The organism is Micromonospora sp. NPDC048871 (genome assembly GCF_043198155.1).
In the GTDB taxonomy this organism is placed as follows: domain Bacteria; phylum Actinomycetota; class Actinomycetes; order Mycobacteriales; family Micromonosporaceae; genus Micromonospora.
This window is the reverse complement of the sequence record NZ_JBICUM010000001.1, coordinates 621757-677969: the sequence shown is the minus strand read 5'-3', so window position 1 is coordinate 677969 and position 56213 is coordinate 621757. Positions and strand designations below refer to the sequence as shown.

Here is a 56213-nt window from a genome sequence, read left to right as displayed (position 1 = left end):
TGCGGAATACCTGCGAGACGCCGATCGAAGTCCTCTTGCGGCGTTCGATCAGGCGTGGCTCGGAGTCGAGACTGCGATTCCATACCTCCTAGAGGGTATCGTCGACCGTCGCCTAGTGGCGGCATGCTCGGACTCTGCGGCAATCGGCATCTATTGCCTACTCTCGGCCCTGGGGAATGGTGTCGCCTTGCCCGAATCGGTAGAGGGACGGTTAACTCCGATCGTGCCCCTCATTTCACGCTTGATGCGTTCTGATCGAGGAGGACAGCTTATGCACGCGCTGGAGCGGGTGAGCCGTCATCGTGAGTCGCCAACTGCCCTCCTTGAAGCTAAGGAGCATGCGGCGGCTTGGAATCGTGCCGTTAGGGTGGGTGAAACAGATCTGCTGCCGGAATACGTGGGGCGCATCTGTTCGATTCCTGGACCTACGTACGGATTTATTGCACATGAAGAGTTTCCGGGAAATCTCTTTTTCCATCGAGATGACTGTGTTCCAGAGATGCGGTTCGCAAGCCTGTTCGAGGGCGAGTTGGTGCGCTTCCGAGTCGAGGTGCGGGACAATAAGTTTCGTGCTGTCCAGGTGTCTCGAGTTCAGCCGCCCGGGTAGGCGGACTGCTATCCGGAGGGTCCGAGCTGGTCAACTATCGTCCGCCAGTGCAACACGCGGCCAAGCCGCAGCATGGTGACGCCTGCGTCATGCAGTAGTTGCAAGTGACGGTTGTAGCTTGGGTGGGCGGCGAGTTGCGCCTTGACGTTGGGAAACACATATAGAGGGATGTCGGCGCCCAGCGCTTCGTTTAGGACGCCGAGCGCGAGTGTGTCGTTGATCCCCTGTGCCCATTTGTTGATGACGTTGAAAGTGGCCGGGATGGCGGCAACCGCAGTCGCCGGAGGGTGCGGCTCAGGATCGCCCGGCATCCGCCACTCGACCCGAACCGGATACCCCGTCTGCTGCGCCAACGCCTCCCGGTCGATCCAGGTGGCAGCGGTGGGTGTAGCGGTGAGGCAGACGGTCCAGCCATCCTCTTGAAGCAGTTCGATTAGCTCGCCGATCCGCAGCACCGGGGGAGCGGCGCAGACGACCAGAGCCAGCACACCCGGTCGAGTCATACGAGCAGCCCGGCCCGCTCTGCCAGTGGCCGCAGCCCTGGCGTCGCCATTCGCCGCTCCTTCGCCAATAGGTCGAGCAGAAGCGTGCGCGCCTGGATGTTGGCGTGAACTACCTCGGCGGCCACGCGCTCGGCTTCCAGCAGGTGCAACACCGATACGGACCTGTCGGAGGCTGACATCATCGCTGCTGCTGCCAGGTCAACGTGCACCTGTGCCCTGCGGCCAACCAGCACCGGCGGCAGCCGCGAGGTGTCGAGGCGTGTTCCGATCTCCAGGGCTTGGTATGCGTTGCCGGCCCGAACCGCAGCGGAGACTGCGTGGATGATGACGTTCGTTGGACCGAAGCCGGTCCAAATCCGGTTGCGGTCACCGCCGAGCGTCGACGCCAATCTCTCTGCCTGCGCCAGGAACTGGGCGGCCTCCTTCGGGTTGCCCTGCCCGGCCGCCATCACCGCAGCTAGAAGCACCAATGCTCCCCGAGCGGAGAGCAGGTCGGGATCGCCAGCAGAGCCAGTAGAGGTCAAGCGCTCAAGGCTGCTCCGTATGACCTGCTCGGCTTCGCTCGCTCGCCCCGGCAGCCGCAAGAGGCCGCAGGCTGCCTGGTAGGCCGCGACGGCCGCTAATGCCTGGTCGTCAGCCAGCCTCGCGGCGGTGGAAGCCCGATCGGCGGTCAGTAGGGCGGTGTCGCCGTCACCGACTTTGGCGGCAACCTTCGACGCCGCGATGTAGGCGGCGGCGAGCAGCCGAAACGCAGTGCTGCGATGCAGCCCGGTCGACCGGCTGGATAGCTCCGTTGCTTGGCTGAGCACGTCCGGCAGTAGTCGAGCAGCGGACGTGTAACTCGCTCGCTGGTAGAGGTTGTGCACCCGGCCCACAGAACGCCGCACCTCGACAGGCGACTGAGCTGGCCGAGCCGGGGCCGCCAGGTAGCTGGTGAGGAACGTCCGGAGGCCGCTCAGCAGCTCGGGGCGAGCAGCAGCGGAAACGGGATTCCTAGTGTCACCTTCCATGGCCTGCCTTCGATGCGCTGCCACTGACACGTCGATGAGCATGTCGTCGAGCTGTTCGAGCGTAACTCCCAGCGCAGAGGCGATCCGGGTCCGATGCCATGGCTGTGGATCAGTCTCGGCGCTCTCCCAGCGCACCACGGTCGACCGTTCCACGCCGAGGGCTTCGGCCAAGCGCTCCTGGCTGTAGCCGAGGGCCTTGCGCCGCTGACAGAGCCGGTGTCGCTTCAGGGCCACGCCTGATCTCCCTCCGTTCTGCCGCCACTCTAGTAACACTCCGTCGAACCCGCGGGTACGCAGATGCCTCATTTCTGCATCACGCAGGCTCCATCGGCGCTGTAGTGCCTGGTCAGCTGCTCGCAAAGGCTGGGTGCATGGCCCGGGGCGGGTGCTGGCTCCGGCGTACCGCGTCCCCCGATCGCGGATTCGCCGCTCCCGCCCGCCCCGGTGCCGATCCACGCAGCACACCACCGGAGGCGCCCGCCGATGTCTGCCGTACTCGCCGACTTTCCCGTCCTCACCCCGGTCACCGACGAGGACTTGGCCCTCGCCACGCTGGCGGTTCGCGTTCACGCGCCCGAGGCTTGGCCGCACGGTCTGCTCTGCCGCAGCGAACGTGTCCCGTACCCGTGCCGCCTGGCTCGTTGGGGACACACCACCCTCGAAGCCGCCGGCCTCACCGCCGAGCAGCTCAACGGGGAGCAGCGCGAAGCCGAGGGCCGGACACGATGACCGAGGCGGAGGCACGCGAGGCGGTCGGCCGCTGGCTGAGTCTGGTGGCGGCGGACGTGGAGCTGTCCGCGTACCTGATCGGGGTGGACTGGGATCGGCTGAAAACGCACCTGGCGCGGTCGCTGACCAGCGGGACCGGCGACGAGCCCGAGGTTCCGAGCCTGGGCTGGTCGGAGGCGCAGCACCGGCGTGCGGTCGACTACCTGATGGGGGTCCTGAAAACGCGCCGGGACCTGGGTGCCGCGAGCTTTTGGGAGGCGGTGGAGGATCGCTTCCCGGGTCTGCTGCCGGAGCGGGCGGCCCCGCTGCTGCACGCCGCGTTGCGCCAGCTGACGACCAGCGTCGACGGTCCGAACAGGTTGGCGCTGCTGGCGGTGCTCGGCCGTGCGTACCGTCGATATGGTCTGCACCCGGCGCACGCCGCCGTCATCGACGATGCGCTACAGACCCGCGTGCCCTGGTCGGAGGTCGAGCGGGCCGCCGCGCGGGCGGACGACGGCCCGGCCTGGTGGCCGGCCGAGGTGATCGGCCACGACCGGCTCTGCGACGGCGTCGCCATCCTGACGGTACGGCCGTGGCGGCGGCTGCCGTACCAGTGCGGCCAGGCGGTGCCGGTGTGCACGCCGCGCCGGCCCGGCCGGTGGCGCTGGCTCTGCCCGGCGAACGCGCCGCGCCCGGACGGCACCGTCGAGCTGCACGTCCGCGCGGTCCCCGGCGGCACCGTCTCCACCAGCCTGGCCCATGAGGTACGCCCCGGAGAGCTGCTCCACCTCGGCCCGCCCACGGATACCGGGCTGAGCCTGGGCGGCGGGCGTGACCTGCTGCTGGTGGCCGGCGGCACCGGGCTGGCGCCGCTGCGGGCCCTGGTCGAGCAGGCCGCCGCCGACCCGGATGGCCGGCGGGTGATCCTGGTCGTCGGAGCCCGCTCGGTGGAGGCGTTGTACGACGCGATCACCCTCGACAAGCTGCGCCACGACTGGCTGACGATCGTGCCGACCTTCTCCCACGACGAGCTGGCCGAGCCGGGGGAGCGGGGCGATGCACTCACCGTTGCCCTCGACCATTTGCGCCCAGAGCACGAGGTGTACGTCTGCGGGCCGCCGGCGATGCTGGCCGGGTCACGGTTGCGGCTGCTCGCCGCCGGGGTGCCGGGCGAGCGGATCCACCTACCGGAACGGATCCCGTGGCGATGACGGTCTACCGCAGCCACAACGCCCTGCGCGGCCAGCTGACCCCGGACAAGATCACCGAACTCGCCCTGCCCCGCACCCGGCTGGCCCAGCGCGGCTACCAGGTCGACGAGGTCGACGCCCTGCTGCACCGGCTCGCGTACGAGCTGGGGGAGCGGTCGCGCCAGCTCGCCGAGGTACGCGCCGAGAACCGGCGGATCAAGAACGCGCTGCGGAGCTGGCAGTCGGCCGAGACAGCCCGAAGACTCAGCCCCTGATCAGTGGGTTCGTACGGTCGCCGTGAGCGCCAGTCGACGCTCGATCAGCTGATCTGCAACCTGCCCTGGCAGTACCAGGTAAACACGTCCACTGGGGTTGCCTCCGGCCCGAAGTCGGCCGTGTCCTGAGCGACCTCGATGAGCTGTTCACGGAAGTCCTCATGGGCTCCCCTGCCGGGATCCTCGGCGGTATTCGTGACGTAGAGGACAAGGAAGGTTGCCGCACGCCTGTCCTGCTTCGGGCGCTGTCACCGGAATCCGCTTCTGACGCACAGATCTTGGTACGAAACGGCCCTCGGAAGGGCGGTCTCGTACCAAGATCTACGGCGGGTGGGGGGAGAGAGTCAGTTGGTGGGTGCCGCGATCAGCGCGACGGACTGTGCGGCTTACGCGTTGGTGTCGCCGTACTCGCGGATGCCGTTGACGTCGAGGGTGATCCGGCTGTTCTCGGTCCAGCCGCCGGTGGCCTGCTGCCAGCTGCGGTCGTCACGCTCGTCGATCGCCGTCCAGTTCGGGCGGTGGTGGCGTAGCTGGATGGGGCCGGTCGACGCGCCGGGCTCAAGCGTCCCGCTGGCGAAGGTCAGCTCGATCCAGCCGGGGATCGACGTACCGTGCGGCGGCAGGACCGTCCGAGTCGGAGTCGGGGTCGGAGTGCGGGTCGGCGGCGGCGGTGGCGGTTGGGGCAGCGGGAAGAACTGGAGATGGTGTTGCACGTTGGCGCAGCCGATCGCGGCCCAGTCGCAGTTGGTGACCAGTGAGGTGTTCCCGCCCTCGAACGTCACGTGGTAACGCACCCGCACCTCGGTCAGGTCCAGCGGGGTGGTGCCCGTGTTGACGATCTGGAGGGCGTGCTGGATCTGGTTGTCGGTGGGTGACCAGTCCATGTTGTGGTAGCTCACTCTGGCCTTTCCGTACGCGGTGCGCACCGGGACCTGCGGTGAGTCGAGGGAGTATCCGCCGTTGGTGGAGGCCCAGACGGTGAGCCGGTATTCGGTGCCGGGTGCCAGGTCGGTCAGCGTGAGGTCGGTGCCGGTGGTGGTGCCGAGGCTGCGGTAGGTGTTGGGGCCGAGCCACGCCCGGACCTCGTGCCGGATTGGCGTTCCACCGGGCTCGCCGATCCAGGTCGAGGGTGCCCAGGTCAGGGTGAGCAGGTGCGACTCGTTGGTCACCACCACGGGTGCACCGGGGGTGGTCAGGATGACCGGATCGTCGGCCGCGTACGCGATGGCCGTGCCGGAGAGCCCCAGCGCGGCGGCGAGGAGTGCGACGAGGGTGAAGCGGCGAGCACGCATGGTGAGAATGCTAAAGAGTTACATGCATGTTTATCAATGATTAAGTTTTCGGGGTAGGTGGCGCGCCGGCCGCGATGGCGGCAGCCGCCCAGGCGAGCAGTAGGCCCATGGTCAGGCCGGGTGGCAGGTACCAGAAGGTGAGGAAGCCGGCCGGCGGCGTCAGCGGCAGCGCGGCGACGAGCGCCCATGCGACCCGGCGTGGCAGCATCCCGCGACGCAGACCCTGGAGTCCGCACCACACAGTGCCCACCAACGCCGTCAACAGGGCCACGAGGTCGAACAGCCACCCGTACCCGGGGCTGTTGTATTCAAGGCCGATCGCGATGGTCGCGGCGAGGAGCCCGTACCTCGTTAGGCGTCGAGGTGCCGCGGTGGCGCGGCCGGTGACCGTCCAGACGAGCGGCAGTGCCAGCAGCACCGAGACGAAGAAGGGTCCGCGCCAGATCCACGCCGGTTCCGAACCCGCGAACAGCGGGAGGTTCTCGGCCATCCATCGCGCCGGAGCGGGTAGCGACCAGACGGCTCGGCCGCCGCCGACCTCCCACTGCACGGCCATCGCGGCGCCGAGCACCACCGCGACCAGCGGCGCGAGCACCGCCAGGGCGCGCCGCCAGCGGGCGACCAGCCACCCGTCCTCGACGCCGGACGAACCGGCGCGATCGGGTACGTGCTGCGGGTGGGTCGGTCGCATCGATTGATCGTCGCCGCGACGCCGGGAAATCTCATCGGCGAAACAGTCGGCACTCTGCGCCTGACGCGCAGTTCTCGGTACGACCGCCGGGTCCGTCAGCGTCCGGGTTGTTGGTAGGCGATCGGCAGGTTGACGGCGGCGTCGATCTGCTCCGGGGTGAGCAGGGGGATGAGGTGGCCGTTCACCAGGCCGCCCGCTCGTACGGCGATGGCCATGGCGGCGGCGGTGACGTGGTCGGGCAGGTCGAACAGGACGTAGGTGTCGTACTCGCCGAACGAGAAGTACATGAGCTCCAGCCGACCACCGGCGTTCTCGACCAGGGACCGGACGACCTCGACGCGCACCGTCCCGCCGTCCACGGTCAGCCCTTCCAGACCACTGCCCTGGTAGGTCGCCGCGAGCAGGTACTTCGCCATCCCGGACCGCCTCTCGCCTGTCTGCGCGACGCGGCTACCCGCTACGCCGCCGAATATGCGCGAGGCGCATACCTGGTCGGCGGGCCGGGCACCGACCGCTGCGGGACCGGCGTGCCGGGGCGGATGTCGGTGCGGCTGAGTAGGGTGCGAGGACCGCAGGGGTGAGGGTGGGCGAGGATGCTTCTCGAGTGGGATGTGCCGCCGGGTGTCGAGGCGGATCGGGTGATCACCGCGGTGCTTGCCGACCTGCGCTCCGGGGCGCACCGGGGGGTGGTGGTCGACTCGCCGCCGGGGGCGGGCAAGTCGACCCTGGTGGTGCGGGCCGCGGTGGAGTTGGCCGCCACCGGCGAGCCCCTGATGGTCATCGCGCAGACCAACGAGCAGGTGGACGACCTGATCGACCGGCTGGCCCGTAAGGCCCCCGAGCTGCGGGTGGGCCGGCTGTCCGCGAGCGACTACCGGCCCTCGGCCCGGGTGCGGGCGCACGAGCAGGTCCGGGTCGCCGCCAAGGTCACCGACCTGGCCGCCTCGGCCGTCATCATCGGTACGGCCGCCAAGTGGGCCACGGTCACCGAGGGCTGCTGGCCGTGGGCGATCGTGGACGAGGCGTACCAGATGCGCTCGGACGCCCTGTTGCGCGTGGCCGGCAGGTTCGATCGGGCCCTGTTCGTGGGGGATCCGGGGCAGCTGGACCCCTTCTCCACGGTCGAGGTCGGTCGGTGGGCGGGGTTGACCTGGGATCCGATGCAGTCTGCGGTGACCGTGCTGCTGCGGCACAACCCTGACCTGCCGGTGCACCGGCTGCCGGTCTCCTGGCGGCTGCCCGCCTCGGCCGCCCCGGTGGTGTCGAAGGCGTTCTACCCCTTCACCGGCTTCCGGTCCGGGACGGCCCCCGCCGACCGGGCCCTGCGGCTGACCGGGGCCGGGCGGGGCGACGCGGTGGACCGGGCGGTGGAGTTGGCCACGGAGACCGGCTGGGCGCTGTACGAGCTGCCGGCCCGGCACACCCTGCGTACCGACGCGGAGGCTGCCGCGGCGTGCGCCGCGCTCGCGTTGCGGGTGCTGGCGCGCGGCGCGGTCGCGGTCTGCGAGCAGGCCCCGGACGGTGCGCCGGTCAGCGCGGACCGGATTGCCGTGGGAGCCGCCCACCGCGACCAGGTGGCGGCCATCCGGGCGCAGCTGGGCGAGGCCGGAGCGGGGGTCACGGTCGACACCGCCAACCGCCTCCAGGGCCGGGAGTACGACCTGACGATCGTGCTGCATCCGCTCTCCGGTCGACGTGACGCGACCGCCTTCCACCTGGAGTCGGGGCGGCTCTGCGTGCTCGCCTCCCGGCACCGGCAGGCCTGTGTGGTGGTGGCCCGGGCCGGCATCGGTGAGCTGCTGGACGCCCACCCCTCGACCGATGTGCCACAACTGGACGTGCCGGTGAAGTTCCCGGACGGCTGGGAGGCCAACCAGGCCATCCTGGCCCACCTGGCCCAGGTGACCCATCCCGCGCGGTGGTGAGGCGGCCTACTTCCGCCAGGCCGGAATCATCCGCTCCGACATCTCCCGCCAGAAGTCGCGCAGATCCTCCCGGTCCACCTTCTGCCACCAGGCCCAGGAGGAGGGCTGACGCCACTGCCCGACGAGATCGGCCTGGTTGGCACAGAACGCCTCGTCCATCTGGTACGCCAACTCCTCGCCCTTGGGCGGCAACGGGCAGAGCCGGAAGGGGCAGTCGTCGATGCAGGTCGCACCGGGCTGGACGTCCCGGGACTGCCGGCGGCTGAGATTGACCCGCATGGCGGTGCGGTCGATGGTGAGGCACGGGGGCAGTTCCGAGCGGTTGGATCGGCCGAGCCGGCGGGTGCGTTCGACGTCGTCACCACCCCGGTCGGCGAGATTGAGCAGCAGCATGACGTCGGCGAGTAGGCGTTGTGCCCGTGGCTTCAGCACCGCCCAACCGTGCGAGGGTGGCAGCCACGATGCCTGCTGTCGACGGATGGCCGGCTGTGGACTGGCCGAGCCGACCCGACCGACGATCTCGTGCTCGTCGACCCAGCAGTGCAGCTCGGGGTGCCGGTCGACCAGCGCGGCGACGCACTCGTCGGCGACCGTCCGCACCAGTGGGTGCGCCGATCCGCCGCCCGGCTGCGGGGCGGCGTTCCCGCCGCCGGCGATGGCCAGCCAGTAGTCGACCAGGCCGCGCGGGTCGGAACCGTGCCGGCCGATCTCACCCAGCGACTCGGCGGGGTTCTCCGGCAGGGCCAGCAGGGTGAGCGCCTGGATGAGGGTCAGGTGCGAGTACCAGAACCGGGAGTGTCGAAGCGCCTCCTCGGCCGCTTCGGCTAGCCGACCCCGGTGTGCCGAAAAGTGCCGGCAGTTCGCGGCCAGTCGGAAACCCTGCGCCAGTTGGAGTTCCCAGACCCGGGTCGCCTCGTCGTCGGTGCGCAGTCGACCCACCCAGGCACGGAGGAGGTCTTCGGCCTCGGACCTGGGCCGCCAGCCGGGCCGTTCGGGTGGGTCGCCGGCGAAGAGGAACAGCGACGGGGCGAGCCAGGCCCGCAGTTGCCGAAGGCGCTCCCGACGGACCTGCGGGTCTTCGTCCGGCAGGTCGGTGTCCGGGTCGTCGGGCAGGTCGGCGTCCTGGTCGTCGAGCAGGCTGCGCAGGGCGACCACGGCCGGGTCGCCACCTCTGCCGAGTTCGCGGGCCGCCGCCAGCCTGGTGAGGTACGAGGTTTCCGTCGCCATCATCCTGAACAGCGACTGGTACCCCGGCTCGGGCCCGCGCTCCTGGTCGATCAGCCGTGCGGCGTCGCCGAACCGGTGCATCAGGGCGATCTTGGCGTCCTCCAGCGGCCGGTCGGTGATCGAGCCGTCTCCCTGGTAGTGGCGCCAGGCATGGCGGATCTGCTGTGCCAGTTCACGGTGGGTGGGGTGGCCGATGGCGGCGTCCATCTCCAGGGCGGCGGCGAACATCTCCACCGCTTGGGTGCGGTTGCGGGTCCGGACCGCCTCCTGGCTGACCATCCGGACCAGTTCCACTCGCCTGTCCCCGTCACCCGCCGACCTGGCGGTGGGGGGTTCCTGGCCGGAGTACAGGGTGAGGGCGGCCAGCAGTTCCCGGCCGGGCCCGTTGCGCAGTGCCCGGCGCAGAAAGCCCTCGTCCCGCAGCGCGGCGTCGAGGAAGCGACAGCCGAGGTACGCCTGCACCACCCCGTGTTGGAATCGGACGCCGTCCTGCTCCTTGACCACCATGTTGAGCCGGTCGCCGGTGGTCTCGGCCAGTCCGAGATCCTGCGGATTGTCCACACTGAGCTTGTCCAGTCGGGTGTCCAGTTCCTCCCGGATCCGCTGTCGGTCGCCGTCACCGGCCTGCCGGGGGACCGGATCGCTGTCCGGCCGGCGGCCGGTGTCGGCGTACTCTCCGGTCGGGCTGAGTTCGCTGGTGCGGACCTTGAGGGCGTTGTCGCGCAGGCCGAGGCAGGCCAGTGCGGAGAGCACCTCGATCGCCTCGCCGCGTTCCCTGGGCGGCAGGCCGTAGTCCTCGTACAGGTCCCCCTCCACCAGTGCCTGATGCCACTCGTCCAGCAGCCGTCGGCGGGTCACCGCCCGGCCCGGGCCCAGCGGCACCCGATCCAACCGGTTCACCTGGTAGAGCTTGCCGATGATCCGCAGGTAGAAGGGTGAGTCGGCGACATCGGCCATCTTGATCAACGAGGTGGCCTGATCCCATTTGGGTGTCGCGTCGACCTGGCGACCCTGGTTGCGTACGTATCCGAAGGCGGCGCCCTCGGAGAGGGGTTCCAGTTGGAGCAGCACCGCGTCCAGGGCGCGCAACGGGTCCTGGGGACGGGAGGTGATGATCAGTGGCAGGTTCTCCCGCTTGGCCTCGCCGACCGCCTGGCGGAGCAGGCTGTCCCGGTCATAGGGCTGTTCCGTGCCGGCCAGCACCTCATCCAGGCCGTCGGCGAGCACCACCAGCCGGTTCTCCCGCCACAACTGCCGCCAGGTCTTGTCCGCCTCGCCCTCGGCGTGCAGTTGGGTGTCGATGACAGCCTGAAAACGCTGCCGGGCCAGCGTGTGGAAGTTCAGGTCCGCCGGTGTCTGGACGTCACGCAGGTTGATCCCGACCGGGACCACCCCGACCTCCATCAGCATCTCGGCCAGCTTGACCAGGGTCGTGGTCTTGCCGGTGCCGATGCCGCCCACCAGCAGGAGGGGTCGACGGTTGTGCGGATCCCGCACCCGCCGGACCATCAGTTGACACAGGTCCTCCCGACCCACCACCTCGATGTCGCTGATGTCGTGCTCGGCGCTGGGCACCGCGAGTTGCTGCTGGTTGCGGGCCTGTTTCCGATACGACCGCAGCACCCGGCGGTATCGCCAGAACAGGAACACCGCCACGGCGAGGGCGGCCGCCAGCAGCCCCTTGACGAAATCGAGCACCTGCCCGCAGTAGTAGGGCCCGGCCTCCGAGCCGTTGCACCAGGTCGAAGGCCCACGACTGCCGAGCAGGTCCTTCCTCAGCACCGCCCCGACGAGTGAGTACACCAACCACAGGACCAGCAGAGTGGCGCCGCCGACGATCACCCACCACAGGACCCGGTGACCGCGTCGCCAACGCGGCGCACGAGCGGCCCGTTCGTCGATGCGCCGTCGGGTGCGACGTTCGTCGGCGCGTTCCCGACGGGTCCGCCATCGTCGCCGACGCTGCCGCAGCCACAGCCCGGTCTCGAAGACCGGGCCGCGTTTCGGTCGCCGCATGGACACCCCCGTGTCGCTTCGACGGTTACCGGACGCGTGGGAAGCGTCGCCCACCACCACGGTAGGTCCCGACTGTGGCGGCGGTGGTGCGTTTGGGGTGATATCGCAGCTGGCGCCGGGTCGGCGGGCGACGCCCGCCTGTGGCCTTCGCAGGCCGACCGGAACCGTGCCGGTACGTGACGCAGGTTGGCTGTTCGGAGCGCCCGCAATGTCGGCCCGGTCGGCTACCGTCGGTTTTCATGAGGGCGCAGTCCGGCGGAGTGCTGATCGGGCGGGAACACCCTGCCGGCCTGCTACGGGCGGAACTGGACCGCGCCACCGCCAGTCATGGCGGCCTCGTGCTGGTCGGCGGTGAGCCGGGCATCGGCAAGACCACCCTGGTGACCGCCGCCGCCGACGAGGCCCGCCGGCAGGGCACCCTGGTCCTCGGCGCCGCCTGTTGGGATTCGGCCAGCGCGCCCGGTTACTGGCCCTGGTTGCAGGTGCTGCGTGGGCTGCGCCGGTCGGCCGCCGACTGGGCGGTGGCCCGGGAGTCCGCCGAGCCGGCCCTCGCCCTGCTGCACGGCGAGCCGGCCGGTCATTCCGTGGTGGCCGGTCCGCACGGTGCGGGCGACGCGGCCGAGCAGGAGGCGTTCGCCCTCTACGACGCGGTCACCACCGCTCTGGTCGCCGTCAGCCAACATCGGCCGGTCGTGGTGGTCCTGGACGATCTGCACTGGGCCGACCCGGCGTCCATGCGACTGCTGCAGTTCGCCGCCCAGCACACCTGGTACGAGCGGCTGCTGTTCGTCGGCACCTACCGGGACGCCGAGGTCGAGGCGGGTGATCATCCACTGCGCCCGCTGCTGATGTCGCTGACCGCCAAGGCCACCACGATCACCCTCACCGGCCTGTCCCGGGACGACGTCGGAGTGTTGATCGCCCGCATCACCGGGCGGGAGCCCACCTCCGACTGCGTCGACGACGTCTACCGGCGTACCGGCGGCAACCCCTTCTTCGTCGAGCAGACCGCTCGGCTCTGGCACGTCGACGGCGCGACGAGCGGCATCGCGCCCGGTGTCCGGGAGGTGGTCCGCAGACGGTTGGATCATCTGCCGGAGGCGGTGGTCCATGCGCTCGTGGTCGCTGCGGTGCTGGGCCGCGAGTTCCACCGCGCGGTCCTGGCCGCCAGCGCCGGGCTGCCGCCGACCCGACTCGACCACCTCCTTGACGTCGCGGTGAGCGCGCGACTCGTGCTCGCCCACCCCGACGGCGGGTACGCCTTCGCCCACGACCTGGTCCGGGAGACCCTCTACGAAGGGCTCACCGACGACGATCGCAAGGATCACCACGCCGCCGTGGTCCGCGCCGTCGACGAGCACGCCGCGCTCACCGAGCGGCTGGTCCCCGCCGACCTGGCCCGGCACGCCTGGCTGGCCGGTGACCGTCTCGACCCGTACCGCTGCGCCGACCTGCTGATCGCCGCCGCCCGCGACGCCAGTTGCCGGCTCGCCTTGGAGGAGTCGACAGTGCACCTGCGTCGGGCGCTGGTGATCAGCCGGGACGAGGTGCAGCGGGTACGCATCATGATCGAGTTGGCCGATCGTCTCTTCCACACCGGCGACCAGGCCGAGGCGAGTCGACTGCTGGCCGAGACCACCGTGCAGGCGCTGGCGGTCGACGAACCTGCGCTGCTGGCCCGCTTCGCGCTCAGCGTCTATCGACACTGTCAGATCACCTCGCGGCCGGAGATCGACACGGAGGCGCTGGTGCGGGAGGCGTACCGGCGGCTCGTCGGGGAGCCGGGGTCCGACGTGCCGGTCGAGACCCTGGAAGTCGGCCTGATCAACGCCACCGAGGAGCTTGCCCGACGCAACCAGGACGACGGTGCGCTCAGCGTCAGCCTCTGGGCCCGCCACGACGCCGCATGGGGACCGGGAATGGCGGCCCGCCGAGCCGCGCTCACCGCCGAGATCCGCGAGGTGGCCCGCCGCTCCGGTGACCAGGAGACCCCGCTCTGGGCCACCTCCCTGCGTTGGGTCGCGCTACTGGAACTCGGTGACCCGCGCTACCTGGACGAGCTCACCGCCTTCGTGACCGCCGGCCGGCGGGCCGGCAAGGTCCGGCACCGGATGGCCGCCAACATCGACAGCGGAATCGTCAGCGCCTTCCGGGGCGACTTCGCGGCCGCCGAAGCCTGCTACGCCGAACTGCGCAGCCCCGAGGTGGAACCGTCGACGGGCTTGTGGTGGGAGGGGTGGGAGAACGACAAACACCTGTTCATCGATCGTCACCTGATCTGGTCGCTGTTGCTGCTGCGTGGGCGCCTCGACGAGGCCCAGGCGTTGCTCGACGGGCTTGATGCGGCCGAGCATCAGTTCCTCGAACTGCTCCACGCGGTCACCGCTGCCGAGCGTGGCGAGCACCGCCACGCCGCCCGGATCACCGCCCGGTTGGCAGCGGCCGGTGGCGCGTACCCGTCGGTGATCCTGCCGCTGTGGCTGCGGTTGCAGGCCCAGGTCACGGTGACCGACCCCGGTCGCTGCGAGGCCGCCCGGCAGGCCCTGCTGCCGTACCGGGGTCAATGGCTGGTCGCCGTGTACGGCTGCGACATCAGCGGCCCGGTCGACCACTGGCTGGCCGTGGTCGACGCGGCCGACAAACGCTGGGACGAGGCCGTGGCCGGCTTCACCGCCGCCCGGGACAACGCCGACCGGATGGGTTCGCGGCCCTGGTCGCTGATCGCCAGCACCGCACTGGCCGACGCCCTCACCGCCCGCAACGGTCCCGGCGACTCGGAGGTCGCGGCCGACCTGCGCCGCGAAGCCGAGCGCGAGGCCCGCAGCCTCGACATGCGACAGGTGCTCGCCCGGCTGACCGATCCCACACCGATCGGCTCCTCTCCGGAGCGGGCTGGTGGGCCACTGCTCGAAGCCGAGCCGGATGGGGCGACAACCGCCCTGGCGTACGAGTTCCGCCGGGACGGGGCGGTGTGGCGGCTCAGCTACGGCGGCACCACCGCGTACCTGCCGGACGCCAAAGGGCTCAACGACCTGCATCTGCTGCTCGGTCGGCCCGGTGCCGACGTGCCCGCGGTCGGGCTGCTCGACCCGGCCGCCGGGCCGGAACTGGTCGCCGCTCGTCGGCTCGGCGGTGACGACATCCTCGACGAGGAGGCCAGGAACCGCTACCGGCGGCACCTGACGCTCCTCGACGACGAGATCGACCGGGCGGCCATGCGGGACGACACCGCGCGGGTGGCGACCCTGGACGACGAGCGGCGAGCCCTGATCGACCAACTACGTTCGGCTGCCGGCCTGGCCGGCCGCAACCGCCGTCTCGGCGACGAGGCGGAACGGGCCCGCAAGACCGTCACCGCCCGGATCCGGCACACCCTGCGTCGTCTCGAGCAGCAACACCCGCCGCTCGCCGCCCACCTACGTCAGTCGGTCTCCACCGGTACGGCCTGCCGCTACCTGCCCACCGAGCCCGTGCCGTGGCGGCTGTAGACCGGCCTGCCCGCCACGGCACGGGTGTCTGATCAGCGGCGGTTGTAGCGGTACATGGTCAGGGTGCCGAACACCACCATGAACAGAGCACTCCACACCACCGTCCAGGTCATGCTCGACACGTCCGTGGTACCGCCCATCGCGGCCCGCACCGACGACACCAGGTGGGTGATCGGATTTGCCTTGACGAAGGCCTGGAGCCAGCCGGGCATGGTCGAGGGGTCCACGAAGACATTGCTGAGGAAGGTCAGCGGGAACAGCACCATCATGCTGACCCCCATCACGGACTTCTCGCTGCGCAGCACCAGCCCGAAGAAGGTCCACACCCAGGAGAACGCGAACGAGAAGACCACGAGCAGGCCGATCCCGGCGAGTACCCCGAGCACACCCCCGTCGGGGCGGAAGCCCAGCACCAGCCCGACGGTCAGGATCACCACCGCGGCCAGAACGTAGCGCAGCACATCCCCGACGATCATGCCGACCAGGGCGGCGGGCCGCCACACCGGCAGGGTCCGGAACCGGTCGAAGACCCCCTTCTCGATGTCGGTGTTCAGCCCGACCCCGGTGTACATGGTGATCATCACGACGCTGGTCACCATGATGCCCGGCAGGAAGAACTGGAGGTAGTCACGCGGGCTGTCGGCGAGGGCCCCGCCGAACAGGTACGTGAACATCAGCACCATGATGATCGGGAAGGCCGTCACGTCGAACAGTTGCTCCGGCACATGCTTGATCTTCAGCAGGGCGCGCCAACTGAAGGCCAGGGAGGCGGCCAGAGGGCTGGGCCGGGGCGGTCGCCCGCCCGGGGCGAGCACGGTCGCCAACGCCTCGGTCGAGGGCACGTAGACCGCCGGGGCCCGACCGGTCGAGGTGGTGGTGTCGCTGCTCATCGGGCTACCTCCACGGGGTCACGCTCGGTCTCCGTCGATACGGCGGGTCGGTCGGTCAGGGCCAGGAAGACCTCGTCCAGGCTCGGCTGGCCCAGGGAGAAGTCGTCCACCACGATCCCGGCGCGGGACAGCTCACCGAGTGCCCGGGCCGCCTGAGCGCTGGCGTCCAGGTCACTGCCGTCCCCACCGACCCGGGCGGTGATCGCCACCGGGTCCGGATCCAACTGCACCGGCACACCGAGGGTGGTCTGCAACAGTTGCGCGGCCTCCGGCCGCTTCGCCGCCTCCCGCAGCCGCAGGTGGACCGTGCCGGAGCCGACGGACGACTTCAACTCGCCCGGGGTGCCCTCCGCGATCACCCGGCCGTGGTCGACCACCGCTATCCGGCTGGCCAGCTTGTCGGCTTCGTCGAGGTACTGGGTGGTCAGCAGGACGGTAGTGCCGTGGGCCACCACCGCCCGGACGATCTCCCACACCTGGTTGCGGCTGCGTGGGTCCAGCCCGGTCGTCGGCTCGTCGAGGAACAGCAGGTCGGGGGTGCTGAGGATGCTCGCCGCGATGTCGATGCGGCGCCGCATGCCGCCGGAATACTTCTTCACCTGCCGGCCGGCGGCCTCGGTCAGCCCGAAGGCGGCCAGCAGCTGCTCGGCCCGCGCTCGGGCGGCCGGCTTGCGCAGGCCGAGCAGTCGGCCCAGCAGGATCAGGTTCTCCGTACCGGTCAGGTCCTCGTCGACGGAGGCGTACTGGCCGGTCAGGCTCACCCGGGCGCGGACCGCGTCGGCCTCGGCGACCACGTCGTGGCCGAACACCCGGGCCTTGCCGCCGTCCGGGCGCAGCAGGGTGGCCAGCACCCGGACCGCGGTGGTCTTGCCGGCACCGTTCGGCCCGAGCAGCCCGTACACGGCGCCGGCCGGCACGGTCAGGTCCAGGCCGGCCAGCGCACGGGTCTCACCGAACGACCGGGTCAGCCCCTCGGCCTCGATGGCGAGGCCGGTGGCGCGTCTATTCATGATCTCGTTGTCCTTCCGTTAGCAGACTCCTGCGGGTCACCGGGGCATCGGCGGTGCGCCTGCCCTCTGGACCCGGATGCTGCCTCACCCCAGCGCACCCGTACGACAATTCCGGCCCACCCCCTACAACAACGACGGCGGCCGGTGGTTGGTCAGCTTCGCTTCACCGGCGCGAGACGGCGGCCGGTAGCCGCCAGATCAGATCTAGCGAAGGGTGTACGGCGTGCCGGCGCCGCGACTCAGATGGCGGCATGTGGGGCTTACCGACCCGGCCGCGTAGTTGATCACAGGCGTGGCGTGTATCGATGTGCTTGCGCAGCTGAGAGGCGGTGGCCGGTGTTGATCATTTGTCGCTGATCACCCGCTTGCACCTGAACTCGGGGTCGTCCGGTGCTGTTATGGTTTGCGCACGTCGGCCGTGCTCTGTGGGGGAGGGAATGCGGCATGGTGGTGGCCTTCCGCGATGCGCTGACGCAGATGCTCCGGGCGCGGTTTCCGATTCTCTACGTGGAATCCCCCGAGGAGCAGCGGGTCATCGCCGAGGTCTGCGCCATCGCCCAGGACGCAAGCCTGGTGCGTACCCCGCGCGCCGTCTGGACCTGGTCGGTGACCACCGGGCTGGTGGCCCCGGACGGCACCTCCCGCCAGGGCACCACGGACTGCGAGGCCGCCCTGGACGCCGCCCTGCGGATCGACCAGCCGAGCGTACTCATCTTCAAGGATCTGCATCCGGCCCTCGGCGCCGACGGTCGACCCGGCAACCCCGGCCTGATCCGGCGACTGCGGGACCTGGTGGCCGCCTTCAAGTCCGGCCCGGTGCCGCGCACCCTCCTGCTGGTCTCCCCGGTGCTGCACATCCCGGCGGAGCTGGACAAGGAGGTGACGATCGTCGACTTCCCGCTGCCCACCGAGGCGGAGATCCGGCAGGTGCTGGACGGGATGATCGCCGCCAACTCCGCCAGCGGCCGCATCCAGATGATGCTGGACGAGCGCGGCCGGGAACGGCTGGCCAAGGCGGCCCTCGGGCTGACCCTGCACGAGGCGGAGAACGCCTTCGCCCGGGCCATGGTCAACGACGGGATGCTCGACGGCCAGGACCTCGAGGTGGTGCACGAGGAGAAGCGGCAGACCGTACGCAAGTCGGGGCTGCTGGAGTTCGTCGACGCCGACGTCAACCTAGACGATGTCGGCGGGCTGGAGAACCTCAAGCGGTGGCTGGCCAAGCGGGACGGGTCCTGGCTGGCGGAGGCGGCCGCCTACGGGCTGCCCGCCCCACGAGGGGTCCTGATCACCGGGGTGCCCGGCTGCGGCAAGTCGCTGACCGCCAAGGCGATCGCCGCCGCCTGGGGGTTGCCGCTGCTGCGGCTGGACATCGGTCGGGTCTTCGCCGGGCTGGTCGGCTCCAGCGAGCAGAACATGCGGACCGCCATCCGGACGGCCGAGGCCAGCGCCCCCTGCGTGCTCTGGATCGACGAGATCGAGAAGGGCTTCGCGGGTGGGACCGGCGACTCCGGCACCTCCACCCGGGTCTTCGGTTCCTTCCTGACCTGGATGCAGGAGAAGAAGCAGTCCGTCTTCGTCATCGCGACCGCCAACAACATCGAGGCGCTACCCGCGGAACTGCTCCGCAAGGGGCGCTTCGACGAGATCTTCTTCGTCGACCTGCCGACCCGCGCCGAACGAGCCTCGATCTGGCGGGTGCACCTGGCCCGGCGGCTCCGCAACCCGGCCGTCGCCGGTGAGCTGACCCTCGACGACCCGCTGCTCGCCGAACTCGCCGGACTGAGTGAGGGCTACTCGGGAGCGGAGATCGAACAGGCCGTCGTCGGCGGGCTCTTCGACGCCTTCTCCGAGCGGCGTCCCCTGCGTTCGGACGACCTGGTCCAGTCGGTGGTGAGCATGGTGCCGCTCAGTGTCACCCAGGCCGAGCGGATCGACGCCCTGCGGAACTGGGCCGACACCCGGGCCGTCGCCGCCACCGCCGCCGAGGACTGGGATCGCGGGGCCCGCGACATCGTCCGACCGCCCAACACCCCACCCGCGTCGCGCGGGCAGGGCGGACGAGCAGTGGAATTCTGAGTTCCGCCCGAGGGAGAACGGAAGACCGATCATGAGTATCTCGCTGGTACTGCTGCCGCTGGCCGTCGCGGCCGTGGCGGCGGCCCAGGGCGTCTCGGCCGGCCGCGACGGGCAGGGCCGGGTGGTCTGCCAGGTGCAGACCCGGATGCGGGACGAGAACCTGCTCGCCGCCGCCCTTCACGACACCGCTGCGGTGGTCGGCGTCGACCATGAGGTGATCACCGCGGACTGGGCCGGGGTACGGGCTAGGTTCCAGCGCGATGCGGACGGCATCTGGTCGGCCCACTTCGCCGGCGAGGTCGACGAGCAGCGGGCCGTCGAGGTGGTCCAGGCCATCGATGTCGCGTACGGACGGCAGGTGCAGCGGGCGGTGCTGGAGCGGCTGCGTCAGCAGGCCCCCGCAGCCGGTCTGCGGCTGGAGTCCGAACAGGTAATCGAGGACGACAGTGTCCGACTGGTGTTCGCCGTGCAGGGGCGGTCCTGATGACCGAGCGACCCCGGATCGTGATCACCGTGAGTAGTTCCGGTGAGGTCAGCGCCGAGACCCACGACATCCTCGGCGACCAGTGTCTGGACTATGTCGCCGTGCTGGAGGACCTGCTGGCGGCCCGGGCGGTGCACAGCGCCTTCACCGCCGACCACGCCCGTACCCCCGCGGTCCTGCGCCAGGAGAAGCACGATGTCGAGCGGGCATGACCCGCGAGGGTGGCCGCCCTCCGAGGGGTACGCGCCCTCCACCGGTTACCCGCCGGCCGGGCCGGGAGGAGTCGGCCATCCGGCGGCCCGGCTCATGCCGGCCGGGGAGCCCTCGCCGGCGGCGAAGTTCAGTTGGCGTCTGCTGCACAGTTGGTGGCTGCTGCTGCCGATCCTCGGCCTCAGTTGTCTCGGCGGGTTCGGCTTCCTCTACGTGGGTCTGCGGGCCCGTCGGCCGGCCTGGTGGCTGGCGGGCTGCTGCTATCTGGTGGTCGGCTGGGCGGCGTTCATCCTGACCGGCTCGTCCGACTCGGAGAGCGCCTTCTCCGACTGGATGGTCGGCCTGATGCTGGCCGTCTGGATCGCCGGCATCGTGCACGCCTGCCTGATCAACTCCGCCTGGCTGCGCCACCTGGCCGGCTACCGCCCCTGGTACGAGCAGCCGATCGGCGGGTACCCGCCCGGCACCCTGGCACCCCCGCCGAGTCTGAGCCCGGCCACCCCGCCCACCTACCCGACCTACCCGTCGACCTCGTCGTCCTACCCGCCGGCCACGCCGGTCGATCCGCCGACCTACCCGCCCACCGGCCCGACCTCCGGGTGGTATCCGCCGACTCAGTCGACCGCACCGGCGTACTCCCCGCCGACGGCCCCGGGGTATCCGGTCGGGGATCCGACCTTCGCGGCCTATCCGCCGCCCCTGCCGACGGACTACTTCGGACCTGCCGCCGGGTCGGGGCCGGGCCAACCGGTGACCCCCGCCGGGCCGACGGAGGCGAACACCGGGCCGCTGGAGGTGAACACCGCCGGGCTGAACGACCTGGCCGCCCTGCCCGGGTTCGATTCGCAGCGCGCCGGGCAGGTGCTGATCGAGCGGGACCGGCGGGGTGGCTTCGGCAGCCTGTCGGAGTTCGTCGCCGCCGCCGGACTGGCCCCGCACGAGTACGCCCGACTGCGGGACCGTCTGGTCTGCGCGCGGCCGATCCGACCGCCGGGGCAACCCCCGCAGGGACGCGTACTGGATGTCTGAACCTGCTCCGATTCCGCGCTCCGGGGCGCAGACGGTGGCCCTGGCCCGGTTCCTTCCCACCACCCGGGCCGAGGGGCCGGGGGAGCGGACCGCCATCTGGGTGCAGGGCTGCGCCATCCGCTGCCCCGGCTGTTTCAACCCCCACCTGTGGGGGTTTCGCGGCGGCGAGCAGGTGGCCCCGAGGGAGTTGGCCCGTCGGGTGCTCGACGCCGGCACCGAGGGGCTGACCCTGCTGGGTGGGGAACCCTTCGACCAGTCGGCCGCCCTGGCCGAGGTGGCCGCCGAGGTGGGCGCGGCCGGACTGTCCGTGATGACCTTCACCGGCTACACCCGTACCCGGTTGACGGCGGCCGTCGAGGCCGGGCGTACCGATGTGGCCGCCCTGCTGGCGGCGACCGACCTGCTGGTGGCCGGTCCCTTCGAGGCGGACCGGATCGACACCGCCCGCCCCTGGGTGGGTTCCACCAATCAGGAGTTCGTGTTGCTCAGCGACCGGTTCCCGGGTCTGCTGGACGAGCTGTCGGTCAGCCCGGACCGGGTCGAGATCACCGTCGACCCGGCCGGTCGGGTCGCGGTGAACGGGTGGGCCGACCCGGACTCCCTGGACGAGTTGCTGGCCGGCCTGCGGGGTCCGCACCGCTGAACCGCCGTTGACCTGCCTCAATCGTCGCCATTGGACACCGTCGCTGCGGGCCAATCACCGAGGCAGATGGCGTACTGGAACGAACGTCTATGTGACCCGACTGAACAGATGCTTTGCCGTGTCCTGTCCGGTGCAGCAGGATGGCCACCAAACATCCGGCGCACGGGGGTGCGGGGAGCCGGATCTCCACAGAGGAAGGACGTGGCACATCGTGGTGCCTTTCTCAGGTAGGCGGGTGGTTGCCGCTATCGCGGCCAGCACCCTCCTGGGCACGATGGCGCTGGCCGGCCCGGCGCAGGCCAGCCCGAACAACAACACCGTCGCCAAGCTGACCAAGGCGGTGACGGTCAAGGGGGTACTCAAGCACCTCGACAAGTTCCAGGACATCGCGAACGCCAACAACGGCACTCGCGCCTCCGGAACCTCGGGTTACGACGCGAGCGCGGACTACGTGGTCCGGCTGCTGAAGAAGGCCGGGTACCAGGTGACCCGGCAGCAGTTCGACTTCGCCTTCTACGAGGAGTTCGGCTCCTCGTTCGCCCAGGTGGCGCCGACGGCCACGACGTACGTCGACGGGGCCGACTACACCCTGATGGACTACTCCGGCGCCGGGGTCGCCCAGGGGCTCGTCGTCCCGGTCGACCTGGCCCTCGACCCGCCGCGGGCCTCGACCTCGGGTTGCGAGGCCAGCGACTTCGCCGGGGTGGACGTGGTCGGCAAGATCGCTCTGGTGCAGCGCGGTACCTGCGCCTTCGGTGACAAGGTCGCCAACGCGGAGGCCGCCGGCGCGATCGGCGCGATCATGATGAACCAGGGCAACGGTACGCCGGAGGCCAACGCGGACCGGTACGACCTGTTCGCCGGCACCCTCGGCGCCCCGGTCGGCATTCCGGCGGTCTCGGTGTCCTATTACACCGGTGCGCAGTTCGCCACCACGCCGGGCCTGACCGTGCGGATCGAGGCCGACACCACCTCGGAGATCCGCAGCACCGAGAACGTCATCGCCCAGAGCAAGCACGGCCGCACCGACAACGTCGTCATGGCCGGAGCGCACCTGGACTCGGACCCGGCCGGGCCGGGCTTCAACGACAACGCCACCGGCAGCGCCGCGCTGCTGGAGGTGGCCCTGCAGATGGCGAAGGTCAAGCCGTACAACGCGGTCCGCTTCGCCTGGTGGGGCGCGGAGGAGGCGGGTCTGATCGGCTCGCAGTACTACGTGGACAGCCTGAGCCCGCAGCAGGTCGACGACATCGCCCTCTACCTGAACTTCGACATGATCGGCTCGCCGAACTACGTGTTCGGGGTGTACGACGGTGACGACTCGGCACAGGAGGGTTCCGGCCCGGGGCCGGAGGGTTCGGCGCAGATCGAGAAGGAGTTCGAGAAGTTCTTCGCCTCCCGGAAGCTGCCCACGGTGGCCTCCGACTTCACCGGTCGCTCGGACTACGGCGCCTTCATCGACGTCAACATCCCCGCCGGTGGTCTGTTCACCGGGGCGGAAGGCGTCAAGACGGCCGAGGAGGCCGCCCTCTTCGGGGGTGTGGCGGGAGTCGCCTACGACCCCTGCTACCACCTGGCCTGCGACAGCCGTACGCCGGTCGCCGACGGCGGCGACCCGGCGGTGTACAAGTCGCTGGGCAAGAAGTACAAGCTCCACGGCAACGTCAACGTGTTCGCCCTCGACGTCAACTCCGACGCCGTGGCCGCCTCGGTGATCACCTTTGCCTTCGACACCTCGGCCGTCAACGGGGTGCCGGGCAAGGCACCCGGGAAGGGCAAGGGCAAGGGCAAGGGCAAGGGCAAGGGACACAAGCACCACCACAAGCACGGCCACAAGCACCACTGGAAGTAGGTCGGCTCAGCTCGAAAGGAGGGGCCCCTTCTTAACGCCTGCGGCAGAGGAGGGGCCCCTTTTTAACGCGTTCGGGTAACGCTAGGCGCAGACCGTCACTGTGGTGACCGGTCCGAGCGGGTCAACCGCCAGTACTGGCGCTTGGCGTCGTCGCGGACCACCACGCCGTAGCGGCCGAGTTCCGCGCGCAACTCCCGAGCCTCATCGCGCCGGTCCCGCTCCAAGGCCTCCTGCCGGGCGCGTAGCAGCGCGTCCGCGCCGGTCGGCAGGCCGGGCAGGCCGGGCACCCAGCGCCGGTACTCGTCCCGGTGCGGGTCGGCGTCCGCCCAGGGCCAGCCGTGCTCCTGCAACGCCGCGGCCAGTCGGTCGGTCGGCAGGTCGGACCGCTGCCGGACCAGTTCACCCGCGCCGCCGTCGAGCAGCACCAGATCCTTGCCGTCGACGAACACCACCCGGGTCTGCGACCGAGCGATCTCCTGCTCCTTGCCCTGGTGGCGCAACCGGACCCGGGTGCCGTCCACGGTGACCTGCACCCGGTCCGCGGTGCCCATCGCGGCGACCACCAGACCGGCCAGCACCCCCAGCCCCACCCCGCCACCCAGGGCGTACCCGTCGGGCAGGCCGTCGACCAGCCGGAACAGTCCCTGCGCGGGTGTCCAGGCCAGGTCGGTCACCCAGCCCGCGCCGGCCGCCAGCAGCCCTCCCACGGCGGCCCCGACGATCGGGAACCCGCCCCAGAGCACCACCAGTTCCCCGACACCGTCACTGACCACGGTCGGTTTCCCGTACGCCGTCACGTAACCTCCTGACGCATCGTGCGGACCAGACCGGCGACCAAGGGTACGACCAGCCACAACAGCAGCGACACCACCAGCCGCTGCCACTGGCCGCCGGTCATCTCGGGCGTGAACAGCGGTTCCATGGTCCGGTTGGTGTCCAGCCACTCCCCGGCGCGGTACAGCGGTTGGACCAGAGCGCCCAGGATGGACCACGCGATCGGCAGCACCAGGTAGGCCACGATGGCCAGGGGGGTGTGCAGCAACAGCAGACCGAAGGCCACCCCGATCAGGGCGGTGGACACCTGGAGCACGAGGGCGTGCACGAGCAGCATTCCGTCCAGACGCCAGATGCCCGCCCCGCCGGTCGCCTCGGCGACCAGTGTTGCGACAGCCGCCACGGCCAGGCAGACCAGCACCGAGGCCAGCGCCGCCAGCAGCACGGCGACCAGCTTGGCGATGATCACCCGCTCCCGGCGGGGGACCAGCGCGAAGGTGGTCAGCGCGGTGCGCTGCGACCACTCGGTGGTGATCGACAGGATGCCCAGCACCGGCAGCAGCACCCCGACCGGGAACAGGGAGGTGCCGAAGAAGCTGGCGAAGGTCTGCTGGTCGTCCGGCGCGTACGCCAGTTGCAGGGTGATGATGACGGCGGCGACCAGGCCGATGGCGATCAGCAGCCAGCGTCCGGCCCGGGTGTCGACGAGCTTGCGCAGCTCCACCCCGGTCAGCCGGACCAGGGAGGGTGTCCGGCTGGTGGCCGGGGCGGGCGTGCCTACGGTCCGGGCGAGGGCGGTGGTCATCGGCGAGTCTCCTCGGTCGGTGCTACGGGGGCCAGGGGGCCGGCGATCCGGTCCTGTCCGGCGGTGAGGGTGAGGAACAGTTGCTCCAGGCCGCCGCCGCCGGCCGGGCGCAGCTCGGTGAGCGGTACCCCGGCCTCAGCGGCGGCCAACCCGACCGCCTCGCCGTCGGCGTCGACCAGCAGCCCGTCGGTGCCATCGCTGACCGGCAGCCCGGCCCGTCGCAGTGCCTCGCGCAACGCCTCCCGGTCGCGGGCCCGCACCAGGGTGCCGCTGTCGGCGAGTAGTTCCTCCTTGCTGCCCTCTGCCACGATCCGGCCACCCCCGATCATCACCAGCCGGTCCGCGACCGCCTCCACCTCGCGGAGCAGGTGGGAGGAGAGCAGCACGGTGCCACCCCGGTCGGCGAAGTCGCGCAGCAGTCCGCGCATCCAGAAGATCCCCTCCGGGTCCAGGCCGTTGGCCGGCTCGTCCAGCACCAGGACCTGGGGATCGCCGAGGAAGGCCTGGGCCAGGCCGAGCCGCTGCCGCATACCCAGGGAGTACTTCCCGACCCGGCGACCGGCCGCCGCCCCGGTCAGCCCCACCCGGTCGAGCAACTCGTCCACCCGCCGCCGGTCGACCCCCATGGTGGCGGCGGCCAGGATCAGCGCCTCCCGACCGGTCCGTCCGGCGTGCTGCGCGGAGGCGTCCAGCAGTACCCCGACCGTACGGCCGGGGTTGGGCAGTTGGCGGTAGGGGTGACCGGTCACGGTGGCGGTGCCGGAGGTCGGTGGGGTGAGTCCGCAGATCATTCGCATCGTGGTGGACTTGCCGGCCCCGTTGGGGCCCAGGAAGCCCGTCACCGTGCCCGGCTCGCAGTGGAACGACACGTCATCGACTGCGGTGTGCCGTCCGTATCGTTTGGTTAGCTGCTCTACCGCGATCATGCCGATCAGCCTGCCCAGGCCACCCGGTCGAGCACAGCGGCCGAGGGTCTGTCGTCGCCTCGACCAAGGTAGGCACCCAGGTGTCGACTTTGGTAGCTGGTCCGACTCTCCTGGGCTGCCTACCATTGCGCCTGTGACCAGCGCCGTCATCCCCGACCATCCCGGGTTGCTACCGGGGGCGCTCGATCCCACCCGTCCGGGCTTTCGGCGTACCCCCCGGGACTGGCTGGTCGACAGCCTCTGTTTCCTGGTGGCCATCGGCTGGGTGGTGGTGGCCACCCTGGACGCGGCCTCCCCGAGGCCGGCCTACGCCGAGCGGCTGCCGTACCCCTGGATGATCGTCGCGGACGCGGTGATCGGGGTGTCCTTCGCGGTGGCCCTGTGGTTCCGTCGCCGCTGGCCGGTCGGGCTGGCCGTGGCCACCCTGCCACTGTCGGCGTTCTCGATGACCTCGGTGGTCTCGCTGCTGGTCATCTACTTCACGGTCGTGGTGCACCGGCGTACCGCGGTGGCCCTGGCGGTCACCGCGGGTGGCCTGGTCGCGAACATGTTCTTCGCGCTGCTGCGTCCCGATCCCGACCTGACCTACTGGCCGGCCACCATCTGGGGGGTGGTGATCACCCTGCTGGTGCTGGCCTGGGGGATGTTCGTCCGGGCCCGGCGGCAGTTGGTGCTGTCCCTGCGGGAGCGCGCCGAGCGGGCCGAGGCCGAGCAGCAACTGCGGGTGGCCCAGGCCCAGCAGGTGGAGCGCACCCGGATAGCCCGGGAGATGCACGACGTGCTGGCCCACCGGATCTCCCTGCTCAGCCTGCACGCCGGGGCCCTGGAATTCCGTCCGGACGCCCCCGCAGAGGAGGTGGCCCGGGCCGCCGGGGTGATCCGCAGCAGTGCCCATGCCGCCCTGCAGGATCTGCGCGAGGTGATCGGGGTGCTGCGGACGGAGGGTTCGCTGGCCACGGAGCCGGAGCGTCCCCAGCCCACCATCGCGGACCTGCCCACCCTGGTCGCCGAATCCCGGGCCGCCGGGGTCCGGGTAGAGCTGCGGGACGAGGTGTCCGCTGCGGCGGAACTGCCCGCCGCCACCGGTCGGACCGCGTACCGGATCGTGCAGGAGGGGTTGACCAACGCCCGTAAGCACGCCCGGGGGGCGGCCGTCACTGTGGGGCTGCGTGGCGCACCGGCCGAGGGGTTGAGCGTGGAGATCCGTAACCGGTGGCCGGTGGGCGAGCCGACCGGGGAAGCCATCCCCGGCGCCGGCACCGGCCTGATCGGCGTCGCCGAGCGGGTGCACCTGGCCGGCGGGCGGCTGGAACACGGCCGCGACGGCAGTGGTGACTTCCGCCTGGCCGCCTGGCTGCCCTGGCCGGCGACATGACCGCCGAACAGCAGCCCGGTTCGGGTACCCCACCGGTGCGGATCCTCATCGTGGACGACGACGCCCTGGTCCGGGCCGGGCTGTCGATGATCCTCGGGGGCACCCCCGACCTCACCGTCGTCGGGGAGGCGGCCGACGGCAGCGAGGTGCTGGCCGCGACCACGGCCTGCCGGCCGGACGTGGTGCTGATGGACATCCGGATGCCCCGGATGGACGGGCTGGCCGCCACCGAGCTGTTGCGGGCCCTGCCCAGACCGCCCGAGGTGCTCGTGCTGACCACCTTCGACGCGGACGAGCACGTGCTGCGGGCGCTGCGCGCCGGTGCCGGTGGCTTCCTGCTCAAGGACACCCCACCGGCGGAGATCGTGCGGGCGGTACGCCGGGTGGCGGCGGGGGAGGCGACCCTGTCCCCGACGGTCACCCGCACCCTGATCGCGCACGTCACGGCCGGTACGGTCGCCGATCCGAGGCGGGATCGGGCGGCCCGGCTGCTGGCCGGGCTGACCGAACGGGAACGGGCGGTGGCGGTGGCCCTGGGTCGGGGGCGGACCAACGCCGAGATCGCCGCAGAGCTGTTCATGAGTGTCGCCACCGTCAAGGCGTACGTCTCTCGGCTGCTGGCCCGCCTGGGCCTCAACAACCGGGTGCAGGTGGCTCTGCTCGTGCACGACGCCGGACTGGTCTGAGGCGAGAACTCGTCCGTGCGGGCGGTTGAACCATCCCGCTGTGGGGACCGTACCAATGTCTGAGGTGCGCTGCTCAAGCGCACCGCCACCGGAGTTGCGGGAGGCCTGCCGTGCGAGTTGATGAGCAGTCGACGGATCCCATCGATCAGATTCTGGGTGAGTTGCCGGTGCCGACGCCGCTGACCCCCGAGGATGTCCGGCTGGCGGTCCGGGCGGTGGTGGTACACGCGGCCGAGGAGTGGCCCTCCGGGGCGCTGTGCCGCAACGACGGATCGCGGTTCCCCTGCCGCCTGCACCGCTGGGGCCGGCAGGTGCTGTTGAACCACGGGCTCAACGAGCGGCAGCTCGACGCCCTCATCCGGCACGGCAACCCGTTCGTGCACGTACCGTTCCCGTTCCTGGTGAACGGGCCCAACCCGGGACGTCCCCCGGCGGCCCGTCCGTCGGGCGGCGACCGGACCGTCTCCCACCCACCGCGGACCGACCGGGCCGCCGGGTATCCGCCACGCCAGGGCCACGTCACCGGCTATCCGGTGCGTGGTCAGGTTCCCCGGGTGGCGGTTCCCCCCGTGCGGGCCGGCGCCCGCGCCGCCGGCACCGGCCGGCCGGTGGCACCCCCCGCCACCGCGCCGCGCTGGCCACGGGCGAGTTGACAGGGCTCGCCCGCCGGCGGGTACGACGTCGGCCCGGGGCGCGGGTCGTTCCCCCCGCCTGGCCCCGGGCCGACGTCGATGCTTCAGCGGTTACCGGGTGCGATCCCGCAGTCCGGGGCGGCCCAGTAGGTGCTGTTCGTGATGTTGTCCCGGTTGTTCTCCCGCCGTGAGTCGACATGCACGTGGGTGTTGTGGCCGGACACCCCGGGGCCGATGATGCCGCTGAACCCGTGGTTGCGGGCCGCGCGGGCCAGGTCGCACAGCGGTCGGTCCCGGGAGATGAGGTCGGCGGCGTTGCCGTAGAGGTGCTGACTGTTCGAGGCCCCGCCGACCTGGTTGTTGCAGGTGCGGCTGCGGAAGCCGCTGGTGACGATGATGGGCTGGTCGCCGAGGCTGCGGCGCAGGGCCTCCAGCTTCCACATCGTGCGCAGGGCGTTCTCGCGGGTCTGCGCCGTGGTCAGCGGGCCCCCGGTCCACCCGCCCCGGCCGCAGCCGTCGTCCATCTCGGCGTAGCTGAAGTGCCGGGGCGTGCAGTCGTCGTTCTGGAGTTGGTACAGCTTGGCGAAGGTCTGCGGCCCGGCTATCCCGTCGGCGGTGAGGCCGTAGGCCGACTGGAACCGGCGGACTGCGGCGGCGGTCTTCGGACCGTACCGGCCGTCGAGTTCCACGATGTCGCGGTTGCCCGCCCAGCCGGCCACCCGCAGTTGCAGCTCTCGTACGTCGCTGCCGGACCGCCCCTGGTAGAGGGTGCGGTCCCAGGTGTAACAGGCGTCGGCGTGCGCCGCCGGTGCGGCGACCACCGCGGCGATCGCGGCGCCCGGCAGAGCCAGGGCGAGGGCGACCAGAGCCCGCTTCACAGTGTGTACGCGCACAGAAGTCCTCCCGATAGAGCGACAGGGATGGTATGCGGGAGTTTGACCAGGGTGGTCCCGCAGATTCACCCTCGCACCTGAGGGGCGGATTCGTGGCAGTTAACGCGAATTGTCCTCGGAAATTGGCTTACCTGAGGAATCGCTGAGAATTGTCGCCGTTTGTCATTCGGACAATGCCGCCCAGCCGCGCCCTGGCGGTCCACAACCTCGCAGCTGGCCCCGGCATCGGTGAGGTTCCCTGACAGAGGTGATCCCGGTAACGTCAGCGCGGGTTGCGACGGGAGGCGGCGTGGCGCGCGGTGGCATCTTCTGCGTCGAGGGTCAGTGGCACCGGGATCTCAACGAACGAGGGTCCGTGCTGCCCACCCTCGAACTACTCGAACGGCTCGGGCGGATCCGCTTCATCCACAAGGACGCCGCCACCCGCGACGAGCTGTTCTACTTCGTCGACCGCTGGCTGCTCAAGCAGTACGCCGACTACCGGCTGGGCTTCTTCGCCATGCACGGCGAGCCGAACCGGCTCTGTCTGACCGACTGGCACTCCGTCGAGCTGACCGAGGTGGCCGAGCGGATGGCCGGGCGCTGCGAGGGACGACGACTCTACTTCGGCAGCTGCTCGGTGCTGCGCGCCCCCGAGCCGGTGCTGCGCGAGTTCCTGGCGGTCACCGGCGCGGCGTTGATCTGTGGCTTCACCCGCGAGGTGGACTGGGTGGAGTCGGCCGCGTTCGAGACCGTCCTGCTGGACGTGCTGGCCAACGGCCAGCGGCACAACGCCGCCGAGCTGCGGATGGGTTCGGCCCACTGGGCGCCCCTGGCGTCGTACCTGGGGTTCCGGGTCATCTACGCCAACGGCCGGGCCTGGCGGCCCTCGGTGCGACCCCGGGTGCCCAGCCAGTCCTCGGCCGGCCGGGTCGGCTGATCGGCGCAACCGCCCCCGAACGGGGGACGGGGCGCGGCCGACCGGCCGCACCCCGTCCGAGGTGTTCCGAGAGATCAGGCCCGCGCGGTCGCGTAGGCGGCGGTGCCGATCAGCTCCATCGAGACCTGGAGGCGCTCCAGGCTGATGTTCTTGGCGATGGTGTCCTCCGGGGTGTGGTACGGAGGCTCCAGCAGCGCCGGGGACTCCTCGCCACGCCAGGAGAAGTTGGCGCTGGCGATGCCGACCTCCTGGAAGGACTGGTGGTCGCTGGAGCCGCGCTGGGTCACCGGGGAGATCTGCGGCTCGTAGCCGAGGCGGCGGGCCGCGGCGGCGACCTCGGAGGTGGCCCGGTTGTCCTGGCCGTCGAAGGAGAGCAGCCAGTACTTCGTCGCCGGGTCCCAGCTGGTGGCGACCATGTCGTTCTGGTAGACGGCGAGGATCCGGTCCCGCTCGGCCTGCGGCATCTGGCGGACGTAGTAGCGCGAGCCGATCAGGCCCTGCTCCTCCGAGCCCCAGAGGCCGAACCGGATGGTGGCGTTGGTCGGGATCGACTTCAGCACCCGGCCCAGCTCCATGCAGAGCGCGGTGCCGGAACCGTCGTCGTTGGCGCCCGGGGCACCGATGACGGTGTCGTAGTGCGCGCTGATCATGACGATCGGGCCGTTCGCACCCGACTTCCCGCGCCGCTCGGCCAGCACGTTGTTCGAGGTCAGGTTGCGGTGCGCGGTGGTGGCGACGGTGAGGGTGAGCGGTCCGGTGGCCAGCAGCTCGCGCAGCCGGTGCTTCTGGGACTGCGCGACGGCGAGCACCGGGATCGGCACCGGGTTGTTGGCCGAGCCGGGCAGGGTGGGGGAGAAGGTCCCGGCCAGGCGCGGCGGCGCCGCGTCGGCGGCCATCAGGATCACACCGGCGGCACCGGCCGCGACGGCGGTGGCGACCAGCTGCTCACGCCGGGCGGCGACGTAGTCCACCAGGACGATCTTGCCGCGTACGTTGGCCGGGTAGTCGCTGGCCGCGCCGGCGCGGACGTCGACCACGTCACCGGTGACCTTGGTGTCCAACGCCGCGTGGGCGCTGGCCCCGGTCTGCCAGTTCAGGTCCTTCGGCAGCTTGCGGCCGCGGGGCGGCGTGCTGATCTGGCCGGTGAACTTGTCGGCGACCGTGAACGGCTGAAGGGTGGTGTCGTAGCCCAGCTTGTCGAAGTGGCGGGCGATGTAGTCGGCGGCCTTCCGCTCCGACTTGGTGCCACCGATGCGCGGCCCGATGTCCTCCGACAGCTTGACCAGGTGCTCCAGGGCCCGGCGCGACGAGATCTGCGCGATGACCTTCCGGTCGTCCGGCGTGAGCTTCGGCGGCTTGTGCGAACCCGGCCGCTTGTCGTTGGCGGCCCACGCGGGCACGGGCAGCGCCACGGTGGCGGCGCCACCGAGGGCGACGGTCAGCACCCGGCGACGATTGAGGAACCCGGACCCGATGGAGTTGGACGATTCGTGTAGGGGTGTCACGGTGTCGTCGAATGAAGACAAGGCTGCGCCTCCTGAATTGCGGTAGAACCGGGCGCAGAGGGGGTGCCGCCCGGGTCATGGAGGCTTGAATCTAACTCGCGAGCTGCCCTTACTCAAGATCAGGGGGTCAGTAAGCGACAGTGAAACGGGAATCCAGAAATTGCGGATTCTCGATTTCATCAATGATCGCTACCGCCAGGTCCTCATAGCTGAGTGCACACCGGCCTTGAGCGTCGGTAACCGGGCTGTCGGTTCCGGTGCGATATCGCCCGGTACGCACACCTGGATGGAACTCCAGCGGGGGCGGCGAGACATAAGTCCAGCTCACGCCGTCCGCATGGGATCGGTACAGCTCCAGCGCCTCCGCCTGGCCGAGGGCTGCGTCACGGTACTGCTCGGGAAAGTCCGGTTCGTCCAGTAGTCGGCCCCCCGAGGGGGACAGCAGGGTGGCCCCGCCGCCGACATGGATGACCCGGGGCGCGGCCGGCATCCCCCGCAACCCGTCGAGCAGGGCCCGGGTCGCGTCGGGCCAGAGGGTACGGTCGCCGCCGCCGATCGCCACCACCAGGGCGTCCGCCAGCGGCGCCAACTCCCGCACGCTGCGTTCGCTGGTGGCGTCGCCGGTGACCACCCGTACCCCGGCCGGCAGGTAGGTGGTGGCCTCCGGGCGGCGTACCGCGGCGATCACCCGGTGACCCCGGTCGAAGGCCTCGGTGACGATCCGTGAACCTGCGGTGCCGCCCGCTCCGAACACGACGATCTCGCTCACGGTCCCAGGCTATGGAGCGGGCCGGGTCGCCGTCGGCGGAACGCCCGATCCCGCTGCCTTGCTCAGCCGACCAGCGCCGCGTAGACCAGTTGCCGCAACTGAGGGCGGATCGGCCAGGTGCTCGACGGCATCAGCTGGGTGAAGAACATGGCCGTGACCTGCTCCACCGGGTCCACCCAGAAGGCCGTGCTGGCCACCCCGCCCCAGTAGTACTCCCCGACACTGCTCGGCACCCGGCTGGGGATGGGATCCTGCACCACCGCGAAGCCGAGACCGAAGCCGACCCCCTCCAGGTTCGTCTCCGCGAACCCCCCGGTGGACAGGGCGCCCAGGTCCCGGCCGCCGGGCAGGTGGTTGCTGGTCATGAAGCGCACCGTGCGGGGGGCTAGCAGCCGCACCCCGTCCAGTTCCCCGCCGCGCAGCAGCATCTGGGTGAAGCGGTGGTAGTCGGCGGCGGACGAGATCAGGCCACCCCCGCCGGAGAGCAGGGTGGGCTTCTCGTACGCCATCGCACCGAGGGCGTCGTAGCGCACCGCCCGGCCGGTCGCCGGGTCCGCGGCGTACAGCGCGGCCAGGCGGGCGGCGTCGGCACCGTCGACGTACCAGCGGGTGTCCTCCATGCCCAGCGGGCGCAGGATGCGCTCGGTGAGGAAGGAGTCCAGGCTCTGCCCGGAGACCACCTCGATCAGCCGGCCCAGTACGTCCGTGGCGACGGAGTAACCCCAGGCGGTGCCGGGCTGGAACAGCAGCGGCAGTTCGCCGAAGGCCCGGCAGGCCCCGGCCAGGTCGACGTCCGAGGGCGGGTACAGGTCGTAGCCGGCCGCCCGGTACAGGCCGTCGACCACCGAGGTCTGCATGAAGCCGTAGGTCAGACCGGCGGTGTGGGTCAGCAGGTGCCAGACCCGGATCGGCTCGACCGCCGGCACGGTGTACGGCTTGAGGGTCGACCCCTTGGAGTAGACCCGCATGTCGGCGAACTCCGGCAGCCACCGGCTGATCTCGTCGGTCAGCTCGAACCGACCCTCCTCCCAGAGGATCATCGCGGCCACCGAGGTGATCGGCTTGCTCATCGAGTAGATCCGCCACAGGGTGTCCGCCTGCACCGGGGCACCGGCCTCGCGGTCGCGCAGCCCGTAGGTCGAGCAGTGCGCGACCTCGCCCCGGCGGGTGACCACCACCTGCCAGCCGGTCAACCGGCCGTCCTCGACGTACCTGCCGAAATGCTCGTCGATCCGGGCCAGCCGGGCCGGATCGAAACCGACCTGGGCCGGGTCGGTGCTGCGTGCGATGCTCACCGGTCGAACCTACCGACCCGGTTGATGCGTGGGGAAGATGGTTGTCGGTCGGGTTGGTTAACCTCCCGGTATGCCGGAGCCGATCGAGGATGTCACCTTTCACGACGAAGACTGGTACGCCGAGGACCTTGCCGACCGGCACTACCTCGGCTGCGCCTTCCACCGGGTCGACCTGACCGAGGCGACCAGTCGGGGGGCCACCTTCTCCGGCTGCACCTTCGGTGACGTGCGGTTCAACATCTCCCGGCATGTCGACTCGGCCTTCACCCGCTGCACCTTCGTCCGGTGCAACCTGTTCGAGGCCGAGTTCACCGGCTGCAAGTTCGTCGGCAGCACCTTCGACCGGTGCGACCTGCGCCCCCTGACGGTCACCGGCGGTGACTGGTCCTTCGTGAACCTGGCCGGGGCCGACCTGCGCGGCGCCCGGTTCACCGGGGTCCGGATGCGGGAGACCGATCTGGCCGGTGCCGACCTGACCGCAGCGACGATCACCGGCAGCGATCTGTCCGAGGTGAACTGGCGCAACGCCCGGTTGTCCCGGGCCGACCTGCGGGGCAGCGACCTGACCGGCCTGGACCCCACGGTGGTGCAGCGCGTCGACACCCTGGTCGATGTCGGACAGGCCATGGTCCTGGCCCAGGCCCTCGGCTTCGACGTCCGCGGCTGACCTTTCGGCGACCCCATCCATCGACTGGCGTCGAGGGTGTCCGTAATGTCAAGGTGGGTCGGCCCGTGTCCGGGTCGAGCAGACCGGTGCGAGTCCGGTCCGGCAGAAGTGGAGAGTCGGTGGCCGAGGAACCCGCCGCACCGACCGAGGCGAGATCCCCCCGGACCCGAGGGACACGCCGCCGAGGCAGTGCCCGGCACCGCTCCTACCCCGAGCAGCCGTCCGGACCACCGGCGTTCGCTTACGAGCAGCAGGGTGTCAAGCCGGCCACCACCCGGGCCGCCAGGCGGTCGGCGCGGGCCGGTCGCCGACGCCGGTACGCGATGGAGGCCCTGGCCGCCTTCGTCGGTCTGCTGGCCCTGGTCGCCTTCGTCGGCTGGTGGTCCGAGCCCGCCCGGCAGGAGCCCCCGCAGCCCGGCGGCCTGCCGGCGGTGGTCGGCCGACCCAGCCTGCCCGGCCCGGTGCCCACCGCCCTGGCGGTACCCGGTCTCCGGCCCCGGGAACGGCCACCCAGCCCGAGCCCGACTCCGAGCGTCAGCCCGCCGTCGCCGGCACCGGTGGCCGTGCCGACCACCCTGACGGTCAGCCGGGCGGACATCCCCGAAACGGTGCACCTGACCGAGGCGGGCCGGCGCGACTGGATGCACTGGGGGCTGGGCGGTGCCCAGGACACCGTACGCAAACGCGAGGGCACCGGCGAACTGCGGGACCTGGGCGGCCCGGGGGACCGCAGCGGCTGGGACGGCAATCAGGAGCTGTTCCGGTGGCGTGACGGCGCGCAGGTGCGGTCCGTCGAGGCCACCTCCGAGGGGGCCTACGTCTGCGGTACGGGCAACGGCTTCCAGTTGGCGGTCACCGCCGATGGCCGGCCGCGTACCGCCACGGTCTATCTCGGGGTGTGGATGGCGCGGGGCCGGCTGGACCTGCGGTTGGCCGAGGGCGGTCCGAGTCGCACCGTACGGCTGGAGGAGCGGCACACCAGCAGGTCCGCGCAGGTCACCATCCGGTTCCAGGCACCCGAGGGGACCCGGCTGCTGCTCTCCTGGACGGTGGAGGAGACCTTCACCCCGCACTGTGGCTTCGTCGGCCTTCAGGCGATGGCGCTGCGGTGATCCTGGGTCCGATGGCCGATCGGTCAGTAGCGTAGGTCCGGTGATGACCATCATCCAGGAGGACCGATGAGTACGAGTGAGCAGGTGTTGGACAGCCCGTCGGGCTGGGTGGCCGAGCACATCGACCGGTACGTGGCCACCGACGGCAAGCAGGGACACGAGTGGCGTCCAGGTGTCTTCACGCTGCTGCTGACCACCCGAGGCAGGCGCAGCGGGAACCTGCGCCGTACCGCGTTGATCTACGGGCGGGACGGGGAGGCGTACGTGATCGTGGCTTCCCAGGGCGGAGATCCCCGGCATCCGGCGTGGTATCTCAACCTGGCCGCCGACCCGACCGTCCAGGTGCAGGTAGGCCCGGACCGGTTCACCGCCCGGGCCCGGACCGCCACGGCCGAGGAGAAGGCCCGGCTCTGGCCGATCATGACCGACATCTGGCCGGCGTACGACGACTACCAGGCCAAGACGGAGCGGGACATCCCGGTGGTGCTGCTGGAACGGGTCTGACGCAACCCCCTCCGATACCCCCGATCACGGTGTCCACACCCGCAACCCCATCGGAACCAGCCGATTTGACGGATGGCTCGACGGGGGGCACCGTGGGCAGTGGAGGGGGCCCTGAGCTGCCCCGATGCGACGGTGTCTGGCCGTCCTCCGGCGACCACGTCGGCCCTGGCCAGCACCGGCCGCCGCCACATCTCCGGCGTGCGGGTGGCGGGTGATCCGCCCGCGAGCGACACCTCCCGCGTCCGTGCCGGAGCCGAGTGAAAGCCACGAGGAGTCCCACCATGCTCACGATGACCGACAACGCTGTTCTGGTGATCCGTGACCTCGCCGCCCAGCAGGACGTTACCGAGGGCGGTGGGGTGCGCATCGCCGCCGACACCCAGGCCGGATCGCTCACCGTCGAGTTGGTCGCCGCACCCGTCGAGGGGGACCAGGTGGTCGACACCCAGGGTGCCCGGATCTTCCTCGACTCCGACGCCGCCGACCTGCTCGGGGACGCCTCGGTCGACGCCTCCGTCGACGACGAGGGAGTCGTGCAGTTCGGGTTCACCGAGAAGCAGTAGCCCGCGGCTCACCCGACGCGGCGGGTCTGGCCGCCGCGCGGGGCCCGACTGCGCGGCGGCTGCGGGCCGGAACGCCCGTGCCCGCCCCGGGTCGGCGGGCGCAGCGCCGCCAGCACCTGGGCCAGGTGGTGGGAGGTGCTCCAGGCCAGCCAGTTGGTCGTCGAGCCGGCTCCGGCCACCCCTCGGGCCCGCCGGAGGATCTCGTGGTCGCCCCAGGAGAAGTCCGCCCCCGCCGGCGGCCAGTGCGGAGCCGACACCAGGGCCCGGCACAGGTCGGCCATCCGCTCGTCACCCCGCCCGCCCCGCCGGGACCAGCGGTAGACCCACCAGGCGTCCTCGTCGGTGTAGCGCAGGGTCGGCAGTCGGTCGCCCGGAAGGGCCCCGCCGGGCGCCGCGGACATCACCCCGTAGTCGCCGAAGCCGACCTCCAGGTCGGCCAGCCCTTGCCAGAGCAGCCAGTCCCAGCGGCACACCCGCACCGGCTCGTCCGTGGGCAGCCGGGACAGGGCCGATGGCATACCCCCGGCCGCCACGCTCACCGAGCACCAGGGATGCCGGCGGGCCCACTCCAGCGCCCGGCGGGCCCGGGGCTCGACGGTCCGCAGGTCCGCCCGGCAGCCCACCTCCCCGCAGTCGACCAGCAGATCGCACTGCTCGGGAGCCAGCCGGGCGTACCGCCAGATCCGTTCCACGCTCGCGGTGGTGGCGTGCGGTCCCGCCCGGTCCTGGTCGATGCGCAGCCGCACCACCGCCCGCCCGGCGTACGCCCGGGCGGTGATCCCGTGCGCGGCCAGCCGCCGCTCACCGTCGGTCAGACAGATCACCGGCATCAGCGGTACGCCCCAGCGGACCAGTTCGGTCTCCACCCCGTCGGGCAGGGCGCTGACGTCGATGGCCGGCACCAACCCGGCCGGGAGTCGGTGCAGCAGATCGGGCAGTGGTAGATCTGTTGTGGACAATCGCAGGATCGGGACGACAACAGGGGTGTGGACGCCGTCGAGGTGACTGAGCGCTTCGAGTTCCCCGCGGGTGGCGGCTAGCAGGGGGCGATAGACCGGTTGCGTCGCCCGTCCTGCTCGGGCGGGCATCATAATTCAATGTAGCCAGGTGATTGCCCAGCTCACAGGGCAAACGGTGAGGAAATCCCGGGACCGTGGGCGACTGCCGGGATTACCGTCACCGGGTGCCTGATTCGCCGACCCGCTACCGATCCGTCGATGAGGACAGCATCCGCTGGCGAGGATTCCCGCTGCGTCCCGGTGACATCGTGATCAGTACCCGCTCCAAGAGCGGCACGACCTGGATGCAGATGATCTGCGCGTTGCTGGTCCTGCGTACCCCGGACCTGCCGGCACCCCTGCCGACCCTCTCGCCCTGGCTGGACTGGCTGGCAGAACCAGCAGATCAGGTGTACGCGCGACTGGCCGCCCAGCGGCACCGCCGCTTCATCAAGACCCACACCCCACTGGACGGTGTGCCGATGGATCCGCAGGTGCACTACCTGGTGGTGGCCCGTCATCCGCTGGACCTGGCGGTCTCCCTGTTCCACCAGGGCGCAAACCTCGACCGGGCCCGGCTGGCCGAACTCACCGGCCGGCCCCGGCCACCGGAACCCGACCGGCCTCGCCCCTCCATCGCAGAGGCGCTCGTACGCTGGATCGACGCGGACCCCGACCCGCGCGAGGAACTGGACTCGCTGCCCGGGGTCATGTGGCATCTGCACGACGCCTGGGCGCGACGCGACCAGCCCAACGTCCACCTGGTCCACTACGACGACCTGCGCGCCGACCTGGCCGGGCAGATGCGTCGCCTAGCCGAACTGCTGGATCTCGACCCTCCCGGCCCGGAACTGGTGGCGGCCGCCACCTTCGACCGGATGCGCGCCCGGGCCGACCGGCTCGCCCCGGATCCGGCCGGAGTGTTGAAAGACCGGCAGGCCTTCTTCCGCACCGGCCGCTCCGGCCAGGGCAGCGCCCTGCTCGACGCGGCCGACCGGGCCCGCTACCAGGCGCGGGCCGCCGCGCTGGCCCCGCCAGACCTGCTCGCCTGGCTGCATCGCGGTCGCTGACCGCGCCCCGGGGCAACGCTCCGGGCCGGGTTGCCCTCCCCCCGAACCCCCGGCGGTCATACTCCGGGGCCGCCCCGAAACCCCGGCCCGATCCGGGCGTGGGGCAGGTCGGCTGCGATGCCCCGCTGCCGCACCGCTGGGTGACCCACCTCAAGGTGGGCTTTCTGGCTGAGGCAGCCGAAAAAGAGGGCCGCCCCGGCACGGCGGATGCCATGCCGGGGCGGCCCCGTCAACGCTGCGATCAGTCGTCGTCCCGGTCGTCATCGTCATCGTCGTCATCGTCGTCGTCGACCGGCTCCTGCTCGGCCTTGAGGACCTCACCGGTCTCCCGGTCGATTTCGACCTCGTGCTCGATGTCGCCGTTGACGATCTCGACCTCCCAGACCGGCCGGTTGTCCTCCTGGTCCCGGTCGACCTCGGTGATCTGACCGCCGCCCACCTTGGCCAGGGCGATCTCACCGGCCCGCTCGGCGCTCACCGCGTCCTGCCCGCTGCCCGGGGTCGCTCCCTCGGTCGGCACCACCGGGCTGGTCTGCGGCGCGGCCGGGTCACTCGGGGCGGCCGGGACGGTGGCGGCCGGGTCGCTCGGCGCGGCCGGGGTGGCCTCGTCCGGCACCTCTGCGGTCGTCGGGGAGCTGGTCGCGGCGATCAGCTTCGTGGGCCGGGCCTGGTTGCTGTCGGCGGCGGTGACACCCAGGAACACTCCGGTAGCGGCGAGCACCGCCGCCGTACCGCCGACCGCCACCAACAACAGGGGGTTGCGCTTCATCGTCTTCACCCTTCCTCGGTTCTTGCCTTAGAGGATCGGTGTCGGCGGGATAGCCCCGCGCTGTGCGAACACTAAGGCCGGGTTAAGGACCCCGGTCTGCCCGCCGTTACGCCGAAACGGTGGTGTCGGAGGCGGTGGGACCCCGCCGTTACGGCGTAACGGAGTCGATCACGCCGCTGGCGGGGGTCAGGTCTTCGGGGGGCCCAGGTAGAGGGTGATCTCGGCGCCGCCGCCGGGGCGTTCACCCAGTTCGAGGTGGCCGCCGCTGGCCTGGGCCGCCCGGCGGGCGATGTCCAGTCCCAGGCCGGTGGAGCCGGCCTGGCTGGCGCCCCGGCGTACCGAGTCGGCCGCGATGCCCGGTCCCTCGTCGGCGACCGTCAGCGCGACCTGGTGGCCGGCGGGGGCCAGCCGTACCGCGAAGGCGGTGCCGTCCGGGGTGTGCGCGAAGACGTTGCCCAGCAGCGCGTCGACCGCCGCGGCCAACTCGTCGGCGGGTACCCCGACCGGTAGGGGACCGGGCGCCAGGTCCAGCTCGATCGCCCGGCCGGTGTCCTCGGCGAGTACCGACCAGAAGGCCACCCGGTCGGTCACGGTGGCCACGGCGTCCGTGGCCACCGCCCCGTCGGCTGGGGTACGCCAGCGGGCCTGCCGGATCAGCCCGGTCACGGTCCGTTCCAGCCCGTCCACCGCCTCGGTGACCCGGGCGGCGTCCTGGGGGTCCCGCAGGGACTCCGCCTCCAACCGTAGGGCGGTCAGTGGGGTACGTAGCCGGTGGGACAGGTCGGCCACCTGCTCCCGCTCCTGCACCAGCAGTTCCTGGATCCGGCCGGCCAGATGGTTGAGCGCGCCGCCCACCTCGCGTAGCTCCGCCGGCCCGGCCGGTTGCACCCGGGCGTCCAGTTCGGCGTTGGCCAGCCGGTGGGACACCGCGGACAGTTCACTGATCGGCCGCACCAGGGTCCGGGCCAACCGGTCGGCCACCGCCAGGCCGATCAGCACCAGCACCACCCCGAGCAGGGCCAGCACCAGCCAGGCCCGACCCACCCCGGCGGTCATCTCGGCGGAGGGCACCACCGTGCGGATGACGGCCGTGCCGTCGGCTCGGCCCAGCACCGCGATCACCACCTCCCGTCCGTCGGAGGTCTCCGCGGTGAGGCTCTGCCCCCGGGCGGCCAACTGCACCGCCGGGGTGGGTTCGGCGGGCGAGCCGAGCACCGTGCCGTCGGGCAGGAACACACTGACCGGTCGACCGGACTCGGCGACCAGCTGGTCGACCGTCAGCCGGATGGTGTCCGGGTCGGCGGTGCCGACCACGGTGGCGAGGCTCTGCGCGTCCCCGGTGGCGCGTACGGTGGCCCGTTCCTCGGCGGCGGTACGCAGCAGCAGGGCCAACGGCACCAGGAAGGCGATCACGATCAGTACGCTGACCGCCGCCACCAGCAGCGCCAGGCGGGCCCTCACCCGAGCACCTCCGGGGCGACCAGACGCACCCCGACCCCCCGTACGGTGTGCAGGTAGCGCGGCTGCTGGGCGTTCTCGCCGAGCTTGCGGCGCAGCCAGGACAGGTGCACGTCGACGGTCTTGTCCGCCCCGCCGTAGGGGATCTGCCACACCTCGGTCAGCAGTTCCCGCTTGGTCACCACCTCACCGGCCCGGCTGGCCAGATGTCGCAGCAGGTCGAACTCGCGGGGGGTCAACTCGACCGGCGTCCCGTCCAGGCTGACCTGCCGGGCGCGGGGGTCGATCCGCAGGCCCCCGACGACCAGGGTGGGGTCCTCCTCGGCCGGTCCGCCGGGCCCTCGGCGCAGCACCGCCCGCACCCGGGCGTCGAGTTGGGCCGCGGTGAAGGGTTTGACCACGTAGTCGTCGGCCCCGGCGTCCAGCACCCGGACGATCTCCCGCTCGTCGTCGCGGGCGGTCGCCACGATGACCGGTACCGCGCTGACCGCCCGCAACATCCGCAGCAGTTCCCGGCCGTCCAGGTCGGGCAGGCCCAGGTCGAGGACGACCAGGTCCGGCCGGTCGTCCAGGGCGTCCCGCAGGCCGGTCATCGCGGTGGAGGCGGCGGCCACCGCGTGGCCCCGCTCACGCAGGGCCCGCACCAGCGGGGTACGGATGGTCAGGTCGTCCTCGATCAACAGCAGGCGGGCCACAGCAGGCAGGGTATCCCCGCCGAGGCCGCGAAACCGGTGACGTTAACCCGTTCTTAGGGTTGGCTGAACCTCGGCCCAACCGGCGATCGGGGATAGTCGGGGCATGGGCCGTCGTACTCTCCTCGCCGTCGCCGGGTGGCTGGCCACCGCGGCCGTCGCCATGCTGATCGGGGTCGCCGCGATCCAACTGGTGGGGGAGAGCCTCACCGGCACCCCCGGCGGGGTCCGCAGCCAGGAGGAGGTGGCCCGGGCCCTGGCCGAGCCGCCCCCGGTCGCTCCCGGCGCCACCACCTCCGCCGCACCGACCCCGGGTCCGACGGCGCCGACCGGTACGCCCGCCACCCCGGCCAACCCGAGCGCCGAGGCCGGTGGCCGGCGCAGCTTCACCGGGTCCGGTGGCAGTGTGGTGGCCGAATGCGTACCGGGCGGGGTGTACCTGGTGTCCTGGACTCCCCGGCAGGGTTACCGGGTCGACGACTACGACCGAGGGCCCGACGACGACGCCGAGGTGAGCTTCGTCGGCCCGAGCGGGGAGCACGAGCTGTCGGTTCGCTGCGTGAACGGGGTCCCGGTCCTGGAAGTCGACAACGACTGACACCCGGCGCGGGGCCGGTGGGAGGAATGAGCGCGCGGCGCCGTTCGATCCGAGGATCGAGACGTCGCCGCGCTCGGCCGTCTCCCACCACCGCAGCCGTACGGCGGTACGTCAGCGGGGACCTGGCTCGCCGGAGCTTGCCGGCCGAGATAGCGATCCCCGTTCGAGGGCCTGACAAACCCGAGATCCGTGCTCAATCGCACCATCTGCCGATCCCGGCGTGGCGAGGCCCGTCAGGGGGTATGTGCCGGGCATGGAGCACTTCACTATCGCGACCGTCGCCGAGAAGAGTCCGGATTTCCGCCGCGTGCTGTGGACCGGAGAGCACACCCAACTGGTGATCATGACGATCCCGGCGGGGGGTGAGATCGGCGAGGAGGTCCACGAGGACACCGATCAGATCCTCACCTTCGTCAGCGGCACCGGGGAGGCTCGGGTGGCCGGTGAGAAGCGGGAGGTGGCGCAGGGCGACCTGGTGGTCGTACCGGCCGGCACCAAGCACAACTTCGTCAACACCGGCCCCAACCCGCTGGTGCTCTACACGGTCTACGGCCCGCCGGAGCACGCCGATCAGGCGGTACATCGGACCAAGGAGGAGGCCGACGAGGCCGAGGCCGCCGGGAAGGACGAACCACCGACCTCCTGATCCGTCGGCCACCGCAGCGGCCCGGCCCCGAGGTGAGGCCTCTCGAAGACCGGGTACGCGCCTGGGATGCGGCCCATCTCCGACTACGGCTTCCTGTCCGACCTGCGTACGAGCGCACTGGTGGGCACGGACGGCGGAGTCGACTGGTGGTGCCCGCAGCGGTTCGACTCCCCGTCCGTCTTCGCCCGCCTGCTCGACCCCGACGGCGGCCACTGGCGCATCGCACCGGCCGCCGTCGGGTCCGCCGGGCACCGGGTGCAGCGGTCGTACCTGCCGGACACCCTGGTGCTGCGGACCGTGCACCACACCCCGGAGGGCAGTGTTGCCGTCACGGACGCACTGGCCGGGGAACCGGGGGCCCGGGCTCACGAACTCGGCATGAACTCCCCGGCCGTGCTGGTGCGGGTGGTGGAGGGGCTGTCCGGCCGGGTGCCGATGACTGTCGACTTCCGACCCCGACCGGAGTACGGCCTGACCATGCCGTACCTGCGGGAACGGGCCGACGGGACCGTGCAGGTGGCGGCTGGCCCGGTCGACCTGGTGCTGCGCTGTACCAAGCTGCGCCTGCGCGCCGAGGACGACCGGGTACGACAGGACTTCGAGATCGCCGAAGGCCAGGTGCTCGGCTTCGACCTGGCCTACGCCGCCGCCTACGGCGGTTCCCCGGTCGAACTGGACCCGATAGCGGCCGTTGCCGACACCGCCCAGGCCTGGCAGGCATTCCGGGAGAGCCACCGGTACACCGGCCGCTACCCCGATCTGGTCCGGCGCAGCGCGACCGTGCTCACCGGCCTGACGTACGCCCGCAGCGGTGCGGTCACCGCGGCGGCCACCACCTCCCTGCCGGAGGTGATCGGCGGCGACCGCAACTACGACTACCGCTACGCCTGGTTGCGGGACTTCGCGATGACCCTGCGGGCCCTGTGGGTGGCGGCCTGCCCGACGGAGTCCTCCCGACTGTTCGCCTGGGCCACCCGCTCGATCGGCCGCATCGGCGCCGACCCGATCCCGGTGCTGTTCGGGCTGGAGGGCGAACGCGACATCAACGAGCACCTCTGTCCCCACCTCGCCGGGTACGCCGGCAGCACCCCGGTGCGGGTCGGCAACGATGCCTGGCGGCAGCACCAGGCGGACGTGCCCGGCGAGATCGTCTCCGCGGTCTGGCTGCTGCGCAGCTACCTGGGGGAGGAGTTCGACGCCGAGCTACGCGAGTTGGTCCTGGGGCTGACCGAGCAGGTGGCGGCCACCTGGCGGCTGCCGGACCGGGGCATCTGGGAGCCGCGTGACCGGGAACGGCACTACCTGTCGTCCAAGGTGATGTGCTGGGTGGCCTTGGACAAGGCGGTGCGGCTGGCCCCCCGGCTGGGGGAACGCGCGGACGTGCGGCGGTGGGCGGCCGTGCGGGACGAGATCCGGTCCACCGTGCTGCGCGAGGGGTTCCACGAAGGCCGGGGGATCTACACCGGCGCCTTCGGCTCACCGGAGTTGGACGCCGCCGTGCTGTACCTGCCGGTGATGGGTTTCCTGCCGGCCGACGACCCCAGGATGCGGGCCACCATCGCGGCCGTGGAACGGGAGCTGGGCACTGCCGGTGGGCTGGTCCGCCGCTGGCGGGACGAGCCCAGCGGCTTCCTGCTCTGCTCGTACTGGCTGGTGGAGTGCCTGGCGATGGCCGGTGAACCCGAGCGGGCCGCCCGGCTGTTCAAGCAGGTCACCGGGCACGCCAACGACCTGGGGCTGCTCAGTGAGCAGATCGACCTGGACAGCGGGGCACACCTGGGCAACACCCCCCAGGCGCTGTCGCACATCGGCCTGATCAACGCCGCCTGGCGGTTGACCGAGCTGGCCGGGGGTTGACCGAGGCTCGGCCAGGCGAGGCCAGGTGAGAACGGTCAGGCGGGCAGCACCGGCACCCCGGAGACGTCCACCGTGTCCGGGTACTTCACCCCGGCCCCGGTGTTGAGCACCACCACCCGTTCCCCGGCGCGGATCCATCCGCCGGCCCGCAGCTTACGGACGGCGGTCAGGCAGGCGGCCCCCTCCGGGCAGAGCAGCAGGCCCTCCCGGGCGGCGAAGTCCCGCAGGTCGGCCAGGATCTCGGCATCGTCCACCGCGATCGCGGTGCCGGCGGTGGCCCGCAGGGCGGACAGGATCAGCTCGTCGCCCAGCGGCGCGGGCACGGTGATGCCGAAGGCCACCGTGTGGGCGTCCGACCAGGGCCGGGCCCGGTCCTCCCCGGCGGCGAAGGCCCGCACGATCGGCGCGCAGCCGGTGGACTGCACCGCCACCAGGCGGGGCAGCCGGTCCTCGATCCAGCCCAGCTCCCGCAGCTCGCCTAGGGCCTTGTGGATGCCGATCAGCCCCACCCCACCCCCGGTCGGGTAGACGATCACGTCGGGCACCTGCCAACGGAGCTGCTCGACTATCTCGTACCCCATGGTCTTCTTGCCTTCCAGGCGGTACGGCTCGCGCAGCGTACCGGCGTCGAAGACGGCACCGCCGGAGGCCGCTACCAGGGCGGCGATCTGGCGCCCGGCGTCGCTGATCAGCCCGTCGACCAGGCGCAGGTCCGCGCCGGCGGCCACGCACTCGCGGCGGCAGATGGTCGGGGCGTCCACCGGCATCGCGATGATGGCCCCCAGCCCGGCCCGGGCCGCGTAGGTGGCCCAGGCGGCTCCGGCGTTGCCGTTGGTCGGCATGGCGATCCGGCGGATGCCCAGCTCCCGGGCGCGGCTGATCCCCACGGCGGCCCCGCGCGCCTTGAAGGACCCGGTAGGGATCAGCCCTTCGTCCTTGACCAGCAGTTCGTCGACCCCGATTCGGACACCGTAGGACGGTGCCCGCAGCATCGGGGTCCACCCCTCGCCCAGGGTGGTGACGTGCCGGGGGTCGGCCACCGGCAGCAGTTCCCGATAGCGCCACAGGTCGGCCGGGCGCAACCCGAACCGCTCTGGCTGGAGGATCCCGGCCACCCGGGCCAGGTCGTAGCGGGCCAGCAGGGGTGAGCCGCAGTCACACAGGTTCTGCGGTACCCCGGCGTCGTGTTCCCGGCCGCAGCGCGGGCATTCGAGATGGGTCAGGTACACGATGCTCCTCGCCGTCTCAGCTTGCCTCGATGCGACGCCAGTCCCGACTGCGCCGACCCGGCTCGTAGACCGAGTCCAACCGTTTCGCGATCACCCCGGGCAGGCCCTGCTCACGGGCCGCCTGCCGGGCCTCGGCGCCGGTGCCGGGAAACCACGGCGGGGTCTGCCAGTGCGTACCGGTCAGGGTCAGCCCTTCCAGCAGTTCCCGGCGCTGCCGATAGGGAAGTCGGCCGCTGGCGGCCCCCTCCAGCCAGAGCAGGTCGACCAGGAGGTACTGGGCGTCCGGGGTGCCGCGTCCGCCCCGGACCGGCCGGACCCGTCCGGCGCGGTCGATGCGCACCAGCACCCCGTCGAGTACGGCCTCCGTGGGCGCCAGGGCCTCGGCCATCGGCCGCAGCCAGGAGTATTCGGTGGTGATGTCGGTACCGGTGTCGGAGAGCAGCCGCAACCGGCCCCCGGAGACGTACGCCATCGCCCGGACCCCGTCCCAGCGCAGCTCGTACCCCCAGTTCTCCGGGTCGCTGGGGAGCCGGGCGGCCGGGGTGGTGCGCATCGGGGCTACCAGGTCGGGCATGGTGGTCCAGCCCGGCGGCGCCGGATCGGTGCGCCGCACCATCCAGTCCCGGCCGTCCCGGCCGCCGGTGGCGAACAGCACGTACCGGCCGGTCGTCCGGTCGCCGTGCAGGTGCACGACCACCTCACGGTCCTGCCACTTCTCGCAGTGGTACGTGCCCCGGTCGTGAATGATCATCTGTCCGCCGCCGTACTCACCGGCCGGGATCTCCCCGGCGAAGTCGAGATACTCCATCGGGTGGTCCTCGGTGTGTACGGCCAGGTGGTTACGGCCGGGCTCGCGGGGCAGGCCACGCGGCACCGCCCAGGAGGCGAGCGCCCCGTCGTGTTCCAGCCGCAGGTCCCAGTGCAGGCTGCGGGCGTGGTGCTGCTGGATGACGAACCGGCTCCGGTCGCGGCCGGCCCGGCGGCGGGGTCGCTCCGCCGGCACCGGTTCCGGGGTACGCGTAGCGTCCCGCTTGCGCCGGTACTCCTCCAGCCGGTCAGCCACACCCGCATTCTCCGGCAAACCGGGCGGTCGTGCCTGCCCACCGCCCGGGTCTACCAGACCGGCGGGACCGTTTTCGGGCGTGGCAGGACCCGAAGGGGGTACAACGGTCGGTATGGACCAAGCTGACCACCCCACCGCCCTTCTTCCCGGCGATGTCCGGATCCCCCTGCTCGGCTTCGGCACCTGGCAGGCCACCGGCGAAGCCGGGTACAAGGCCGTCCTGGTCGCCCTCGACATCGGCTACCGGCACATCGACACCGCCACCATGTACGGCAACGAGGAGGAGGTCGGCCGGGCCCTGCGGGACAGCGGGCTGCCGCGGGAGGAGGTCTTCCTCACCACCAAACTGCCGCCGGAGCGGGTCGGCCGGGAACGGGAGACCATCGAGCAGAGCCTGCGGGCCCTCGGGGTCGACCAGGTCGACCTGTGGCTGGTGCACTGGCCGCCGAGCGAGCCGGGCGACCTGATCCCGGTCTGGCGGGAGATGCTGGCCGCGCGGGACGCCGGGCTGGCCCGCGCGGTGGGGGTCAGCAACTTCAGCACCGGGCAGATCGACGAGCTGATCCAGGCCACCCAGGAACCCCCGGCGATCAACCAGATCAAGTGGAGCCCGCCGCTGTACGACCGGCAGCGGCACCTCGAACTCCGGGACCGTGGGGTGGTCTTGGAGGGGTACAGCCCCTTCAAGGCCAGCAACCTGTCCGACCCGGTGCTGACCCGCATCGCCGCGGCGCACGAGGTGTCCCCGGCCCAGGTGGTGCTGCGCTGGCACCTGGATCACGAGATCGTGGTCATCCCGAAGTCGGTGACCCCGGAGCGGATCCGCGCCAACGCGGACGTCTTCGGCTTCTCGCTGACCCCCGAGGAGATGCGCGACATCGACGCCCTCGGCAAGGTCTGAACCCTCGGCGGTGGTGGCTCGCGGAGGGCTAACTCCGGTCGCCGCTCGGCTCGGCCGTGCGATGGGGTGCCTGCGGCCCGGTGTCGGCGACCCCGACCGCCTGCGGGGCAGGCCGCACCGCGCCGGCCAGGGCGGCGACCAGCATCGCGAGCACGACCGGCACCAGCATCGCCGTTCCGATGCCGAACAGATGGGAGGTGCCCCCGATGATGGCGGGACCGACCAGCAGACCGACATGCCCGGCGGCCGTGACCGACGCGATCATCCGGCCGCCGTGGCGTCCGGCCGCGCTGTAGCAGGCCGGTGCCACCACGCACATGCCGAGTCCGAACAGGGTGAACCCGGCCAGTGCGGCGGGTAGCGACCGCGCGGTCACCCCGAGCGTGAGCGCGACCCCGGCGAGCAGGGAACCGGCCCGGACCGCCCACACCGCGCCGATGGTGTCGACGATCCGGTCGCCGAACAGGCGGCCGACCGCCATGGCGACACAGAACCCCGCGTATCCCGAGCCGACCAGCGCTGCCGGGGCGGCCAGGGAATCGTGCAGGTAGATGGCGCTCCAGTCGTCGATCGCCGCCTCGGCGATGTAGAAGCAGAACGCCATCGCGCCCAGCAGCAGGGTCACCCGGGGCCCACCGGAACCCGACCGGTCCGCCGCCGGCTCGTCCCCGGTGCCGGCGGTACCGGGCGGGCCGCCGCGCAGGACGACGCCGAGCACCAGACACAGGAGAGTGAGCACGGCGAAGTGCTCGGCCACGGTCGCACCGGCCCCCGCCGCCAGGCCGCCGGTGACCGCGCCGAGCAGTCCGCCGCCGCTGAACAGGGCGTGCATGCCGGACATCACCGATCGGGCCAGCAGCCGCTCCACGCCGGCGGCCATGCTGTTCGCCGCCATGTTGAGTGCGACGGCCGCGACACCGAAGGCCACGAGGAGCCCGCCGAGGGCCACCAGTGACCCGGCGAACGACAACAGGAACATCGACGCCGCGGTCGCGAGCATCGCCAGCCGCGCCACGGGTCCCTCGCCGTAGCGCACGATGGCCGTTCCGGCGGGCTTCGCGAAGGCGACAGCCCCGACAGTGGCGGCGGCCAACGCCAGGCCGAAGGGACCGTCGGTGGCCTCCAGGCCGTGTTTCAGATCCGGCAGCCGGGTCGCGAAGCTGCCCATCAGCATCCCGTTGACGCAGAAGAGCACCGCCGTACGGATTCGGCTCCGACCGGCCTCGGTCGCGGTCATCGACACACCCCCGGCAGCGCGGTGACCGGTGCCGGTTGCCGACCGGCGTACCGGCGGAGGTTGTCGCGGAAGCCGGTCAGCAGGGCGGCGGCCTCGGCGGCACCGATCCAACCCGGCCCGTAGCTGAACACTGCGGTGTCGGTGGTGTCGCTGTAGCCGCTGCCGGCCGGCCAAATCTCGGTCATGGTCCGGTTCGCCAGGGCCGGGTAGGGGCTCCGGACGAATCGGGCCCGTGTCCCGGGTAGCTCGATCCGGGGAGCCGGATTGTTCTGTAGCGCGAAGACATGCTGGTGGATGTGCCGGGCCGAGCCTGCCGCCCGGACCACCTCCTCGAAGTCCAGGTCCTGGCGGGACAGCGCGCTGGCCCAGGCGGTCGCGGTCGCGGTCAGGTCCCCGGCCGGATCGGGAGCGGCCGGCAGCATGATCCGTACCGGCAGCATCTCGACGAAGTTGCCGACCACCAGGTCGAGCCCGGCGGCACCCCGGCGGTTCACCGGCACCACGAAGGAGATGTCCCGCTGGCCGGTGACCGTCCCGACGGCGCGGGCGTAGGCCGCCATGGCTACGGAGACGGCCGGGACCGGGGCCAGGGCGGCGGTGAGTACGGCCGGTTTCTCGGACGCCTCCCGGCCGGTACGGCTGCCGGTGGCCCCGGGGAAACGGAGTTCGGTGGCCCCGGACAGGGCGGCGCGTACCCGGGCACCCTGCCGATCCAGGTCTCCGGCGGCGCGTTGCCGCCGGTAGGACTCGTTCGCCGTCTGGCCGTCCGGGGCCGCCGGCCAGTCGACCGGGCGCCTGTCGAGGCGGGCCCGGTACGCCCGGCCGAGATCGGCGGCGACGACACTCTCGCTGTAGCCGTCGAACGCGACATGATGCGCGACCAGGCCGATGACCGCCCCGGTCGGCGTGCTCACGACCACCGAACGGAAGACCTCACCCGCTGCGGGTCGCAGCGCCACGGTGAGCAGGGGCTGGCACCGCGCCAGCGCCTCGGCGGCGGTCTCCGCGACCATCCGGGCCGGGGCGACCGGCGGACCTGCGGGCACCGCACCACCGCGCAGGGTGTACGCGCACCGCAGCAGTTCGTGACGCTGCTGCACCTCCATGATCGATTCCGCTAGCAGGTCGGCGTGGACCGGGCCGTCGAGGGTCCACAGCAGGATGCAGTTGCCGGCGATGTCGGCCGGGGAGACGAGCTGGCGGAGCAGGCAGCCGCGAGCCAGGGAGGTCAGCGGAATCCCTGCACCGGTCTGGTGGGGCAGCACCGGCACGCCGCCGTTGCGCCAGTGCTCGGCCAGCGCGGTGACCGTCGGGGCCGTCATCACGTCGGCCAGGGAGAGCGTGATCCCGGTCCGGTGCTCCAGTTCGGCGCAGACCCTGAGCAGATCGAGGGAGGTCACCCCCAGCCGGCTCAGCGAGTCCTCCGTTGCCGCCGTGCCGAGCACGGCATCGACGATCCTGCCGACCCGGTCACCTGGCGTCGACATCCGGCCTCCTGGCGGGCGGGAACCCCGTCGTGGTGGCGGCGAGTCGGTCTTGGACGATCTCGACCAGCGCAGGGCGGTCGAGCTTGCCGGACGTGTTCTGGGGCAGCCGGTCGAGCAGGAGGTACCGGTCGGGACACATCGCCTCCGGCAGGGTCTTTGCCACGGCGTCGCGCAGCGCCCTGATCCCGTGCGGGTCCAGCAGTCCGGTCACCGTGGTGACGCATGCGGTCAGGAACTGCGCCCGGCCCACCTCGCCGAGGCACACCCCGGCGTCGGCGACCAGTCCGGTACGACGCAGCACCTCCTCGATCTCCTCCGGCTCGATCCGATAACCGCGCAACTTGAGTTGCTGGTCGAGGCGGCCGAGGTGTTCGAGTGACCCGTCCGGCAGCCACCGGCCGAGGTCGCCGGTCCGGTACGCGGGCGCCCCTTCCCACGACACGAAACGATCGGCCGTCAGCTCCGGCCGGTGCAGGTAGCCCAGGCCCACCGTCTCGCCGGTGATCCAGAGCTCTCCGGTCTCCCCGGGCGGCGACGCGTTGCCGTCGGGGCCGACCACGACGACCCCGGCCTTCGGCAGTGGGTGGCCGATCGGTGACCGGATCCCGGACCGCAGATCGGCCTCGGTGATCTCCTTCATGGTGGCGAAGACCGTCGTCTCGGTCGGGCCGTACATGTTCACCACGACCGGTTCCGGGCCGCCCACGATCCGCCGCAGTTCGGCCACCAGGTCCAGCCGAATCGCCTCCCCGACCGAGAACAGGTACCGCAGGTTCAGCGGTGCCGTTTCCGGTCCGGTGCAGCCGCGTCGGGCGAGCGCCGGGAGCAGATACTGAAGTGCCGACGGGACCTGCGACACGACGGTCACGGCGCGGTCGGCCAGCAGCCGGGCGAAGACCGCCGGGTTGCGCAGCGCCGGGGTCGGCACCAGCACGGCGGTAGCGCCGGTGGCCAGCGCTCCCCACAGTTCCCAGACCGAGGCGTCGAAGGCCAGCGAGTGGAAGACCGTCCAGCGGTCCTCCGGGGTCAGGTCGAACAACGGCACCGTCTCGTCGAGGAACGCCGTGACATTGTGCTGGGTGATCAGGCAACCCTTGGGCTGACCGGTGGAGCCGGAGGTGTAGGCGAGATAGGCCAGGTCGGCGGGCAGCGGATCGAGGCGGGGGACTGCCTGCCCGGTGACCGTCGGCGGGTCCGTATCGCCGGAGCTGTCGACTACCAGGCCGATCCCGGCGTCCGTGCGGATGAACTCGATCCGGTCGGCCGGACAGGACGGATCCAGGGCGACGTAGGCGGCCCCGGTCCGCAGCACCCCGAGGATCGCCGCGACGGTCTGGGCATTGCGGCCCACCCGGATGCCGACCAGGTGGCCGGCCCCGGCCCCGGCGGCTTCGAGGTCACCGGCGATCGAGTCACCGGCCTGGCGTAGCTGCCCGTACGTCATGGTCCCGGCGGAGTCCACCACTGCCGTTCTGTCCGGGTGCCGACGGGCGACCTCGTCGAAGCGGTCGGCGAGGGAGCCGGTCACCGACTCGCCTCCAGATCGACCTCGAGAGCCGCGGCCAGCGCCGCCGGAGTGCGGTGGTCGAATACCTGCTCGGGCCCGAAGTGCAGCCCGGCCTCCTCGGCCTGGATGACCATCTCGATGAGCAGCAGCGAGTATCCGCCGTTGTCGAAGAAGTCGTCGTCGGGACCGATGGGAGTGGCGAGCAGGCGACTCCAGATCTGGCAGAGCAGGGTGACGTTCGCCGATGTCATGGCAATCCTCCAAAAGACTGTTCCGCACAGTGGTCGCGCGATGGTCTACAGCGGTGTCGCGCCGGTCAGGGCGGCCATCCGGGCGACCGGGACGGGCCCGGTCGCGGCGGCGAGCAGCAGCCGTTCGATGCCGCGCAGCAGCCGTGCACTTCCGGTCGCGGAGAACAGGTGTGAGTCCGTCACGAGCAGCAGGTCGTACGCGCTGCCGGCCGAGGTGATCCGGAGGTAGAACCGCATGTCGTTGTCGTCGAGCCCGTCGAGCCGGGTGAGCACGCCGCCGGCCTCGGCCGACCGGCCCCGGGGCAACGGCGGCTCGACCGCCCGCCCGTCCGGCTGCATGGTCCGGGCGTCGTTGAAGTAGGCGCTGAGGTCGAAGGTGGTGTCCGCAGCCGCCTCGATGCGGGCCCGGAGGCGATCGAACTCGTCCGGCGGATAGCGCGAGTGGCAGCACGCGATGGTCGCCGACCGGTACGCCAGCCGTACGGTCTCGTCGAAGTCGGTGTCGCCCAGCGGCACCACCGCGAGCGCGTCCTGCGCCATCGCGGCGGCGAGCGAGCGGTATCGCGGGGTGAACCGGTTGGAGGTGATGATCTTTATCGGCACCTGCCGGTCGGCGCAGGAGGCGGCGAGGGCTGCGGCGGTGGCCGCCAGGAAGACGGCCGCGGTCGAGGTTCCACATCGGTCGGCGATGGTCCGCGCGGCGGAGACGATCGTGGTCGACCGCAGGGTGTGCGCGTGGAAGCGCGGCAGGTCGGCCTCGCCGACCAGGGTGGCGAACAGCGACGGCCGTACCGACCGAAGGCACTTCTCCAGGTACGCCCGGGTGCTGGACCTGATCCCGACGGCCTCGTGCCGGGCGTGCTCGATCGGCCCGTACCGTTCCGGTCGCAGCCGGTGCCGGCCGTCCAGGCAGTGCAGCAGGTCGGCGAGCAGCCGATCGGTCGCCCAGCCGTCCAGCGCGACATGCGAGGCCACGAACGCCACCCCGATCACCGCGTGCCGCTCGACCAGCAGGCAGAACCGGACCGGCCATTCCCCGGCCAGGTCGATCCGGCCGGTGGCCAACTCGGCCGTCGTGCGTACCGCGACGCGGTGGGCCTGTGAGCGGCGGACCGGGACGACGGTGACCCGGTGCGTTCCGTCGGTGGCTACCTGCTGGCGGGGACCGTCCGCACCGGTCACGAACCGGGTCCGCAACACCTGCCGGCGCTCGACGAGCACTCGGATCGCCTTCACGGCGCGGGCCAGCGGCACCGGGCGGGACAACAGCCGCCAGCGCGGCAGGTTGAACCGCTCGGCCGCGCCGCCGAAGCGCTCCACCGCACGCCACATGTTGGCCTGACCCCAGGTCAGGTCCACGTTCCCGCCGACACAGCCGCGGAACGGGACCGCGATCGTCGTCGTATCACCCATCGGTCACCCCTGCCCTCCTCGGGACTCTTCGACGCTATGGCGGTGATCGATCGCCGTCGTCCCGTCGGGGTGGTATGTCCGACTACCCCCATGGGGGTAGTGACCCATCGATGCCCGTCGCCCGGCCGCTATCGTCTGGCCGTGCGGATGCTCCTTCGTTCCGTCCCGGTGGACGTGCTGCTGGCGGTGACGCTCACCGGCCTGACGGTCGCGACGATGCTCGGGCAGCGCGACGACGCACCGCACTGGGCGGCGGTCGTGCTGGCGGCACTCACGGTCGCGCCGATCGCGCTGCGCCAGCGCGCCCCCGTACTCACCACGGTCGTGATCCTGACCGCCCTCATCGGGTTGAGCCTGTTCCGCTACGACGACTTCCCCAACGGCGGGCTCGGGATACTGATCGGGATGTTCACGGTCGCCACCCTGCGTCCGCGGCGGGTCGCGGGCCTGGTGTTCCTGGCGGCGGTGGCGGTCACCGCGTTCGTCTACTGTGTGCACTTCACCGCGCCGGTCTACTGGTCACAGGTGGCACAGGTGACGCTCGTCGTGCTCGGGGCGTGGGCACTCGGTGAGAGCACGAAGATGTGGTCCCGACGGGCCGAGCGGCTGGCCGCCCAGGCGGCCCAGGCCGCGTCCGACGAACGGATGCGTATCGCCCGGGAGATGCACGACATCGTCTCGCACCACATGTCGGTCGTCTCACTCCAGGCGGGACTGGCCGAATGTGTTGTCCGCACGGATCCGGACACCGCGCACACCGCGATCGCCACGGCCGGTGAGGCGAGCCGTCAGGCCCTGTCCGAACTGCGCCGCCTGCTCGACGTGCTCCGGCTCGAACCCGAATCCGGCCCCGAAGACCGTTCCCAGCCCGGCCTGGCGCAACTGGAGGAGTTGGTCACCGGCGCCCGCAGTGCCGGCCTGCCGGTCGACCTCTCGGTGGCAGGACGCGTGTTCCCGCTGCCTCCGGGGCCCGACCTCTGCGCCTACCGGGTGGTGCAGGAGTCGCTGACGAACGTCCTCAAGCACGCCGGTCCGGCCATCGCGAAGGTCGACCTCGAATACGGAACGCGGGCACTCACCGTCCGGATCAGCGACAACGGGACCCGGGACGACCGGCCCCGGCAACCCTCGTCGAGGTCCCACGGAATCCAGGGCATGCGCGAGCGCGCCGAGCTGTACGGAGGTGTCCTCACCGCCGGACACGCCGAGGGCGGCGGCTTCACCGTCCTGTTGCGTCTCCCCGTCGGGGCGCCCCGGTGAGCGAGCCGATCCGGGTGGTCGTCGCCGACGACCAGGCCCTGATCCGGGCCGGACTGGTGTCGCTGCTCCAGCTGACACCGGGAACGGAGGTCGTGGGGGAGGCGGCCGACGGCGCCGAGGCCGTGGCGCTGGCCGCCCAGACCCGGCCGGATGTCGTACTGATGGACATTCGCATGCCGGTCCTCGACGGGATCGCCGCCACCCGGCGAATCCTCGACGGGGTCGGGGAGCACCTGCCCCGGGTCGTCGTGCTCACCACCTTCGACCTCGACGAGTACGTCTACACGGCGCTGCGGGCGGGGGCGTCCGGATTCCTGCTGAAGGACATGCCACCGCAGCGGATCATCGCGGCCGTGCACACCATCGCCGGGGGTGACATCCTGGTAGCGCCGCAGATCACCCGACGGCTGATCGAGGCCTACGCCAGCCGGCAACGGGCGGCCGGCATCGGCGGGAAGCGCCTGCGTGAGCTGACCGCCCGGGAGACCGAGGTCCTGCGGCTGGTCGGTAGCGGCCGGAACAACACCGAGATCGCCGATCATCTGGTGCTCAGCGAGGCGACCGTGAAGACCCACGTCAAGCGGCTGATGGCGAAACTGGGCCTGAACAGCCGGGCGCAGGCGGTGGTGGTGGCCTACGAGAGCGGACTGTGCGTGCCGTCGGCCCAGTGTTGAGGCCCCCTGCCCCGGTCTGTGGCCCCGGGGTGTGGCGGATGCCGCACCCCGGGGGCGGATCGGTCAGGAGCGCGAGCAGGCGGTGCCGTTGAGGGTGAAGCTGGTGGGGTTGGCGTACGCCCCGTTCAGGGTGCCCTGGTAGCCGAAGCTGGCCGTACCGCCGGGGGCGATCGTGCCGTTGTGACCGACATTGCGGGCGGTCACCGACGAACCGCTCTGGCTCACGGTGGCGTTCCAGGAGTTGGTCACCTGCTGACCGGACGGCAGCGAGTACGCCAGGGTCCAGCCGTTGAGGGTGCTCGACCCGGTGTTGGTGATCTGCACGTCGGCGGTGAAGCCGTTGTTCCACGAGTTGGCCGTGTACTTCACCGCGCACGCGCCACCACCGGAGGGCGGGGGAGTGGTGGTGGGCGGCGGGTTGTTGTTGCCGCCTCCGTTGACCGCTGCGGAGAAGTTGGTCACCGCCAGCCCGGCGCCGCCCTGCCAGGGCTCGAAACCGGCCTGGATGCTGGTCAGGTACCAGGAGTTGGTGATCGCGCCCCGGTT

54 protein-coding genes (2 of these 54 only partly in view) are annotated in these 56213 nt (G+C 71.4%); 27 read left to right on the top strand and 27 right to left on the bottom strand.

Annotated elements, in window-relative coordinates; genetic code table 11:
• Positions 1–607, top strand: partial view of an NB-ARC domain-containing protein gene (locus tag ACGFIK_RS03250; RefSeq protein WP_393337440.1) — the 3' end only. 2093 nt of this gene lie to the left of the window's left edge; the window shows 607 of its 2700 coding nt (coding positions 2094–2700); the start codon falls outside the window, past its left edge; the stop codon is at positions 605–607.
• A gap of 8 nt (positions 608–615) precedes the next feature.
• On the opposite strand, the gene ACGFIK_RS03245 is transcribed toward ACGFIK_RS03250, so the two are convergent.
• Together ACGFIK_RS03245 and ACGFIK_RS03240 are read right to left on the bottom strand one after the other, a co-directional pair.
• Positions 616–1095 (bottom strand): flavoprotein, encoded by a 480-nt coding sequence (locus tag ACGFIK_RS03245; protein WP_393337437.1) that lies wholly within the window; start codon positions 1093–1095, stop codon positions 616–618.
• A gap of 11 nt (positions 1096–1106) precedes the next feature.
• Entirely contained in the window at positions 1107–2354 is a 1248-nt protein-coding gene (locus tag ACGFIK_RS03240) for a helix-turn-helix transcriptional regulator (protein ID WP_393337434.1), read from the bottom strand.
• A 249-nt stretch (positions 2355–2603) separates the two neighbouring features.
• On the opposite strand from ACGFIK_RS03240, the gene ACGFIK_RS03235 reads away from it, so the two are divergent.
• Genes ACGFIK_RS03235 through ACGFIK_RS03225 form a run of 3 tightly spaced genes read left to right on the top strand, consistent with a single transcriptional unit; the run spans position 2604 to position 4296 of the window.
• On the top strand, positions 2604–2849 hold the full coding sequence (locus ACGFIK_RS03235) for a hypothetical protein (protein ID WP_393337431.1): 246 nt from the start codon (positions 2604–2606) through the stop codon (positions 2847–2849).
• Entirely contained in the window at positions 2846–4042 is a 1197-nt protein-coding gene (locus tag ACGFIK_RS03230) for an FAD-binding oxidoreductase (RefSeq protein WP_393337428.1), read from the top strand. The genes ACGFIK_RS03235 and ACGFIK_RS03230 overlap by 4 nt, the downstream gene beginning before the upstream one ends.
• Positions 4039–4296: a DivIVA domain-containing protein gene (locus tag ACGFIK_RS03225; RefSeq protein WP_393337425.1), complete on the top strand. Its 258-nt coding sequence runs from the start codon at positions 4039–4041 to the stop codon at positions 4294–4296. Before ACGFIK_RS03230 ends, ACGFIK_RS03225 begins: the two co-directional genes overlap by 4 nt.
• Before the next feature lie 386 nt (positions 4297–4682).
• Here ACGFIK_RS03225 and ACGFIK_RS03220 read toward each other — a convergent pair whose 3' ends face one another.
• The 3 genes from ACGFIK_RS03220 to ACGFIK_RS03210 form a co-directional block, all read right to left on the bottom strand.
• Positions 4683–5588 (bottom strand): cellulose binding domain-containing protein, encoded by a 906-nt coding sequence (locus ACGFIK_RS03220; RefSeq protein ID WP_393337423.1) that lies wholly within the window; start codon positions 5586–5588, stop codon positions 4683–4685.
• 40 nt (positions 5589–5628) lie between these two features.
• Positions 5629–6279, bottom strand: coding sequence for a hypothetical protein (locus tag ACGFIK_RS03215; RefSeq protein WP_357528631.1), 651 nt, complete (start codon positions 6277–6279; stop codon positions 5629–5631).
• A 95-nt stretch (positions 6280–6374) separates the two neighbouring features.
• On the bottom strand, positions 6375–6695 hold the full coding sequence (locus tag ACGFIK_RS03210) for a GYD domain-containing protein (protein WP_393337420.1): 321 nt from the start codon (positions 6693–6695) through the stop codon (positions 6375–6377).
• 177 nt (positions 6696–6872) lie between these two features.
• Here ACGFIK_RS03210 and ACGFIK_RS03205 point away from each other — a divergent pair, with 177 nt between their 5' ends.
• Positions 6873–8204 carry an AAA domain-containing protein gene (locus ACGFIK_RS03205; RefSeq protein ID WP_393337417.1) on the top strand — a complete coding sequence of 444 codons (1332 nt, stop codon included), beginning with the start codon at positions 6873–6875 and terminating at the stop codon, positions 8202–8204.
• 6 nt (positions 8205–8210) lie between these two features.
• On the opposite strand, the gene ACGFIK_RS03200 is transcribed toward ACGFIK_RS03205, so the two are convergent.
• The gene (locus tag ACGFIK_RS03200; RefSeq protein WP_393337413.1) at positions 8211–11447 is read right to left on the bottom strand and encodes an NACHT domain-containing protein; all 3237 of its coding nucleotides are present in this window, start codon (positions 11445–11447) and stop codon (positions 8211–8213) included.
• Positions 11448–11686: 239 nt separating this feature from the next.
• Between ACGFIK_RS03200 and ACGFIK_RS03195 the strand changes: the two genes are divergently transcribed.
• Positions 11687–14935, top strand: coding sequence for an ATP-binding protein (locus ACGFIK_RS03195; protein ID WP_393337410.1), 3249 nt, complete (start codon positions 11687–11689; stop codon positions 14933–14935).
• 32 nt (positions 14936–14967) lie between these two features.
• Here ACGFIK_RS03195 and ACGFIK_RS03190 read toward each other — a convergent pair whose 3' ends face one another.
• Both ACGFIK_RS03190 and ACGFIK_RS03185 read right to left on the bottom strand, forming a co-directional pair.
• On the bottom strand, positions 14968–15825 hold the full coding sequence (locus ACGFIK_RS03190) for an ABC transporter permease (RefSeq protein ID WP_393337407.1): 858 nt from the start codon (positions 15823–15825) through the stop codon (positions 14968–14970).
• On the bottom strand, positions 15822–16835 hold the full coding sequence (locus ACGFIK_RS03185) for an ATP-binding cassette domain-containing protein (protein WP_327022522.1): 1014 nt from the start codon (positions 16833–16835) through the stop codon (positions 15822–15824). Before ACGFIK_RS03185 ends, ACGFIK_RS03190 begins: the two co-directional genes overlap by 4 nt.
• A 444-nt stretch (positions 16836–17279) precedes the next feature.
• Here ACGFIK_RS03185 and ACGFIK_RS03180 point away from each other — a divergent pair, with 444 nt between their 5' ends.
• From ACGFIK_RS03180 to ACGFIK_RS03155, 6 genes are all read left to right on the top strand, one after another.
• Entirely contained in the window at positions 17280–18914 is a 1635-nt protein-coding gene (locus ACGFIK_RS03180; RefSeq protein ID WP_327022521.1) for an AAA family ATPase, read from the top strand.
• A 31-nt stretch (positions 18915–18945) separates the two neighbouring features.
• Entirely contained in the window at positions 18946–19398 is a 453-nt protein-coding gene (locus ACGFIK_RS03175) for a hypothetical protein (protein ID WP_327022520.1), read from the top strand.
• Positions 19398–19610 carry a DUF2997 domain-containing protein gene (locus ACGFIK_RS03170; RefSeq protein ID WP_327022519.1) on the top strand — a complete coding sequence of 71 codons (213 nt, stop codon included), beginning with the start codon at positions 19398–19400 and terminating at the stop codon, positions 19608–19610. Before ACGFIK_RS03175 ends, ACGFIK_RS03170 begins: the two co-directional genes overlap by 1 nt.
• Positions 19594–20637, top strand: a complete 1044-nt coding sequence (locus ACGFIK_RS03165; protein ID WP_327022518.1) for a helix-hairpin-helix domain-containing protein — start codon at positions 19594–19596, stop codon at positions 20635–20637. The genes ACGFIK_RS03170 and ACGFIK_RS03165 overlap by 17 nt, the downstream gene beginning before the upstream one ends.
• Positions 20630–21280 carry a 4Fe-4S cluster-binding domain-containing protein gene (locus ACGFIK_RS03160; protein WP_327022517.1) on the top strand — a complete coding sequence of 217 codons (651 nt, stop codon included), beginning with the start codon at positions 20630–20632 and terminating at the stop codon, positions 21278–21280. Before ACGFIK_RS03165 ends, ACGFIK_RS03160 begins: the two co-directional genes overlap by 8 nt.
• Positions 21281–21515: 235 nt before the next feature.
• On the top strand, positions 21516–23132 hold the full coding sequence (locus ACGFIK_RS03155; protein ID WP_393337402.1) for a M28 family metallopeptidase: 1617 nt from the start codon (positions 21516–21518) through the stop codon (positions 23130–23132).
• A gap of 95 nt (positions 23133–23227) precedes the next feature.
• Here ACGFIK_RS03155 and ACGFIK_RS03150 read toward each other — a convergent pair whose 3' ends face one another.
• The 3 genes from ACGFIK_RS03150 to ACGFIK_RS03140 are packed head-to-tail and all read right to left on the bottom strand — an operon-like array spanning position 23228 to position 25637.
• Complete coding sequence (locus ACGFIK_RS03150; RefSeq protein ID WP_393337400.1) at positions 23228–23929, bottom strand: hypothetical protein; 702 nt, start codon at positions 23927–23929, stop codon at positions 23228–23230.
• Complete coding sequence (locus ACGFIK_RS03145) at positions 23926–24711, bottom strand: ABC transporter permease (RefSeq protein WP_393337398.1); 786 nt, start codon at positions 24709–24711, stop codon at positions 23926–23928. Before ACGFIK_RS03145 ends, ACGFIK_RS03150 begins: the two co-directional genes overlap by 4 nt.
• A complete protein-coding gene (locus tag ACGFIK_RS03140; protein ID WP_393337396.1) occupies positions 24708–25637 on the bottom strand; it encodes an ATP-binding cassette domain-containing protein in 930 nt (309 codons plus the stop codon). The genes ACGFIK_RS03145 and ACGFIK_RS03140 overlap by 4 nt, the downstream gene beginning before the upstream one ends.
• Before the next feature lie 133 nt (positions 25638–25770).
• Here ACGFIK_RS03140 and ACGFIK_RS03135 point away from each other — a divergent pair, with 133 nt between their 5' ends.
• From ACGFIK_RS03135 to ACGFIK_RS03125, 3 genes are all read left to right on the top strand, one after another.
• Positions 25771–27012, top strand: a complete 1242-nt coding sequence (locus ACGFIK_RS03135) for a sensor histidine kinase (RefSeq protein WP_393337394.1) — start codon at positions 25771–25773, stop codon at positions 27010–27012.
• On the top strand, positions 26988–27698 hold the full coding sequence (locus ACGFIK_RS03130; RefSeq protein WP_393337683.1) for a response regulator: 711 nt from the start codon (positions 26988–26990) through the stop codon (positions 27696–27698). Before ACGFIK_RS03135 ends, ACGFIK_RS03130 begins: the two co-directional genes overlap by 25 nt.
• A gap of 110 nt (positions 27699–27808) precedes the next feature.
• Positions 27809–28351 (top strand): hypothetical protein, encoded by a 543-nt coding sequence (locus tag ACGFIK_RS03125; RefSeq protein ID WP_327022510.1) that lies wholly within the window; start codon positions 27809–27811, stop codon positions 28349–28351.
• Between the two features lie 83 nt (positions 28352–28434).
• Here the strand turns inward: ACGFIK_RS03125 and ACGFIK_RS03120 are convergent, their stop codons facing one another.
• Positions 28435–29223 (bottom strand): D-Ala-D-Ala carboxypeptidase family metallohydrolase, encoded by a 789-nt coding sequence (locus ACGFIK_RS03120; RefSeq protein ID WP_393337390.1) that lies wholly within the window; start codon positions 29221–29223, stop codon positions 28435–28437.
• Between the two features lie 289 nt (positions 29224–29512).
• On the opposite strand from ACGFIK_RS03120, the gene ACGFIK_RS03115 reads away from it, so the two are divergent.
• On the top strand, positions 29513–30142 hold the full coding sequence (locus ACGFIK_RS03115) for a DUF6642 family protein (protein ID WP_357528661.1): 630 nt from the start codon (positions 29513–29515) through the stop codon (positions 30140–30142).
• Between the two features lie 74 nt (positions 30143–30216).
• Here ACGFIK_RS03115 and ACGFIK_RS03110 read toward each other — a convergent pair whose 3' ends face one another.
• The 3 genes from ACGFIK_RS03110 to ACGFIK_RS03100 form a co-directional block, all read right to left on the bottom strand.
• The gene (locus ACGFIK_RS03110; protein ID WP_327022507.1) at positions 30217–31668 is read right to left on the bottom strand and encodes a M28 family peptidase; all 1452 of its coding nucleotides are present in this window, start codon (positions 31666–31668) and stop codon (positions 30217–30219) included.
• A 106-nt stretch (positions 31669–31774) separates the two neighbouring features.
• Positions 31775–32416, bottom strand: a complete 642-nt coding sequence (locus ACGFIK_RS03105; protein WP_393337387.1) for an NAD(P)-dependent oxidoreductase — start codon at positions 32414–32416, stop codon at positions 31775–31777.
• A 62-nt stretch (positions 32417–32478) separates the two neighbouring features.
• Positions 32479–33711 carry a serine hydrolase domain-containing protein gene (locus ACGFIK_RS03100; RefSeq protein ID WP_327022505.1) on the bottom strand — a complete coding sequence of 411 codons (1233 nt, stop codon included), beginning with the start codon at positions 33709–33711 and terminating at the stop codon, positions 32479–32481.
• A gap of 70 nt (positions 33712–33781) precedes the next feature.
• Between ACGFIK_RS03100 and ACGFIK_RS03095 the strand changes: the two genes are divergently transcribed.
• From ACGFIK_RS03095 to ACGFIK_RS03080, 4 genes are all read left to right on the top strand, one after another.
• On the top strand, positions 33782–34378 hold the full coding sequence (locus tag ACGFIK_RS03095) for a pentapeptide repeat-containing protein (protein WP_327022504.1): 597 nt from the start codon (positions 33782–33784) through the stop codon (positions 34376–34378).
• A 119-nt stretch (positions 34379–34497) separates the two neighbouring features.
• A complete protein-coding gene (locus tag ACGFIK_RS03090; protein WP_327022503.1) occupies positions 34498–35490 on the top strand; it encodes a hypothetical protein in 993 nt (330 codons plus the stop codon).
• 66 nt (positions 35491–35556) lie between these two features.
• Positions 35557–35994: a nitroreductase family deazaflavin-dependent oxidoreductase gene (locus tag ACGFIK_RS03085; protein WP_327022502.1), complete on the top strand. Its 438-nt coding sequence runs from the start codon at positions 35557–35559 to the stop codon at positions 35992–35994.
• A gap of 281 nt (positions 35995–36275) precedes the next feature.
• The gene (locus ACGFIK_RS03080) at positions 36276–36557 is read left to right on the top strand and encodes an adhesin (RefSeq protein ID WP_327022501.1); all 282 of its coding nucleotides are present in this window, start codon (positions 36276–36278) and stop codon (positions 36555–36557) included.
• An 8-nt stretch (positions 36558–36565) separates the two neighbouring features.
• On the opposite strand, the gene ACGFIK_RS03075 is transcribed toward ACGFIK_RS03080, so the two are convergent.
• The gene (locus tag ACGFIK_RS03075) at positions 36566–37645 is read right to left on the bottom strand and encodes a hypothetical protein (protein WP_327022500.1); all 1080 of its coding nucleotides are present in this window, start codon (positions 37643–37645) and stop codon (positions 36566–36568) included.
• A 95-nt stretch (positions 37646–37740) separates the two neighbouring features.
• On the opposite strand from ACGFIK_RS03075, the gene ACGFIK_RS03070 reads away from it, so the two are divergent.
• Positions 37741–38625, top strand: coding sequence for a sulfotransferase domain-containing protein (locus ACGFIK_RS03070; protein WP_327022499.1), 885 nt, complete (start codon positions 37741–37743; stop codon positions 38623–38625).
• A 241-nt stretch (positions 38626–38866) separates the two neighbouring features.
• Here ACGFIK_RS03070 and ACGFIK_RS03065 read toward each other — a convergent pair whose 3' ends face one another.
• The 3 genes from ACGFIK_RS03065 to ACGFIK_RS03055 all read right to left on the bottom strand — a co-directional run bounded on the left by ACGFIK_RS03065 (position 38867) and on the right by ACGFIK_RS03055 (position 41547).
• Positions 38867–39394, bottom strand: a complete 528-nt coding sequence (locus ACGFIK_RS03065; protein ID WP_327022498.1) for a PepSY domain-containing protein — start codon at positions 39392–39394, stop codon at positions 38867–38869.
• Positions 39395–39580: 186 nt separating this feature from the next.
• A complete protein-coding gene (locus ACGFIK_RS03060) occupies positions 39581–40855 on the bottom strand; it encodes a sensor histidine kinase (protein WP_393337379.1) in 1275 nt (424 codons plus the stop codon).
• Positions 40852–41547, bottom strand: a complete 696-nt coding sequence (locus ACGFIK_RS03055) for a response regulator transcription factor (RefSeq protein ID WP_327022496.1) — start codon at positions 41545–41547, stop codon at positions 40852–40854. The genes ACGFIK_RS03060 and ACGFIK_RS03055 overlap by 4 nt, the downstream gene beginning before the upstream one ends.
• Before the next feature lie 103 nt (positions 41548–41650).
• Here ACGFIK_RS03055 and ACGFIK_RS03050 point away from each other — a divergent pair, with 103 nt between their 5' ends.
• The 3 genes from ACGFIK_RS03050 to ACGFIK_RS03040 all read left to right on the top strand — a co-directional run bounded on the left by ACGFIK_RS03050 (position 41651) and on the right by ACGFIK_RS03040 (position 44645).
• Complete coding sequence (locus tag ACGFIK_RS03050) at positions 41651–42142, top strand: septum formation initiator (protein WP_393337374.1); 492 nt, start codon at positions 41651–41653, stop codon at positions 42140–42142.
• A gap of 253 nt (positions 42143–42395) precedes the next feature.
• Positions 42396–42788 carry a cupin domain-containing protein gene (locus ACGFIK_RS03045; RefSeq protein WP_327022494.1) on the top strand — a complete coding sequence of 131 codons (393 nt, stop codon included), beginning with the start codon at positions 42396–42398 and terminating at the stop codon, positions 42786–42788.
• Between the two features lie 66 nt (positions 42789–42854).
• Positions 42855–44645: a glycoside hydrolase family 15 protein gene (locus tag ACGFIK_RS03040; RefSeq protein ID WP_393337371.1), complete on the top strand. Its 1791-nt coding sequence runs from the start codon at positions 42855–42857 to the stop codon at positions 44643–44645.
• A gap of 35 nt (positions 44646–44680) precedes the next feature.
• On the opposite strand, the gene ACGFIK_RS03035 is transcribed toward ACGFIK_RS03040, so the two are convergent.
• Together ACGFIK_RS03035 and ACGFIK_RS03030 are read right to left on the bottom strand one after the other, a co-directional pair.
• Entirely contained in the window at positions 44681–45874 is a 1194-nt protein-coding gene (locus ACGFIK_RS03035; protein ID WP_393337369.1) for a threonine synthase, read from the bottom strand.
• 16 nt (positions 45875–45890) lie between these two features.
• On the bottom strand, positions 45891–46937 hold the full coding sequence (locus ACGFIK_RS03030) for a DNA polymerase ligase N-terminal domain-containing protein (RefSeq protein ID WP_393337367.1): 1047 nt from the start codon (positions 46935–46937) through the stop codon (positions 45891–45893).
• Positions 46938–47049: 112 nt separating this feature from the next.
• Between ACGFIK_RS03030 and ACGFIK_RS03025 the strand changes: the two genes are divergently transcribed.
• Positions 47050–47838 (top strand): aldo/keto reductase, encoded by a 789-nt coding sequence (locus ACGFIK_RS03025; protein WP_327022490.1) that lies wholly within the window; start codon positions 47050–47052, stop codon positions 47836–47838.
• Positions 47839–47866: 28 nt separating this feature from the next.
• Here ACGFIK_RS03025 and ACGFIK_RS03020 read toward each other — a convergent pair whose 3' ends face one another.
• Genes ACGFIK_RS03020 through ACGFIK_RS03000 form a run of 5 tightly spaced genes read right to left on the bottom strand, consistent with a single transcriptional unit; the run spans position 47867 to position 53733 of the window.
• Positions 47867–49075, bottom strand: coding sequence for an MFS transporter (locus ACGFIK_RS03020; RefSeq protein WP_327022489.1), 1209 nt, complete (start codon positions 49073–49075; stop codon positions 47867–47869).
• The gene (locus tag ACGFIK_RS03015; protein WP_327022488.1) at positions 49072–50562 is read right to left on the bottom strand and encodes a condensation domain-containing protein; all 1491 of its coding nucleotides are present in this window, start codon (positions 50560–50562) and stop codon (positions 49072–49074) included. Before ACGFIK_RS03015 ends, ACGFIK_RS03020 begins: the two co-directional genes overlap by 4 nt.
• Positions 50546–52090 (bottom strand): amino acid adenylation domain-containing protein, encoded by a 1545-nt coding sequence (locus tag ACGFIK_RS03010; protein WP_327022487.1) that lies wholly within the window; start codon positions 52088–52090, stop codon positions 50546–50548. Before ACGFIK_RS03010 ends, ACGFIK_RS03015 begins: the two co-directional genes overlap by 17 nt.
• Positions 52087–52320, bottom strand: a complete 234-nt coding sequence (locus tag ACGFIK_RS03005) for a phosphopantetheine-binding protein (protein ID WP_327022486.1) — start codon at positions 52318–52320, stop codon at positions 52087–52089. The genes ACGFIK_RS03010 and ACGFIK_RS03005 overlap by 4 nt, the downstream gene beginning before the upstream one ends.
• 45 nt (positions 52321–52365) lie before the next feature.
• Entirely contained in the window at positions 52366–53733 is a 1368-nt protein-coding gene (locus tag ACGFIK_RS03000; protein WP_327022485.1) for a hypothetical protein, read from the bottom strand.
• 147 nt (positions 53734–53880) lie between these two features.
• Here ACGFIK_RS03000 and ACGFIK_RS02995 point away from each other — a divergent pair, with 147 nt between their 5' ends.
• The gene (locus ACGFIK_RS02995; protein ID WP_327027249.1) at positions 53881–54993 is read left to right on the top strand and encodes a histidine kinase; all 1113 of its coding nucleotides are present in this window, start codon (positions 53881–53883) and stop codon (positions 54991–54993) included.
• Positions 54990–55667, top strand: coding sequence for a response regulator transcription factor (locus ACGFIK_RS02990; RefSeq protein ID WP_327022484.1), 678 nt, complete (start codon positions 54990–54992; stop codon positions 55665–55667). Before ACGFIK_RS02995 ends, ACGFIK_RS02990 begins: the two co-directional genes overlap by 4 nt.
• Before the next feature lie 63 nt (positions 55668–55730).
• Here ACGFIK_RS02990 and ACGFIK_RS02985 read toward each other — a convergent pair whose 3' ends face one another.
• A protein-coding gene (locus ACGFIK_RS02985) for a cellulose binding domain-containing protein (RefSeq protein WP_327022483.1) crosses the window boundary here: on the bottom strand, positions 55731–56213 show its 3' end. It continues 642 nt past the right edge of the window; 483 of the gene's 1125 nt are visible here — the last part of the coding sequence; its start codon lies off the right edge, out of view; its stop codon occupies positions 55731–55733.

Bases quoted from the DNA above. Each gene is read 5' to 3' on its own strand.
- ACGFIK_RS03215 (WP_357528631.1), bottom strand. From the start codon at position 6,279: ATGCGACCGACCCACCCGCAGCACGTACCCGATCGCGCCGGTTCGTCC.
- ACGFIK_RS03180 (WP_327022521.1), top strand. From the start codon at position 17,280: ATGGTGGTGGCCTTCCGCGATGCGCTGACGCAGATGCTCCGGGCGCGG.
- ACGFIK_RS03015 (WP_327022488.1), bottom strand. From the start codon at position 50,562: ATGTCGACGCCAGGTGACCGGGTCGGCAGGATCGTCGATGCCGTGCTC.
- ACGFIK_RS03040 (WP_393337371.1), top strand. From the start codon at position 42,855: ATGCGGCCCATCTCCGACTACGGCTTCCTGTCCGACCTGCGTACGAGC.
- ACGFIK_RS03020 (WP_327022489.1), bottom strand. From the start codon at position 49,075: ATGACCGCGACCGAGGCCGGTCGGAGCCGAATCCGTACGGCGGTGCTC.
- ACGFIK_RS03050 (WP_393337374.1), top strand. From the start codon at position 41,651: ATGGGCCGTCGTACTCTCCTCGCCGTCGCCGGGTGGCTGGCCACCGCG.
- ACGFIK_RS03045 (WP_327022494.1), top strand. From the start codon at position 42,396: ATGGAGCACTTCACTATCGCGACCGTCGCCGAGAAGAGTCCGGATTTC.
- ACGFIK_RS02995 (WP_327027249.1), top strand. From the start codon at position 53,881: ATGCTCCTTCGTTCCGTCCCGGTGGACGTGCTGCTGGCGGTGACGCTC.
- ACGFIK_RS03065 (WP_327022498.1), bottom strand. From the start codon at position 39,394: ATGAAGCGCAACCCCCTGTTGTTGGTGGCGGTCGGCGGTACGGCGGCG.
- ACGFIK_RS03145 (WP_393337398.1), bottom strand. From the start codon at position 24,711: ATGACCACCGCCCTCGCCCGGACCGTAGGCACGCCCGCCCCGGCCACC.
- ACGFIK_RS03095 (WP_327022504.1), top strand. From the start codon at position 33,782: ATGCCGGAGCCGATCGAGGATGTCACCTTTCACGACGAAGACTGGTAC.
- ACGFIK_RS03210 (WP_393337420.1), bottom strand. From the start codon at position 6,695: ATGGCGAAGTACCTGCTCGCGGCGACCTACCAGGGCAGTGGTCTGGAA.
- ACGFIK_RS03235 (WP_393337431.1), top strand. From the start codon at position 2,604: ATGTCTGCCGTACTCGCCGACTTTCCCGTCCTCACCCCGGTCACCGAC.
- ACGFIK_RS03075 (WP_327022500.1), bottom strand. From the start codon at position 37,645: ATGCCCGCCCGAGCAGGACGGGCGACGCAACCGGTCTATCGCCCCCTG.
- ACGFIK_RS03000 (WP_327022485.1), bottom strand. From the start codon at position 53,733: ATGGGTGATACGACGACGATCGCGGTCCCGTTCCGCGGCTGTGTCGGC.
- ACGFIK_RS03085 (WP_327022502.1), top strand. From the start codon at position 35,557: ATGAGTACGAGTGAGCAGGTGTTGGACAGCCCGTCGGGCTGGGTGGCC.
- ACGFIK_RS03190 (WP_393337407.1), bottom strand. From the start codon at position 15,825: ATGAGCAGCGACACCACCACCTCGACCGGTCGGGCCCCGGCGGTCTAC.
- ACGFIK_RS03080 (WP_327022501.1), top strand. From the start codon at position 36,276: ATGCTCACGATGACCGACAACGCTGTTCTGGTGATCCGTGACCTCGCC.
- ACGFIK_RS03195 (WP_393337410.1), top strand. From the start codon at position 11,687: ATGAGGGCGCAGTCCGGCGGAGTGCTGATCGGGCGGGAACACCCTGCC.
- ACGFIK_RS03140 (WP_393337396.1), bottom strand. From the start codon at position 25,637: ATGATCGCGGTAGAGCAGCTAACCAAACGATACGGACGGCACACCGCA.
- ACGFIK_RS03220 (WP_393337423.1), bottom strand. From the start codon at position 5,588: ATGCGTGCTCGCCGCTTCACCCTCGTCGCACTCCTCGCCGCCGCGCTG.
- ACGFIK_RS03200 (WP_393337413.1), bottom strand. From the start codon at position 11,447: ATGCGGCGACCGAAACGCGGCCCGGTCTTCGAGACCGGGCTGTGGCTG.
- ACGFIK_RS03160 (WP_327022517.1), top strand. From the start codon at position 20,630: ATGTCTGAACCTGCTCCGATTCCGCGCTCCGGGGCGCAGACGGTGGCC.
- ACGFIK_RS03175 (WP_327022520.1), top strand. From the start codon at position 18,946: ATGAGTATCTCGCTGGTACTGCTGCCGCTGGCCGTCGCGGCCGTGGCG.
- ACGFIK_RS03165 (WP_327022518.1), top strand. From the start codon at position 19,594: ATGTCGAGCGGGCATGACCCGCGAGGGTGGCCGCCCTCCGAGGGGTAC.
- ACGFIK_RS03230 (WP_393337428.1), top strand. From the start codon at position 2,846: ATGACCGAGGCGGAGGCACGCGAGGCGGTCGGCCGCTGGCTGAGTCTG.
- ACGFIK_RS03205 (WP_393337417.1), top strand. From the start codon at position 6,873: ATGCTTCTCGAGTGGGATGTGCCGCCGGGTGTCGAGGCGGATCGGGTG.
- ACGFIK_RS03005 (WP_327022486.1), bottom strand. From the start codon at position 52,320: ATGACATCGGCGAACGTCACCCTGCTCTGCCAGATCTGGAGTCGCCTG.
- ACGFIK_RS03025 (WP_327022490.1), top strand. From the start codon at position 47,050: ATGGACCAAGCTGACCACCCCACCGCCCTTCTTCCCGGCGATGTCCGG.
- ACGFIK_RS03225 (WP_393337425.1), top strand. From the start codon at position 4,039: ATGACGGTCTACCGCAGCCACAACGCCCTGCGCGGCCAGCTGACCCCG.
- ACGFIK_RS03170 (WP_327022519.1), top strand. From the start codon at position 19,398: ATGACCGAGCGACCCCGGATCGTGATCACCGTGAGTAGTTCCGGTGAG.
- ACGFIK_RS03185 (WP_327022522.1), bottom strand. From the start codon at position 16,835: ATGAATAGACGCGCCACCGGCCTCGCCATCGAGGCCGAGGGGCTGACC.